Below are 57671 nucleotides of genomic sequence, written 5' to 3'. Positions count from 1 at the left end.
ACTTTCAGAAGGTAGATCAGCGCCGGCACCATGATGAAGCCGCCACCGACACCCATGATCGACGCCAGGAAACCGATAAACGCACCCAAAGCCAGTACCGGTATCACGCTGACAAAGAGTTTTGAGGCGCGAAAGCGCATTTTCAGCGGCAGACGATGAATCCAGTTGTGCTGACCGGGCTTGCGCAGCGTCACCGTCTGGCCGCCGCGCGAACGCCTGATGGCGCGCACGCTTTCCATCAGCATCAGACCGCCGACCACGCCGAGGAACGCCACGTAGAGCAGCGAGACGATCAGGTCGAGCTGTCCCAGTCGCCGCAGATAGGCGAAGACGGAGACACCCAGCGACGCGCCGACAATGCCGCCGGCCAGCAACACCGTGCCCAGCTTGAGATCGAGCGACTTGCGCTTGAAATGCGCCAGCGCGCCAGAGAAAGATGAAGCGATCACCTGGTTGGCGCCGGTGGCAACCGCGATGGCGGGCGGGATGTTGTAGAAGATCAGGAGCGGCGTGATGAGAAACCCGCCGCCGACGCCGAACATGCCGGAGAGAAAGCCGACCGCGCCGCCCATGGCCAGCAGCACGAAGACATTGACGGACATTTCGGCGATTGGGAGATAGATACCCACCCGCGGCACCCGAATAATTGTTTCCCCGACGACGGCGCCGGGCGAGATGTGGAAGCGTTATGCGTGCTTCCGTTCTGCGCTCTGGCGATCACGAAGTCAAACCGAGTTGTCACCAAATCGGGAAAAGTTTGAACGACTTGCCCGGCGAAGGTGAAGTGCGTCCGTTCGGACACACTTTGGGTCCTGACCCTAAAAGCCGGCTGTCCATCAGATGCGAAGCTGCCCTACTGAGCAGCGGCCGCTGCCTTGTTCTTTTCCAGAAGTGCACGCACCAGAGCCTCGTCGACCTCTCCGGTCGGCGTCATGCCGTTGGCCTTCTGGAAAGCGCTGATCGCCGTCTTGGTCTTGCCGCCCATGATGCCGTCCGGCTTGCCCGCATCAAACCCCTGCTGGTTCAGGATAAGCTGAATGTTGGTGACCGCCTTCTTCATGTCGACGCTTGCAGTCAGTTCACGGCTCTCACGCCAGGATTCAGGCACATCAACCATGTTGACGGCGGGGTCAATGGATTTGGCTTTCCACAAAGCGGTCTTGTTTTTCGCCTGTTCCAGTTTCTCCGGTGACAGAGCAGCCGCGATCTCGTCGCGTTTGCTGGCAGCGTCCCTGTCACCGCCATTGGCGACGATGGCAAACCACTTATAGGCTTCGGTCAGGTCCTGCGGCACCCCCATGCCCTTGGCCGAAAGGATGCCAAGGTTGAACTGGCTGTCCTTGACGCCATGCTCCGCCGCTTCAAGGAACCAGCGTGCGGCAGAGCTGTTGTCTGCCGGCCCGTCGGCACCCATGGCGTAGAGAACACCCAGATTGTGCATGGCACCCGCATTGCCCTGCTGTGCCGCAAGCTGGAACCACATCTTCGCCTTTGCCGCGTCACGCTCGACGCCGGTACCCTTCTGATAGAGATCACCGACCCGGTATTGAGCGGGCGCGAAGCCGGCTTCGGCGGCCTTCGTGTACCATTCGACGGCCTTCGCCATGTCCGCCGTCGTCCCGCGTCCATCCGCATAGCGGCTGGCAATCTCGAAATACGCCTTCGGATCTCCTGCCGCGGCCGCTTCACGAAGCGGCACCGGCCCGGCATCCATCGGGATTTCATCCAGCGAAACCGTTTGAACGGCTTCCACAGGCGGTGCTTCGGGAAGGTTGGCCGTCTCGGTCGTTGAAAGCGGCTCCTCAAACTTGCCCTGCGCAGGTGCATCCATCTGCGGCATGGAGGCCAGTGTATCGACCGTCTCGTCGACTGCCTCGCTGGGGGACGCTTCGTCCAGCGGCTGCTCATCCACGACACGCACCCGGCGATCTTCCGCCGCAGTGCTGGTGCCGGCCACAACGGCCGCTGGCTCCGGCATCGAGCTATCGCTTGCGACTGGCATCGGGATGGATGTCGAGTTCGACAGGTATGTCTTTCCGACCTGATACCCACCGGCGGCGACAATGCCGGCTCCGAGCATCACCATAAGCGGTTTCCTGCTGCGCTTGAGGAGGCGCCCGAGGCCGAAGCGACCGGTTTCTTCGGTGGCGTCGGCCCGACGTTTCTTCAGAATCTCCGCCTCGGCGGCAGCAGCCTGCGCCGCCCGTCTTGCCGCGGCAATGAAATCCGATTTCGCAGCGTCATCCGTCTCCGCGCGGACCGGTGCCTTCTTCTCATCACGCACACGGCGCAGGATTGCATTGAGATCGGGAGCGCCGGAGCCTGGTTCGAGTGGCTCATTGATGCGTTCAGCATCCAGCTCTACCGCCTCAAGGCTTCCATCGGCCTCCAGCTCGGCTTCCTCGAAGACGTCCTCCTCGACCTCGGCCTCGGCCTGCTGCTTTTCGCCGCGCGTGCTCCATGCCCGTGACAAACCGCCCAGAAGCGAGGTGCGTCCCGGCTTCACCGGCTCCTTTTGCCCGTCCTCATCCAGAGCCGCACGGGCCGCAGCAGCCGCAGCCTCGGCCGGCGAGCGGTTTGGTGCCGGCTCATAATCGCGCGTCACCGTTTCCACGGCCTCATCGCCAGCGGGCGAAATCGAGGGAGCGGCTGCAACGGCGATTTTCGTCGCATCGCTACCCGCGCCGGCTTTCGACGTGGTTTCCACTGCGCCGATGCGGTCGACGATCTTGAGGAGCGTGTCGTGAATGGCTTCAAACGTCTTGGTGTTGCGTTCGTCCGACTTGCGCGTAAGTTCCTCAAGAGCCCGCAATTCTGCCCGCAGCTCACGATCGAATGCCTCCGCCTGAGGAGCGTTTCCGAGTGCGCCGATCGCCTGCTCCGCAGCGTGCCGCGCTGCTTCGACAACAGCGGCACGGTTCTCGTGAATGGAGCGCTCGATGTTCTCCAGACGCGGGCCCAGATCCTCGAATTCCGGCAGGTCGGCACCCGGGCGCGAAAGGTGTTCAGAAAGGCTGCGCACCTGCGCTTCGAGATTCCGGATCACCTCGGGATCGACGGAAGAGGCCTGTGAAGAAGAGGCCTGCAAACGTCCCGAGATGTCGTCGAGCCGTGCCTCGAGCGCACGAAGCGCTTCACCATCGCGGGCTTCACCAGCGCCAACGTCGAGGCGCGCGGCCAGCTCGTTGAAGCGTGCGTCGATCGTCGCCATGATGCCCGCTTCGTCGTGAGCCGGATTGCCGCGCTCATCGATCCGCGCGGAAATCTCCTGCAGACGGCGTTCCAGCTCGTCAACCAGCGTCCGGCCCTGCTCGGCGACGTCACCCTGCCGCTCCTCAATGAGCTGGGAAAGATGCGCGAACCGATCTTCAATACCGCGCAGCATGTGCTCCGCAATCTGCGGCTGCGGGGCGGTATCGAGCTTTTCGGCGATGCCGGCGATCTGGCCGGCAAGGCGTTCCACAGTCTGTTCCGGCATGTCGATACGGTGGGCGATTTCGTCGACACGCTGCGACAGCGAATAGAGCTGTTCGCTGAGCTGGCCGACCGCCTCGCCGCCCGAACGTTCAGAAAGCAGTTCAGACACCTGACTGGCGAGAGAGGAAATCCGCGCCTCGATACGCTCGAAGGGCTGTGGATCGAAACTCGCGGCCTGCGCCTTCGGAGCGGAGGCCGCGATTGCCCTGCTGATCTCGTCAAGACGTTCATCCAGGGCAGCATAAACTTCGGGATTGCTCTGCTGCTTGCGCTCCAGCAACTGGTCGAGTGCGCCCGCAAGCGTGCGTACCCGGTCCTCAAGCGACTGGATCGAGAGGGATTCCGGCAGGTTGTTGACCGCGTGGGCGATCTCTTCGATGCGCTGATGCAGCATCTCGATCGCCGGGTCGCTCCTGCGAATATCATTGGAAACACGAGTCTCGAACGCGCTCCAGCGATCGTCGAGCGCGTCCCAGCGCTGATCGACGGCGCGCAGCGTCTCTTCGCGCGCGAGATTGGAAATCGATGATTTCAACTCCTCCATTTCCAGGCGCAGCATCTTGACGTTCTTGTCATCGCTGCGCTCGGCAAGCTGTGCGATGGCATTGGAGAGGCGTTCAAATTCAACCACAAGCTCGCTGCTCAACGCACTGTTGGGTACCGAGGCCATAATGCCCGCCAGTTCACGGCGCAGCGTGGTGAATTCATCGTTGAGGCCGGAGCGCATTGCATCACGAAGCTCCGAGCGCAGGGTCTTCAGCTCGCTGGCGATACTGCCAATCGATGAGACTTCGCGCTCCTGCCTGTGGCTGCGCTCAAGCTCGTGCGCGGCGCGCTCGAAATAGGCCTGCGGCGCGACCTTGTGCCGGTGCGGCGCAGGGCGCTCCCCAGGCCGGGCGTAGGTCTGGGACACCGTTTCGGACAGTTCCTGGATGCGACGAGCGACCTCGTTTTCCTCCGCCTGCTGATCGAAACGACCGGTGGCACGTCCAAGCCGATGCTCCATTTCTTCCAGCGTGCGGTTGATCTCATCAAGAGACGCGTTGGCCCTTGGCCGCCGACGACGACCGGCATTTATGTTTTCCAGATAGGAACGCTTGTTGTTCATCGGAACGCCCGCCTCTCCACCGGTTGCCGGTTGGCCATCGATAGTTCTTGCCGCGCGGGCCCTTCAGCTTTGGTACGCCGGTAAGGCAGAAGACAAACACTTCAGAGACACCCACGGTCAGGCCGCCATGCCCAGGCTTCGAACGCGAACGGGCATGGTCTGCTGACGGGTCCACAATTCCCCGATCATGGTAAACACGGAGTTAACATTTCTTACCGGCGATTAAGCATACGCGCGAAAATCCGGCAAAAAGGTTGTTGGCAAGCCGTTCACAATTTGGCCAAAGGCCCTTGTAATGCCGTATTCTGCGACGCATAAGCCCGCCTTCTAAACGTGTCTGAGCGGTGCGTCCTTCGCCCGTCGGCGAAGTTTGGCCGTCAGGCATGTCACCATTCCGGTTTCCCCGCCGGAGTGTTCATTCGATACGGAACAGTGATCATGACGAACATTGCAATGGCTGTCGAAAAGACCGCCGAGGGAAATGATTCTCCCGAGACCTCCGAAGAATTCACCCGCATTGGCGAGATGGCGCGCGAATTCGGCGTCACCCTTCGCGCCCTGCGCTTTTACGAAGACAAAGGCCTGCTGACGCCGGAGCGCGTGGGCACGACACGCCTCTATTCGCGCAACGACAAGCTCCGCCTCCAGCAGATTTTGCTTGGCCGTAAGATCGGCTTCTCGCTGAGCGACATAAAGGAAGTGCTTGACCTTCACGACCCAAAGGCGGATCGCACGGAGGGCAATGTCGAGCAGTTGCAACTCGTCCTGACGAAATCCGAACGCCAGATGGTGCGGCTTCAGAAACAGCATCGCTCCATCGAGGATGCGATTTCCGAGCTGAAGAAGCTGATCGCGGACGTCGGCGCCCGGCTGAATACCGCCTCGGCTCTGGGCACCGCCGGCTGATTTCGTCCGACACATCCGGACTGAAGACCGGCGGAACACCGCCAGCGGTTTTTCTCTACCCGGCATTTGCGCACACGACCAATCTGGACGGGAGGCAGATGCCGGGGACAAACCGCCCGGACGCCCTGTCATCATCTGAATTTCTGCAGATGTCAGGCCATTCCACCTGACTGCAGATTGCTCCGGCGCGCTCTCCGCTGCGGGGCCGCAGCTTCAGTTTCATTCCAGAACTCACCGTGCCGGCACTGGTCGGCACGGGGCTTTGTGACGCCGCGCGTCGTTTTTGACGTTTACGCAAACGTCAAAATTTGCTAGAGCGCTTCCGATGCTGCGCGAAAGCTCTGTTCGCGCCTTTGTTCCGAGAGCTGGAGGAGTCTCATGCCGACCTACAGTGCGCCCGTGCGCGATACGCTGTTCGTGCTCAACGATGTTCTTGGCTACGGCAATTACGACAATCTGCCGGGCTTTGCCGACGCCTCGCCGGACATCGTCGAAGCGATCCTGAGCGAAGGCGCGAAGCTGGCCGAAAACGTCATGCAGCCGCTCAATCGCACAGGCGACATCGAAGGCTGCACCCGCCATGAGGATGGTTCCGTCACGACGCCGAAGGGCTTTGGTGATGCCTACCGTCAATATTGCGAAGGCGGCTGGCTGGGCCTTTCCGTGCCTGCAGAATACGGCGGCCAGGGCCTCCCCTACACGGTGCACTCGGCCGTCAGCGAATATCTGGTTTCCGCCAATATGGCGCTGATGATGTATCCGGGCCTCACACAGGGCGCCATCGCAGCGATCCTTACACATGGGACCGAGGAGCAGAAGCAGAAGTGGCTGCCGAAGATGGTGGAAGGCACCTGGACCGGCACCATGAATCTGACCGAGCCCCATTGCGGCACCGACCTGGGCCTTCTGACTTCCAAAGCCGTGCCAAACGGCGACGGAAGCTACAAAATTTCCGGCCAGAAGATCTTCATTTCCGCGGGCGAGCACGATCTCTCGGAAAACATCATCCATCTGGTTCTGGCCCGCATCGAGGGCGCGCCCGCCGGCGTGAAGGGCATCTCGCTCTTCATCGTGCCGAAGGTGATGATCGACGATGCCGGCACGCCCGGTGCGCGCAATGCGGTTTCCTGCGGAGCCATCGAGGAAAAGATGGGCATTCACGGCAATGCCACCTGCGTCATGAATTATGACGACGCCACCGGCTATCTGCTTGGCGAGGAGCATGGCGGCCTCAAAGCCATGTTCACGATGATGAACGAGGCGCGCCTCGGCGTCGGCCTGCAGGGCCACGCCGTCGGCGAGGCTGCCTATCAGGGCGCGGTGGAATATGCCCGCGAACGTCTACAGGGCCGCTCGCTCACAGGGCCGAAAGCGCCGGAAAAGAAGGCCGATCCGATCATCGTCCACCCGGATGTGCGCCGCAATCTGATGACGATGCGCGCCTTCAACGAGGCCGGACGTGCGCTGATCCTGTGGACCGCGCTCAAATCCGACATCGCGCATCTCTCCGAAGACGAGATGGACCGCGAAGCGGCATCCGATCTCTTGGCGCTGATGACGCCCGTGATCAAGGGTGTTCTCACCGACAAGGGGTTCGAGCACGCCGTCATGGCGCAGCAGCTGTTCGGCGGTCACGGCTATATCGAGGAACATGGCATGAGCCAGTTCGTGCGTGACGCCCGCATCGCCATGATCTACGAGGGCGCGAACGGCATTCAGGCGCTGGATCTGGTGGGCCGCAAACTGCCGGCCAAAGGTGGCCGCGCCGCACAGGCCTTCTTCAAAGAAGTCGGCGATTTCTGTGAGGCCCATCGTGGAGACGAGGCGATGGCCCCCTTCACGAAGGCACTCAAGAAAGGCCTTAACGACCTGCAGGCCGCTTCGCTCTGGCTGATGCAGAACGCGGTCCAGAAGCCTGACAATGCGGGTGCGGCCTCCCATGACTACATGCATCTGATGGGCCTTGTGGCGCTCGGCTACATGTGGGGCCGAATGGTCAAGAAAGCGCAGGAGCAGATTGCCGCCGGTGCCAATGGCGACGCCTCGTTCCTTGAGGCCAAGATCGCCACCGGCCGGTATTTCATGGAGCGCGTCATGCCCGAAACGGCGGCGCACCTCGCCCGTATCTCCACCGGCGCCGACGCGATGATGGCCCTGCCGGAAGAGGCGTTTTGACTGGTATGAAAGCCGTGCTCGTTCTAGCGTGCCTACGCTAGTGCGCAGCGTTGTCAGCGAGGAGGCGTAGAGTGGCAGACCCACAGTCCGTACTTGGCCTTTCTCGGCCCGACTGGGCCGGTGAAGACGTCGCCATGCTCTATGACATGGCGAGCCGCTTCCTGACGGAAGAGATTGCGCCTCACTATGAAGCGTTCGAGAAGGCGGAGATCTTCGACCGCGCGAGCTGGGAGAAGGCCGGCGCTGCGGGCCTTCTCTGCGCCTCGATGCCGGAGGATCATGGCGGTGCGGGCGGCACCTACGCCCATGAAAGCGCGATCATCGAAGCGATCAGCCATGTGGGCGTCGATGGTTTCGGCATTGCGCTCCACAACGCCATCGTCGCGCCATACATCCTCCATTACGGCTCGGAAGAGCAGAAGCAGCGCTGGCTGCCGAAGCTCGCGAGCGGCGAGCTGATCGGAGCGATCGCCATGACCGAACCCGGTGCCGGGTCCGATCTTCAGGGTGTGAAAACGCGGGCGGAGAAGGATGGAAACCATTACCGCCTCAACGGCTCCAAGACCTTCATCACCAACGGGCAGTTAGCCAATCTCGTAATAGTGGTGGCCAAGACGGACCCTAGCCAGGGCGCGAAGGGCACATCCCTGATCGTGGTCGAAACCGACGAGGCCGAAGGGTTTGAGCGCGGTCGCAACCTCGACAAGATCGGCCTCAAGTCCAACGACACTTCGGAACTCTTCTTCAACGATGTGCGTGTGCCAACCGCCAATCTTCTCGGTCATGAGGAAGGTCAGGGCTTTGTGCAGCTCATGCAACAACTCCCGCAGGAGCGGCTTCTGATCGGCGCTCAGGCGATAGCCATGATCGAGCGCGCTCTGGCCGTCACCATCGACTATGTGAAAGAGCGCAAGGCCTTCGGCCAGAAGGTGATCGACTTTCAGAACACCCAGTTCAAACTGGCGGAACTGAAAACCGAGGCAACGGTCGGCCGCGTTTTCTACAATGATTGCGTGGCACGTCACCTCGCCGGCAATCTCGATACCGCCACCGCCTCCATGGTCAAATACTGGCTCACCGACCTGCAGTGCAAGGTGGTCGACGAATGCCTGCAGCTCCACGGCGGCTATGGCTATATGAACGAATATCCCATCGCGCGCATGTATCGCGACGCCCGCGTGCAGCGCATCTATGGCGGCACCAACGAGATCATGAAGCTGGTGATCGCCAGAACCCTTTGAACCAATCGCACGACCCCGCGTTGGGTCGGTAAAGCAGGGAGACCGATATGGCTGACGCTTATGTATATGATGCCGTGCGCACGCCGCGCGGACGCGGCAAGAAGGACGGTTCGCTGCACGAGGTGCCCGCCGTGCGCCTTGGCGCGAAAGTTCTGGAAGCCGTGCGCGACCGCAACGGCCTCGACACCGCAAAGGTGGACGACATCATTTTCGGCTGCGTCGATCCGGTCGGTGAAGCCGGCTCCGTGATCCCGCGCTCGGCCGCCTTCGAGGCGCGCTACGCGAACGCGGCTCCGGGCATGCAGATCTCGCGCTTCTGCGCATCGGGCCTCGACGCCATCAATCTGGGCGCGGCCAAGATCGCCGGCGGCTCCGACGAAATCGTCATTGCCGGCGGCGTGGAGAGCATGTCGCGCGTCGGCATGGGCATGTCCGGCGGCGCATGGTTCATGGACCCTTCGGTCGGCATCCCCTCCTATTTCATGCCGCAGGGCGTGTCCGCCGACCTGATCGCCACGAAATACGGCTTTTCACGCGACGATGTGGATGCCTATGCCGTGGAGAGCCAGAAGCGCGCCAAGAACTCCTGGGACAAGGGCTATTTCAAGAAGTCGGTGATCCCCGTGGAAGACCAGAACGGCCTGACTATTCTCGATCATGACGAGCACATGCGCCCCGGCACCGACATGCAGGCGCTTGGCCAGTTGAATCCATCCTTCGTGATGCCCGGCGAAATGGGCGGTTTCGACGCCGTGGCCGTGCAGCGCTATCCGGAGCTTGAAAGCATCAACCATGTGCACCATGCCGGCAATTCGTCGGGCATCGTCGATGGTGCCGCTGCCGTGCTGCTCGGCTCACGCAAGGCCGGCAAGTCCATGGGGCTCGCGCCGCGCGCGAAAATCCGCGCCTTCACCAATATCGGCTCCGAGCCAGCGATCATGCTGACCGGGCCGGTGGACGTGACGGAAAAGCTTCTGAAGAAAGCCAGGATGAAGCTTTCGGACATCGACCTGTTCGAACTGAACGAGGCTTTCGCCTCCGTGGTGCTGCGTTACATGCAGGCCTTCGAGATCGACCACGACCGGATCAATGTGAATGGCGGCGCAATCGCGATGGGCCACCCGCTGGGTGCGACCGGCGCGATGATTTTCGGCACGGTTCTCGACGAACTGGAGCGCCGCGACCTGAACACGGCACTCGTGACGTTGTGCATCGGCGCGGGCATGGGCACCGCAACCATCATCGAACGCGTTTGAGCTGTCGGGGAGAGATCAGACCATGACCGACTACAAGAATTTCACCGTTGACGTGGACGCAGACGGCATCGCGCTCGTCACCTGGGACATGCCGGACCGCTCCATGAACGTCTTCACCGAAGAGGTGATGAACGAGCTGGACGCGATCATCGATCACGTTGCAGGCAGTGACGGGATCAAGGGCGCTGTCATCACCTCCGGCAAGGAGACCTTTTCGGGCGGCGCGGATTTGACCATGCTGCAAAAGATGCTCGGCCAGTTCGAGAAGGAGAAGGCCAAGGACCCCAAGAAGGCGGTCAAGCTTCTGTTCGACAATGCCGGGCGCATGGGCTGGCTCTGGCGCAAGCTTGAAACCTCCGGCAAGCCGTGGGTCTCGGCTATCAACGGCACCTGCATGGGCGGCGCGTTCGAGCTTTCGCTCGCCTGCCATGGCCGTGTCGCAGCCGACAGCCCGGCAGTGAAGATGGCGCTTCCCGAAGTGAAAGTGGGCATTTTCCCCGGCGCAGGCGGCACCCAGCGCGTGCCGCGTCTGGCCAAGCCGCAGGAAGCCCTGCAGATGCTGACCACCGGCCAGACGCTGACGCCGCAGAAGGCGAAGGCCATGGGGCTGATCCACGAGATCGCAGCACCCAAGAAGCTGGTCGAGACAGCAAAGAAGATGATCCTCGACGGCCTCAGCCCGGTTCAGCCATGGGACGAGAAGGGCTTTAAACTGCCGGGCGGTCCGGTCTATTCGGCAGCGGGCGCGAACCTCTGGCCGCCGGCAATCGCCATCCTGCGCCGCGAGACCTACAACAATTACCCGGCAGCAAGCGCGATCCTGAAATGCGTCTATGAGGGCATGCTGGTGCCCTTCGACACCGCGCTCACCATCGAGCAGCGCTATTTCACCGAGATCATGCAGACGACCGAAGCGAAGATGATGATCCGCTCGCTCTTCGTCTCGCTACAGGAGCTCAACAAGGGCGCGCGCCGTCCGGACGATGTGCCGGCAAAGAAATTTAAAAAGATCGGCGTGCTCGGTGCCGGCTTCATGGGCGCCGGCATCGCCTTCGTGACGGCGAAAGCCGGCATTCCGGTCGTTCTGATCGACCGCGACACGGCATCCGCCGAGAAGGGCAAGGCGCATTCCGCCGACCTGATGGACAAGGCCATCAAGAAGGGCCGCGCCACCGCCGAAGACAAGGAAAAGCTCCTTTCGCTCATCACGCCGAGCGACGATTATGCCGAGCTTGAAGGCTGCGATCTGGTGATCGAGGCCGTGTTCGAGGATTCCGAGATCAAGAAAACGGCGACCGAGAAGGCCGAGGCCGTTCTGAAACCGTCCGCCGTCTTCGCCTCCAACACCTCGACCATTCCGATCTCGGGTTTGGCGAAGAACTCGAAACGACCAAAGAACTTCATCGGCATCCACTTCTTCTCGCCCGTCGACAAGATGATGCTGGTCGAGATCATCATGGGCAAGAAGACCGGCGACAAGGCGCTTGCCATGGCGATGGACTATGTGCGCGCCATCAAGAAGACGCCTATCGTGGTCAATGACACGCGTGGCTTCTACGTCAATCGCTGCGTCCTGCGCTACATGCAGGAGGCATTCTCCATGGTCATCGAAGGCGTACCCGCCCCGATGGTGGAGAACGCGGCGAAGATGGCCGGCATGCCGGTCGGCCCGCTCGCCCTCACCGATGAGACGGCTGTCGATCTTGCACAGAAGATCATGAAGCAGACCGTGCGCGATCTCGGCCCCAAGGCCGTCGACCCGCGCCACATGGAGCTGATCGACACGCTGGTCGACAAGCATGGCCGTCTTGGCCGCAAAAACGGCAAGGGCTTCTATGACTATCCGGCCAAGCCCGCGAAGAAACATCTGTGGGCCTGCCTGAAGGATCTCTATCCGCAGAAGAGCCCGGACAAGATCGATGTCGAGGAACTGCAGGAGCGCTTCCTTGCGACAATCGCGCTGGAAGCGGCCCGCATCATGGAGGAAGGCATTGTGGTCGATCCGCGCGAAGCGGATGTCGGCTCCATTCTCGCCTTCGGCTTCGCGCCCTACACGGGCGGCGCCCTCTCCTATATCGACGGGATGGGAGCGGACGCCTTCGTCGCCATGACCAAGCGCCTGCAGAAGAAGTACGGCAAGCAGTTCAAGGCGCCGAAACTCCTTCTGGACATGGCCGAGAGCGGCGAGACCTTCTACCAACGCTTTGCGCCTGAAAAGGCGGCGGAGAAGAAGGCCGCCTGAGGCTTTTGCTGCGAAAGCGAAAAAACTCCGTTCCGGATGCAGTAATGCGTCCGGAACGTTGAACAGGGCACAATTTCGAAACGTTGCTTTGCCGGGCAAACGCCGGCCGCAGCACCAACCTCTCAGGATAGAAAACCATGTATGTCTGGATGCGTCTTCTTCGCGTGGCCGCCACACGCAAGAGCCGGGGCGTCTACCGGCTGGGCGATGAGAGCACGCTCTCGTTCCGCTGCCTGCCGACCGACATCGACATGAACATCCACCTCAACAACGCCCGCTACATGATGCTGGCGGATATGGGGCGGATCGACATTTTTCTGCGCAGCGGTCTGGTGGCGGCAGCCCGCAAACGCGGCTGGGCGCCGCTGCTTGGCGGACTTCAGACGGCCTATGTGCGCGAGGTTCGCCTGTGGCAGCGTTTCGACGTGGTCTCCACCATCGAGACGTGGGACGGTACACAGATCATTGGTCGGCATCGTTTCGTCCTCCAGGACGGTCGTATCGCCGCCATGATCCTCACCACCGGAGGTGTTTACGATTATCGCGGAAAGCGCTTCGTTCCGATGGACGAGTTGATGAGCGCGCTCGGCGTCGATACGGCACCGCGCGCTCCAAATGACGAGGAAAAGGCTTTCATGGCCTCGCATCAGGGCCTGCGCGCTCGCGCAAAAGTGTTGGTCTGACGTCTATCGGTGCGGCGCCTGGCTCGCTAGGGTCAGGACCCATTAATATGGCCGCAATGGCGTTCGATAGACCAAGAGATGCGAGGAAAAGCCCGCAGAGCGGGGCCTTTCCCCGGTCAAGGGGTTTGACGCGGCAGGTCGCTGGTCTATCGAGCGTCCTTCGGATCGGCCTGATTTGCACGGCCTACTTTGTCGCAAGACCTTGAAAGACGTGAAGTCTTCCTGCGGTCCTGCTTCGCGTATCCGCACAAATCAGGCCGACCATTGCGACCATATTAATAGGTCCTGACCCTAGTTTCAGCCTCGGAAAATGTACCGGAGACACTCATGCCAGCCACCGTCGACTACTATTTCACATCCGCTTCGCCCTTCACCTATCTGGGTCATCAGCCACTGCGGACGGTTCTGTCCAAACATGGCGCGACCGTGCGGGTGAAGCCGGTCAACCTGATGGGTGTGTGGGAGATTTCCGGTGCGGTCCCGCCGGCAAAGCGCCCTCCGGTGCGCCAGCGGCTGCGGCTGGTGGAACTGCAGCGCATCGCGGACTTCCGCGGCATGCCCATCAACAAGACGCCAAGGCACTGGCCGGTCGACCCGGCTCTTTCAGACCATGTGATTGCTGCCCTGGTCGCCGGGGGGCACGACCCCATGAGCTATATGGAGCGTGTTTTCGCCGCCGTGTGGGCGAACGAGGAGAACATCGCCGATCCCGACACGCTGGCGAAATATCTGGAACTGGAGAAGTTCGACGCCGCATCCATTCTCGAAGCCGCCCAAAGCGAAGCGATTGCCGCAATCCGCGCGCAGAATACGAAAGACTCGGTCGAGGCCGATGCTGTCGGCGTGCCCACCTATGTGCTGAACGGCGAGGCCTTCTTCGGGCAGGACCGTGTCGAATATCTCGACCATGCACTGGCGACGGGCCGCGCACCCATCACGCCCTGAGCCTCAGCCCGCCTCACCTTCGGCAAGCGGAACCTCGATGCCGGCAAGCTCCGCGGCGGTGACACGCGCCGCACCCGCCCGCGCAAAGCGCAGCATCATCGCCTTGCGAGTGGCGGCGGCGAGCCGGTGTTCGTCGGGCTCGCGCAGGATCTCGGCCCCATAGCCGTCAGACAGGATAAAGCCGCACTCCTCGGGGAAAATCTCTGCCGGCACTTCCGGGTGGGTCGCAAAGAAGAAGCGATCGGAGTGCTGGCGGTAATCCGGCCATTTCCGATCCACTCGAAAATCCTCAACCGACGACTTGATCTCGATGATCCAGATATCGCCTTTCCGCGTCAGCGCCACGAGATCGGCGCGACGACCGGTGGCAAGCGTCAACTCCGGCAACACAACGGCCCCCATGCTCATCAGCAGGCGTTGCACGCCGCGTCGGATGACCATGGCGCGATCCGACTGGCGCCCATCGGCCAGAGGGTTGACGGGAATCGGAGAGATGATCGGCATTGCGGAATTATGCCATCCTCATAGCCCCGTTTGAAGCCTTACCGTGCTCCGGCGATGTCATTGAGGATTGGGCAATCCGGACGTTCATCGCCCCGGCAGGCAAGGATCAGCTTGTTGAGAACTGCGCGCATGGATTGCAGTTCAGCGATCTTGTCGTCGATTGCCGCCACATGGGACACGGCTATATCGCGCACGTCCTGGCTTGCCCGCTCTTTATCCCGATAGAGAGCCATGAGTTGCCGGCATTCGTCGATGGAGAAGCCAAGCCCCCGCGCGCGCTTCAGAAATGTCAGAAAATGGAGGTCCTGATCGCTGTAGGCGCGATAGCCGTTGCCCGCACGCTGCGGTGCTATCAAGCCAATTTCCTCATAATAGCGAATCGTCTTAGCCGGTAATCCCGAACGGCGGGCGGCCTGTCCAACATTCATGATGCGACTCCTGCGCTTTCATCAATGCAGAAACTGGGGATTGTGTTGCCTGTTTGCAATAATGTGAGTCAATAAGGGGCTTCCGCTACGTCAGCGCGGCCTAAGCCTTGGCAATTTGTTAACCAAGAATTTAACAATGATGATCAGATTACGACGCGCTTCAGGCATAATTAAGGTATCCGGGCTGGGGGAACACATGAAATTCAAATCCATCGCCGTCGCTGCGGCACTGGGGCTTGCAACGGCACTTGCCGGCTGTACGACGGGCGGTCCTTTCAAGGTTTTCACGTCCGACTACGGCACGGTGAAAGACGCTGGCTACCAGCTTCCCCGCATTCCGATCAATGAAGTTCCCCGCCAGTATCACCGTCAGATTGTTTCCTACGAAACCAAGGAAAAGCCTGGCACCATCATTGTCGACACCAATGCCAAGTTTCTCTACCTCGTGATGGATGGCGGCAAAGCCATGCGCTATGGCATCGGCGTTGGTCGTGAGGGCTTTGAATGGGCGGGCACGGCGCGCATCGCCATGAAGCGCGAGTGGCCGACCTGGACGCCGCCGTCTGCGATGATCGGCCGTCAGCCGGAGCTGGCGAAATGGCGCCGCGGCATGCCGCCCGGCCTGTCCAATCCGCTCGGCGCACGCGCGCTCTATCTGTTCAACCGCGGTGGCGACACCGGCTATCGCCTGCACGGCACGCCGGAATGGCGCTCCATCGGCAAGGCAATGTCGTCGGGATGCATCAGATTGATGAATCAGGACATCATTGACCTTTACAACCGTACCGAAGTTGGTGCTAAAGTAATCGTTAAGCGGTAGAAACCGTCTCAGCGACCGGGGTCAGTCGATCCGACCCTGAAAAAAACCGGGCTCTGGAGCCCGGTTTTTTCTTGTCTTGATCCTGACGCGGGAGCGATCAGAGCACCTGTTCGACTTCCCGAACTTCCGGAACGAAATGATGGAGCAGGTTCTGGATGCCGTGCTTCAACGTGGCCGTGGAAGACGGGCAGCCCGCGCAGGCACCTTTCATATGCAGAAAGACGGTGCCCTTCTCGTAGCCGCGAAAAGTGATGTCGCCGCCATCCTGGGCAACCGCCGGGCGTACACGCGTATCGAGCAGCTCCTTGATGGTCGAAACAATTTCCTCATCCGCCTCGTCGTAGAACTCGCCTTCGTCGGAAACCGGAAGGCCGCCGAGCCCTGCCTTGGCCATGACCGGCTGGCCCGACATGAAGTGCTCCATGATGGTGCCAAGAATGGCCGGCTTCAGATGCTGCCAGTCCGGACCGTCCTCTTTGGTGACGGTAATGAAGTCATAACCGAAGAAGACTCCAGTCACGCCGGAGACCGAAAACAGCCGCTCGGCCAGCGGCGATGTCTCTGCCGCCGACTCCGCCTCGCGGAAATCGGCCGTTCCTTCTTCCAGAACCACCCGGCCAGGCAGGAATTTCAGCGTCGCGGGATTGGGGGTCGCTTCAGTCTGAATGAACATGGTGGTTTTCCGATCTGGCGTTTCTTGGAATGATTCTAAAATAGGTGGAATCGCTCCGGTGTTCAAGCGCACATATGGGGAGCGTCGCGCCCCTATGCCAGGCTTTCGATTTCCTCGTCGCTCAGATTCTGCGGCACGACGGTGACGGGGATGGGAAAAGCGGCCGTCTTACCGGCAATGGACGAGACCAGCGGCCCCGGCCCTTCCTTGGAACTGCCCGCTGCCAGAACGAGGATGGCGATGTCCTGGTCCTCTTCGATCAGCTTGTGAATCTCGTCGGCGGACTTGCCTTCGCGCACCACGAGTTCCGGCTCGATGCCGATTGTCTCGCGCACCTTGGTGGCATGCGTGTCGAGTGCTGCATTGGCCGTTGCCGTCGCTTCCTCACGCATGATCTGCTCGACCCCCAGCCAGTGCTGGAAGTCGCCGGGTTCGATCACGAAAAGAAGCACCAGAACGCCATTTGTCGACTGGGCGCGCCGCGCCGCGTAGGCAACGGCCCGCTCGCATTCGGGCGTGTCATCAATGATGGCAAGGAACTTGCGGCGGTGTCCCGCCTCGCGGATCAGTCGCTTGGAGACCATTCACACGTCCTGTTTCGCCGGCGAGTGACCCGCCATTTCCGCGCAATCTGCCATCGCGAACGGCTTTCGGCAAGACGGGGTGTTCAAAGGGCTCACCCGTCGATGAGCCCGATGATCTCGCGCACCATCTTCATGGTCGCTTCCGCCTTCTCGCGCGCCCGGCCGGCGCCTTCACGCAGAACACCGTCAATATAAGCCGGATCCGCAAGAATGCGGCGCATCTCGCCGGCGATCGGCGAGAGTTTCTCGACCGCAAGCTCCGCCAGCGCCGGCTTGAACTCGGAGAATTGCCGCCCACCGAACTCCGCAAGCACATCCGCCTTGGTGGCACCGGAAAGCGCGGCATAGATGCCAACAAGGTTCTGCGCCTCGGGCCGCTCGGCCAGGCCGTCCACTTCTGAAGGCAGAGCCTCGGGGTCGGTCTTTGCCTTCTTGATCTTTTTGGCGATGGCGTCAGCGTCGTCCGTAAGATTGATGCGCGACAGGTCGGACGGGTCCGATTTGGACATCTTCTTGGAGCCGTCACGCAGGCTCATCACACGGGTGATCGCGCCTTCGATGAGCGGTTCGGTCAACGGGAAGAAGCCGTTCACCTTTTCTTCGCCCACCTCCATCTCCACGCCATAGCCAAGCTCGGCAATGCGCCCGGAGAAGTCATTGTTGAATTTCTGCGCAATGTCGCGCGTCAGCTCGAGGTGCTGCTTCTGATCGTCCCCTACCGGAACGTGGGTGGCGCGGTAGACGAGAATGTCAGCCGCCATCAGGCTCGGATAGGCGAGCAGACCGAGGGACGCGTTCTCACGGTCCTTGCCGGCCTTGTCCTTGAACTGCGTCATGCGGTTCATCCAGCCGATGCGCGCGACGCAGTTGAATATCCATGCGAGTTCTGCGTGCTGCAGCACCTGACTCTGGTTGAAGACGATGTTCTTCTTCGGGTCGATGCCGCTCGCCAGGAAGGCGGCGGTGATCGAACGCGTCTGGTCGGCCAGATCGTCATGCGCCATGGTCGCGGTCAGCGAGTGCAGATCGACGACACAATAGATGCACTCATGGCTGTCCTGCAGCGCGACAAACTTCTGCAGCGCGCCCAGATAATTGCCGAGGTGAAGATTGCCCGTCGGCTGAACGCCGGAGAAGACGAGCTCCCTGAATTCGCTCATGGATCGTTCCTGAATGCCTTTTGAAGCGCGAAAACCGCGCGCCATGGCTTATGAACGACGCGAAACCGGCAATCAAGCCCCACGCACCGATTGCGTTTCCGCTCCGCCGGCGGGCAAGGGCCGACCGCGCGGTGCGAGCCCCGCCAGAATGCCGCTCCGGCCGGGCAGCCACTCAACCGCGATGGCGAACAGGAACGAGCCGGCAAACGTCGCAGTCAGAACCAACGCATATTCGGTCCAGACGCCAAGTCCGAGCGGCAGAACATAATAGAGCGCGGCCAGAACCACGGTCTGATGCACGATGTAAAGTGGAAAGACCTTGCGGTTGAGCCATGAGACAGTAACACTCGGTGCGTTCAGATGCTTCGCCGTAAACCCGCACAGCGCCAGGATCATCGTCCATGCCAGCGCCATCAGGAGCGTCTTGAAGAGCGGCGTCATGGTTTCATAGTCGCCGATGAAAGCACCGCCGGTTCCTGTCCAGGAAAAGAGGTAGAGCGCCGCCGTCAGCGCTGCTGCCAACCCGGCGCTTTGCCAGCGTAAACCCACGACATTCCCAATCAGCGCTTGATGGTATCTGGCGAAAAGAAAGCCAAGCCCGAACCAGCTCGCCCATACCGCAAACCAGGCGCCGTCATTGTAGAGCGCATTGGTCTGGCGCGGGAAAACGGGCGACAGCACAAGATTGAGCACGAGCGGCAGTAGGAAGAGCAGGTAGACCGATCCGGAGCCTGCCACCCGTTGAAACCAGTCGGTCACCGGCTTCATGAAGGGCTGATCGATCAGCCGGAAAACCGGATAGCAGACGATGGTCATCACCAGCAGATAGGCAACGAACCACATATGCGCCCAGGTAAAATTCCCGTCGGGATATTTGCCTTCGGTGAAATAGCGCGTGAGCCAGAACGTCAGGAAGGAGCCCTGATAACCCTCCTCATACATGCGTTCATACCAGACCTGCGGAACGATGATGACGCACATGGCGAAAATCAGCGGCGGGAAGAGGCGCGTGAACCGGCCGGTCAGAAAGCTGAGATCGTGGCACCGCCGATAGACGAACCAGGTTCCCATGCCTGACACGAAGAAAAGCAGGGCAAGCCGCCAGGCGCGTGGGTGTTTCATGATCAGCGACAGGGTGGTGCTGCCCTCCGGCGCCTCGATCAGCCATTTCATGTCCGGGAAGAAGGCGACCGAAGCGTGATAGGCGATCAGCAGCATGAACGCGGAGACACGCAGAAAATCGATATAGTAGAGCCGTTGCTGCATGCCTCTCCCCCGGAACAATGAGGCGATGCTAGATGCACCGCCTTCGCATTCCGTTAATGGGAGACGTTCTTGCGGTCCCGCCGCCGGGCACGGGCAAGCTCCTTCCGGTCGATCCCACCGGTTGCAAGCGCCACGCCGAAATAGGCAACCGCCGCGAGCACGACGATGGCGACAACGGTGAGAATGCGTACGATCAGAAGGTCGTGCCCGACAAACTGCGGTAGACCTGTCAGCATTCCCCAGACGACCACGCCCATCACTGCGCTGGCGAGCAGCATGAAAGCGATGCGCCGCAGGGTTAGCGACGAAGGTCGGAAATCGCCACGCCGCCAAAGGGTGACCGCCAGAAGAAGCACATTCACCCAGGCTGAAAGCGAGGTTGCCGCGGCGATCGCCACATGGCCGTAGACGGGGAAGAAGAGCAGGCTCGCTGCAATGTTCACCACCACAGTGATCAGCGAGAACCACATCGGCGTTTTCATGTCTTCGCGCGCGAAGAAGGCCGGCTGGAACACTTTCGTCAGCACATAGGCCGGCAAACCGCTGGCGAAGGCGGCGAGCGCGGCAGCTGTCATTGCCGTATCGAGTGCCGTAAACTGACCGCGCTCATAAAGGATGGCGACGATGGGGGCCGGCATGACCATGAGCCCTACGGCGGCCGGCAGTGTGAGCCCCAGCGCGAACTCCATGGAGCGGTTCTGCAGGTGCTGCGCATCGGCGTGATCGCCAGCCTTCAGGGCGCGGGAAAGCTCCGGCAGAAGCACCACGCCCACGGCAATGCCGATGACGCCGAGCGGCAGCTGGTTGATGCGGTCGGCGAAGTTCAGGAGGCCGATGGCGTTGTCCTGAGTGGAGGCGATGATCTGCCCGACCAGCAGGTTGATCTGCATGATGCCGCCGGTCAGAAGCGCCGGCGCCATGAGCACAAGCAGGCGTTTTACACCAGGCGTGAGGCGCGGACGCCGCACCCGCATGGAGTAGCCCGCGTGACGCGCACCCTGTATCAGAAAGAACAGCTGTGCCAGACCCGAGGCGAACACGCCCCAGGCAAGCCAGATGCCCGTCTGGCGCGGGTCGAACTGCCAGAAAAGCGCGACGAGCAGAACCCCGATCAAAATCACATTGAGAAGCGTCGGCACCAATGCCGCCAGGAAATAGTGGCGCATCGCATTCAGAATGCCGGAGAACATGGCGACCAGCGACATGCAGAACAGATAGGGGAACATGATCCGCGTCATGATCACCGTCAGGTCGAACTTCTCCGGCGAAGCGGCAAAGCCCGGTGCGATGATGGTCGAGACCAGAAACGGCATTGCGAGCATGGCGGCGGACGAAAGCGCCAGAAGCACCGTCATCAGAACGGCCAACACATCCTCGCCAAAGCGCCGTGCGGCCTCAACACCACCGCCCTCCATCTCCTTGGCGAAGAGCGGAATGAAGGCGGTGTTGAACGCCCCTTCGGCGAAGAGCCGGCGGAAGAGGTTGGGAAAGCGGAACGCAGCATAGAAGGCGTCCGTAACCGGCCCAACGCCAATGGCGGCCGCAATCAGCGCTTCGCGCGCAAAGCCGAGGATGCGGCTTGCCATGGTCGCGCTGCCGACACTGGCGAATTTTCCGATGAGACTCATGGGTAGGAAGACCTGAAAATAGGTGCGGGATGGGGGCCGCAATCCAAAGAATTGCAATGCTGAGATGCGCTGGCATGGATCCTCGGGTCAAGCCCGAGGATGACGAGCTTCTTCAGTAGTGCCTGCGCCGCTGCATATACGAGTGATCGGCCAACCAACCCCGTCGTCATCCTCGGGCTTGACCCGAGGATCCATGCCGGAACGATTCTCCCTCCGCTACCCCGCAAAACATCATCCACCGCCACCATGCTCATTCGGCAGCCGTCCGCGATTTGCCTCTCACCGATCGCTCCACGCCGCTTTCCAGCGTTTTCAAAAGCGCCTTGCGGATCGCATCCAGTCTGTCGGTGCTGACGATCTTCTGGCCGGTGAGATCGGTCACGTAGAATGTGTCGATCACTTTCTCGCCAAACGTCGTGATGTGTGCCGAGGCAATGTCGAGCGAGAGGTCGGACAGCGTTTCGGTTACTTCCGAAAGCAGCCCCGGACGATCGAGCCCCCTCACCTCGACAACGGAAAAACGGTTCGACAGCGTGTTGCCGATCTCAACGCGCGGCTCGACGCGGAAGGCGCGGGTGCCGCGGCGCGGTTTTGCGCGCTTCTCGATCATGTCGGGCAGATAGGATTTGCCCGAGAGGACATCCTCGATGAGCCTGCGCACGCTTTCGGCCCGTCGGCGCTCATCGGCATCGAAATCGAACTCGCGGTTGATCAGGATCGTATCCAGCGCGCGACCATGGGTGGTGGTGAAAATCTGCGCGTCGACAATGTTCGCGCCGGCTGCCGAGCAGGCACCGGCGATGATCGACAGGAGGCGCGGGTGGTCCGGCGCGAACACCGTGATCTCGGTCACCGCCTCGAATGTGTGCGGCTTCACCATCGTTGCAAGAGGCCGTTCCTGCCTGTCGGCATCGCGGATGAAATCCGCATGGCGTATCTGGTCATCCAGATCGACGGCCAGCAGATAGGCCGAGTAGTGCAGATCGAGATAGTCCTCGATGTCCTTTTCGGGCCAGCCGTGCTCTTCAAGCGCGCCTGCCAGCCGCTGGCGCGCCTCGTCCGCACGGGTGGAGCGCGGCGCTTCGGAGAAGCCACCGGTCAGAAGCACTTCGGTCTCATAATAGAGCGTGCGCAGAAGCTGGCCCTTCCAGCCATTCCACACGCCGGGCCCGACGCCGCGAATGTCGCAGACGGTCAGCACCAGAAGCAGCTTTAGCCGCTCCACGGACTGCACCATGTCGGCGAAGTCCTGGATCGTCTTGCGGTCGTTCAGATCACGCGTCTGGGCAACCATGGACATGTCGAGATGATGCTCGACCAGCCAGGCGATCATCTCCGTTTCCTTGGGATCGAACCCCATATGCGGACACAGCCTGCGGGCGATCCGCGCACCCGCCGTCTCGTGGTCTTCCGGCCGCCCCTTGGCGATGTCATGCAGAAGAACCGTGGTGTAGAGCACTTCGCGCCACGGCTTTAGAGACGGCATCAGCGAATGGGAAAGCGGATGCAGCTTCTCGCCGTCGCCATGTTCGATCTCGGACAGGACGCCGATGCAGCGGATGAGATGCTCGTCGACCGTATAGTGGTGGTACATGTTGAACTGCATCATCGCCACGATCTTGTTGAAATCGGGGATGAGCTTGCCCAGAACGCCGGCCTCGTTCATGCGGCGCATGTTGAGCGCAGGATCGCGGTCGGACGTCAGCACATCCATAAAGAGGCGGTTGGCCTCTTTATCACGGCGCAGATTTCGGTCGATCAGCTTGAGCGAACGGGTGAGCAGCTTCAGCGCCTCGGGGTGATATTCGAGACCGTGCCGATCGGCGAACCAGAACAGCCGCAACAGGTTCACCCGGTCGCGCTCGAACACACCTTCGTCCGCCACGTTGATGCGGTGATTGTCGACGATGAAATCGCTGGTGCCTGCAAGTTTTCTGCGGCGGCGCGAGAAATTCATGAAAAAGCGGTTGAAGCCGGGCACGTGCTTGCCCTGTTCTTCCTCAAGCGCTGCACAGAAGATGCGTGTCAGGTCGCCCACGCCCTTGGCGGTGAGGAAGTAGTGCTTCATGAAGCGCTCGACCGCCGACAGGCCAGGATGGCTCGTATAGCCAAGCCGCTCTGCGATATCGCGCTGAATATCGAAATGCAGCCGCTCTTCCGCCTTTCCGGTGAGAAAGTGCATGTGGCAGCGCACCGCCCAGAGAAAATCTTCCGCCTTGCGAAACTGGAGATATTCCTTGCGGGTAAAGACGCCCTGCCCCACCAGGTCTTCCGCGCGGCGCACGCGGTAAAAATATTTGCCGATCCAGAACAGCGTGTGCAGGTCACGCAGGCCGCCCTTGCCGTCCTTCACATTGGGCTCGACCAGATAGCGGCTCTCGCCCGCCTTGGCATGACGCAGGTCGCGCTCGGCAAGCTTGGCCTGGCTGTATTCGGCCCCCGTATCCTTGACCACTTCCTCGTCGAAACGCTCGACCATCTCTTCGTAAAGAGGTTTTTCACCGCAGATGAAGCGCGCTTCCAGAACGGCAGTGCGGATCGTCATGTCGGTGCGCGCCTGGCGGATACACTCGTCGATGTTGCGGGTGGCATGGCCGACCTTCAGCCCCATGTCCCACAGCATGTAGAGCACATATTCGACGATCTGTTCGCCCCAGGGTGTCTGCTTGTAGGGAAGCAGAAACAGGAGATCGATGTCGGATCCGGGCGCCAGCGTGCCGCGCCCATAGCCGCCGACGGCGACAATCGCCAGGCGTTCTGCCGACGACGGGTTCTGTGTCGGGTAGATGTGCGTTGCCGCAAAATGCTGCACCTCAGTGATAATCACATCCATCAGATGCGAGAGGCGGGCCGCGCAGGCCGTGCCGCCGCCATCGTTCATCAGCATGGTTTCGGCGGCTTTCCGGCCTTCCGCAATGCGCGCCTTCAGCGCTTTCATCACGCTTGTGCGCAGTTCTGAGCCGCTCGACTTTTCGGCATAACCTGCGAGCTCGGCGCGCAGGTCTGCGCCGTCTATGATCTGGTCGAGCTTGAGTGGAACCTTGGCCATGAGCTTTCCGAATTGGCGGCGCTGTATAGCGTGTTTTCGCGCGCGGCGAAACGGCTGTCAAAAGTTACGGTTGCGGCTTTTGCCCCCTGCCGTTATGTCGCACCGGTTTCGCACACCAAGCATCCAGGTTTCAAATGGAGCTTCCCGCCCCGCTGCGCCAGGCAGTCGACGCACTTCTGGTAGGCACGCCGCTTTCCGAGATACAGGACGCCGCCAGGCGCCTGTCGAAGCGCTATCGCGCCGAAACCCGCGACGGCAGCTTGCATGTGGGCGATGCGCTGGCGGCAAAAGCCTATCTGGCAACCCGCCTTCCCGCCACCTATGCCGCCATACGCCAGTGTCTTTCGGAAACAGCAGCACGGCGTGAGGATTTTGCGCCATCACGCATGCTCGATGTGGGCGCCGGCCCGGGCACCGCGCTCTGGGCTGCTCGCGCGGAATGGCCGGAGCTCGATACCGCAACGCTGGTCGAAACGAGCGCTACCATGCGCGAGACCGGCGCGAGGCTTGCTGAAGCTCTTCCCGTGGAAGCCAGGTGGCATGCGGCAAGCGTCGAAGACGGTCTCACCGATATCGCGCCGGCCGACCTCGTGACGCTCTGCTATGTTCTGGACGAACTTGCTCCGGCGGTACGCGAAACGCTGATCGACCGCCTCTGGGCGCTGACCGCCGACACGCTGGTGATCGTGGAGCCAGGAACGCCCGCCGGATGGCAGCGCATTCTTGCCGCACGCGACCGGCTCATCGCCCTTGGCGGCCACATTCTCGCCCCCTGCCCGCACCACGCGCCCTGCCCGGTGACAGCGCCCGACTGGTGTCATTTCTCCCGCCGCGTCGCCCGCTCGCGCCTGCACCGCACGGCCAAGGGCGGCGAGGTGCCGTGGGAGGATGAAAAATTCAGCTATCTGGCGGTGTCTCGCCACAAGCCCGACGAGCGCCCCGCCCGCGTGCTCGCCCCACCGAAAACGGCAAGCGGCATGGTGCGCCTGAAACTATGCACCAGCGACGGCGCGCTGGACGAGCGCCTCGTCACCCGCCGCGAAGGCCGCACCTTCAAGGCCGCCCGCAAGGCCGACTGGGGCGATGTGCTTTAGGCTGGTAGCGCAGCCTATTTCTCAGCTGCGAGCTGCTTCAGCCGATAGAGCGCCTCCAGCGCTTCACGCGGTGTCATGTCATCAGGGTTGATCGCCAGCAGTTCCTCGCCAATCCGATCCGGCGTCTTCGACGCTTTCGCTTCCTGTTTCGCCGCCACCGAGAAGAGCGGCAGATCGTCGATCAGTTTCGACGCCTTGCCGGAGGTCTCGCCCTCTTCGAGCTGCTGGAGCACCTCGCGCGCGCGCTCCACCACCGCATGCGGCAGACCGGCGAGCCGTGCCACCTGCACACCGTAGGAACGATCAGCCGCGCCGCGTCCTACCTCGTGCAGGAACACCACGTCGCCCTCGAATTCCTTCACCCGCATGGTGACATTGGAGAGCCGTCCGAGCTTTTCCGAAAGCGCGGTCATCTCGTGGAAATGGGTGGCGAATAGCGCCCGGCAACGGTTCTCTTCATGCAGATATTCAACCGCCGCCCAGGCGATCGACAGGCCGTCGAACGTCGCCGTGCCCCGACCAATCTCGTCGAGAATCACCAGCGCGCGCGGCCCCGCCTGATTGAGGATCGCCGCTGTCTCCACCATCTCGACCATGAAGGTCGAACGGCCACGCGCCAGATCGTCGGATGCGCCAACGCGGCTGAACAGGCGATCCACCACGCCGATGCGGGCGACAGATGCAGGAACGAAGGAGCCCATCTGCGCCATCACCGCGATCAGCGCGTTCTGGCGCAGGAAGGTCGATTTACCGCCCATATTCGGGCCGGTCAGAAGCCAGATCGCTCCCGCATCCCCCTTGCCCGTCGGCGAGAGGTCGCAGTCATTGGCGACGAAAGGCTCGGCCAGTTGCCTGCGCAACGCCTGCTCCACCACGGGATGCCGCCCGCCTTCGATTTGAAAGTCGAGACTGTCATCCACCTGCGGGCGGCAGTAGTTTTCCGCTTCCGCCAGTTCGGCAAGTGCGGTCGAAACATCGAGCACCGCTAGCGCATCGGCAGCAGCGCGGATGCGGTCGGCGGCGGACACGGCTTCCGACAGCAGTTGATCGAAGACACCAAGCTCGATCTGCAACGCCCGGTCGGCGGCGTTGGCGATCTTCGTTTCAAGTTCCGCCAGCTCCGTCGTGGTGAAGCGCATGGCGTTGGCCATGGTCTGGCGGTGGATGAAGCGCGCCTTGGCCTCGTCCGTGCCATTCATCACGCCGGCATTGTTGGCGGTCACCTCGATATAGTAACCAAGCACATTGTTGTGCCGGATCTTGAGCGATTTGACGCCCGTCTCCTCGGCAAGCTGGCGCTCCATCCCGGCGATAACCCGGCGCGACTGGTCGCGCAGCGCGCGCATTTCATCGAGCTCGTCATTGTAGCCAGCGCAGATGAAACCGCCGTCGCGCTTCAAGAGCGGAAGCTCATCGGAAAGCGCTCGCGACAGATGGGCAGCAAACTCCATGGGCAGGCCGGCAATACCCGACAGCGCCCCGGCGATCTCCGCAGGCGCGTCCTTGCCCTGAAGCAGCTCCGCCACGCCATGCGCGGCCTCGAAGCCGGAGGCGAGTGCGCCGAGATCGCGCGGGCCGCCACGGTTGAGCGCCAGCCGCGAGAGCGCGCGGGCGATGTCCGGCACACCCTTCAAAAGCCGGCGCACATCGTCGCGCAGGCCCGGCTCGCCAAGGAAGAACGACACCGCATCGAGCCGCGCGCCAATCGCTTCCGGATCGGTCAGCGGCGACATGAGCCGCTCGAAGAGAAGCCGGCTGCCAGCACCCGTCACCGTGCGGTCGATGGCTTTGGCAAGACTGCCATCGCGGCTGCCCGAAAGCGTGCGGCCAAGCTCCAGATTGGCGCGGGTGGCGGGGTCGATGAAGAGGCTCGCGCCTTCATCGTCGCGCTCCGGCCGGCCAAGCGGCGGACGCTCTGCCTTTTGGGTCTTCTCCACATAGGCGACAGCACCGGAAATGGCCGAAAGCTCGGCGCGGGAATAGCGGCCAAAGCCTTCCAGCGTTGCCACGCCATAAAAGCGCGTCAGGCGCATTTCGGCAGAGGCGGAATCGAACAGGTTCGCCGGTTGAGGGTTCGCCACCCGGCCCAGAACATCAAAGGCAGGCCGGAAGGCCTCATCATAATAGACGGCCTCGGGCACGATCAGTTCGCGCGGGTCGATGCGAAGCACATCGGCCAGAAGCCGGTCGGGCCGCGTCGGCGCGACCCGAAACGCGCCGGTGGAAATGTCGATCCAGGCGAGCGCAAGGCTCTCATCCCCGCCCTTCACCCGGCCAAGCGCCATCAAATAATTGGCCTCGGATGGATCGAGCAGCTTTTCCTCGGTGATGGTGCCCGGCGTGACCAGCCGGATTACATCGCGCCGCACCACGGATTTGGAGCCGCGCTTCTTCGCCTCGGCAGGGTCTTCCATCTGCTCGCAGACGGCCACGCGGTAGCCAAGGCCGATCAGCTTCTGCAGATAATCGTCCGCCGCATGCACCGGCACGCCGCACATGGGAATGTCGTCGCCCTGGTGCTTGCCGCGCTTGGTGAGCGTGATGCCCAGCGCCCGGCTGGCAATCTCTGCATCCTCGAAGAACAGCTCGTAGAAATCGCCCATGCGGTAAAACAGGAGCGAATCGGGATTGGCCGTCTTGATCTCGATATATTGCGCCATCATGGGCGTTGCCCCGGCGGCGGCCTGCATTGCCTTGTGGCGCATGGGCGTTTCGTCGTTCAAGGAAGGGCTCCCGGCCTTTGCATTGGCTTTGTACTGGCTTCAAATCAACAGCTTCAATCTGCTTGGCCATTTACTGGGCAAAAGTGTAGCCTTATGCACCCGTCACTGGCAAAACTCCACAGAAAGCATAAGCCAGAGCCCGTCTCCCGGAGGAAACAAGCCGACATGCCCAACGATAAAAAGTCCGAACGTCAGGGACCGTCCGTCAGCCCGCAGGAAGCGCTGGACTTCCACTCATCCGGCAGACCCGGCAAGCTGGAAATCACCCCCACCAAGCCGATGGCGACGCAGCGCGACCTCTCACTCGCCTATTCTCCGGGCGTTGCAGTTCCCGTTCAGGCCATTGCCGAAGACCCGAGCCGCGCCTTCGACTACACGACGCGCGGCAACATGGTGGCCGTCATTTCCAACGGCACGGCGATCCTTGGCCTTGGCAATCTGGGCGCGCTTGCCTCCAAGCCGGTGATGGAGGGCAAATCCGTGCTCTTCAAGCGCTTCGCCGATGTCGATTCCATCGACCTTGAGGTCGACACGGAAGACGCCGACGCCTTCATTAATTGCGTCAAGCTGCTCGGCCCCTCCTTCGGCGGCATCAATCTGGAAGACATCAAGGCGCCTGAATGCTTCATCATCGAAAGCCAGTTGCGCGAGCTGATGGACATCCCCGTCTTTCACGACGACCAGCACGGCACGGCGATCATCGCGCTCGCCGGCCTCATCAACGCGCTGCACCTCACCGACCGCGACATCAAGACGACCAAGCTTGTCTGCAATGGCGCGGGGGCTGCCGGCATTGCCTGTATCGAGCTTGCCAAATCGCTTGGCCTCGCGCCGGAAAACGTCTTCCTCTGCGATACGAAGGGCGTGGTCTACAAGGGCCGCGAGGAAGGCATGAACCAGTGGAAATCCGCCCACGCGGTGGAAACCGACAAGCGCACGCTGGCCGAGGCGCTGGAAGGGGCGGATGTGTTTTTCGGCCTTTCGGCCAAGGGCGCGCTGACGCCGGCCATGGTGCAATCCATGGCGAAAAACCCGATCATCTTCGCCATGGCCAATCCCGACCCGGAGATCACGCCGGAGGAAGTGGCCGAAATCCGCACCGACGCCATCATGGCGACGGGTCGCTCGGACTATCCCAACCAGGTGAACAACGTCCTCGGCTTCCCCTACATCTTCCGTGGCGCGCTCGATGTGCGCGCGACCACCATCAACGACGCGATGAAGGTGGCCGCCGCCGAGGCGCTGGCCGAGCTTGCCCGCAAGGACGTGCCGGACGATGTGGCCGCCGCCTATCAGGGCAACCGCCCCAAATACGGCCCCAACTACATCATCCCCGTGCCGTTCGATCCGCGCCTCATCTCGGCCGTGCCGGTGGCTGTTGCAAAGGCGGCGATGGATTCGGGCGTTGCCCGCCGCCCCATCCTCGACATGCAGAAATATGAAAACGAGCTTTCGGCCCGCCGCGACCCGCTCGCCTCGACGCTGCAGCGCATCTACGACCGGGTGCGCCGCCAGCCCAAGCGCGTGGTCTTCGCCGAGGGCGAGGAAGAGCAGGTGATGCGGGCTGCCGCCTCCTATGTGAACCAGAAGCTTGGCACCGCCATCCTGCTCGGCCGGGAAGAGCAGATCCGCGAGACGGCGCGGCAGGCGGGCGTCGATCTTTCCAAATCCGGCATCGAGATCATCAATGCGCGGCTTTCGCGCCGCAACAGCATCTATGCCGATTACCTCTATGAGCGCCTGCAGCGGAAGGGCTATCTCTTCCGCGATGCGCAGCGCCTGATCAACAACGACCGCAACCATTTCGCCGCAACCATGGTGGCGCTGGGCGATGCGGATGCGATGGTGAGCGGCGTGACGCGCAACTATTCCACCGTGCTCGACGATGTGCGCCGCGTGATCGACGCGCGCCCCGGCCACCGGGTGATCGGCGTCACGCTGGCGCTCTGCCGCGGGCGCACCGTGCTGGTGGCCGATACGGCGGTGCACGACATGCCCAATTCCGAGGAGCTGGCCGACATTGCCGAGGAGGCCGCCGGACAGGCCCGCCGCATGGGCTATGAGCCGCGCGTGGCGATGCTCGCCTATTCCACCTTCGGCCACCCGCCGGGCGAACGTTCCGAGCGTGTGCAGGAGGCGGTGAAGATCCTCGACAAGCGCCGGGTCGATTTCGAGTATGATGGCGAGATGGCCGCCGATGTGGCGCTGAACCCGAGCCTGATGCAGCAATATCCCTTCTGCCGCCTGTCGGGCCCCGCCAACGTGCTCGTCATGCCCGCCTTCCACTCCGCCTCCATCTCCACCAAGATGCTGCAGGAACTGGGCGGCTCAACCGTCATCGGCCCGCTTCTGGTGGGGCTGAACAAGTCGGTTCAGGTGGTTTCGCTCAACGCGAAGGATTCCGATATCGTGAACATGGCGGCGATTGCGGCTTATAATGCGGCGGTTTGAGGGGGGATGAAGAAGGGGCTTTGTCGCACTGCCGCATCTCATCCTAAGACGGCTTAGGATGAGACCGGAGATTCAGTCGGCAGTTGCCCCCTCTTCTTCCTCAGCTATCCGACCGCCCTCACCGCAGATTCCATCTTCCGTGGCAGAGACTTCTCTTATCCTCGGTGCAGAAGGTTGCCATGCCTTGATGCGTTGGCCCGCGCGTTCGTAGAACTCCGGAACCAGTTTTTCTATATCGACTATAAAGTTCTTCCTCTGCCCAAACCGCCCCGCTAGGTTACGAACGAGACAAACTTCCAAAGTATGCAATTGAGCATTCGTCCTATCCTGAGAAATTATATCCGGATTTTCACGCAAAGTCGCTAAAGCGTGCTGAGTATAAACTCCCGGACCGGTCCAGTGCAGACGAACGAATAAGTCCTCAGGCGCTTCATTATTCAGCTGACGCAACAGCCAGTTCAACCTTGCCGTAGATTTGACCTTGTCAGCTGGAGCGCGCACCTTCATTGAAGCTGTAACTGTTTTCGTTTTCAGGTCGACGCAGAAATCCAAGGCTCCAGCAGCATCTCTTATATCCCAAGAGGTGAGTATGACGCTGTTCTTACTCAATTCCTCAAGATCTGATTTGAGCCGCGCTTGGCTATCATTCCGGTGGACACGTGGAAGACGTGTAGCGACTTGAACCCCGATCTTTCGTGACAGTATCAATGAGAGATCTCGCGCTTCTTGATACCAAGCATCGATGACCTCTTTGGCAAGTGGCGAGCGATGTGAAATCGCACTTCCATTTGCGACCGACTGCACCAATTCAGTCCAAGCGGCCGGCATACTGTCGAAGCCTTTCACACCAGCGCTATCGTGCGTTAGAAAACGAGCCAGTTCTACGAGAACACCTTCCTGGTCCTCATCTGCGACCTCGTCGTTCTGAAGCAAGAGATCAACCTGTGTGAGAATATGCATCCAAGACCAGTGATAGAGTGCCACCTTAGACACGGCGCGCCTTGAGACTGGCACTGGATGCTCGTTAGGAGCAGGAGTAAATTGATTTGAAATTGTGATGACAGCATCAACATCATTGGCGCGAGCTAACTCCAGATATCGCTCCAGCTGATTTGGGTTGAGCTCCGCATTTCCGACCTTTGCTTCGACCAAGGCCTTCCATTCACGACGTCCGACTTTGAGAACGATCAACCCATCCGGCCTATCGCCTTTGGTCTTCTCATCCTTCTTGAAACACACTTCAGTGTAGCAAATGACCCGAGCCCGCGAACCCGCGCGCTGCCCGACGGTGGAGAGCATCGCACGCCCGAACTCTTGGACATGCGCCAAACATGCCAGCACAACCGAAGTCGTCCTTCCTTCTTTAGAAGTATCTGAAAGAACGGGGAATAATCGTGCCTTCTCGCCCTTTGTGAGATATTCTGGAATGGAATTCATAAATTCTCCCCCTAGGTCACCCATCGCAATACTGCTGTGAGGGAGTAAAAATCGCAAGCGCCTTAGCGAAACGCGCTTCTTGATATTTTAAGGGGCAGCCCAAGAATGCGAAGACTGCCTCAACGCTCGGCAAGGCAGCCTTTGCAAAAGTAAAGCGCGAATAATATTTCTAAAAATATTATTATCCGGCAAAAAGCCAATCCGAAACTCAAGCCGCAAAGCGCTGCGCTTCCGCCCCATAGTAATTAATATACCGGTCCGAGATTGCCTCCACCGGCAGCACGACGAACACATCCGTGGTGCCGAAATCATGGTCGATCACGCAGCCATCGCCAAAGCGCGCGCCGAGGCGCAGATAGCCTTTGACGAGGGGCGGCATGGCGGCAAGCGCCGAGCGGGTCTGGATCGCCTCCTTCGGCATCAGGTCGAGCGGGGCATAGCGGCTGGCGACGGCGCGCACATGCCACTCGGCCTCCACCTGGCAAAAATGCCCGAGGAAGGAGAGCGCTTCCGCATGGGCGGCCGGCACCACGCCGGGGAAGGAGGCGCAGCCCATCATCACGTCGATGCGCTTCTTGCGGCAATAAGCCCAGATGCCCTGCCACAGAAGCTCGATCGTGCGCTTGGTGCGGTAGGGCGGCAGAACGCAGGAGCGTCCAAGCTCCAGAAAGCGGCGGCCCTGGTGGCGGGCCATCAGCGTTTCGATGGCGAATTCGTCTGCGGAATAGAATTTTCCGGCCCGGCGCGCGCCTTCCGGCGTCAGAAGCCGGTAGGTGCCGACAATGCGGTCCACATCCTCGCCCGGAAGCGCGGTGTCGAACACCAGAAGATGATCGCACACGGCATCGAACGCATCCGCATCGCGGTCGGCATTCAGCGCGCCGAGCGGCGCTTTCGCGCCCATCTCATTGTAGAAAATCCGGTAGCGAATGCTCTGGGCCGCGGCAATCTCCTCCTCGCTGCGCGCAAGGCGCACTTCGAGCGAGCCGATGCGGCCCAGAAGCGCATCCTCGGCATCGCCGGCGAGCGGCGGCCTTGCGGCCTGGTCATCGAGAGGGGCCCGGTTCAGCGTGATGCCCTGCATTGCTGATTCTCCTCCGCTTGGCGTTGACGCTGAAATAGTGATCGCTTGCGACAGAACTATGACACTACCGTCACACGGGGGTAGGCGGCAAGCAGGTCTTGGGGCGCGGGCACCGCCCCTGCTCCACCGGCAGCACCTTCTGCGAAACCCGGCCTCGCTTCTCAATGGGTCCCGGGTCAGGCCCGGGATGACGCGGTGGTGCGGGGAGAAGGAGGCCGTCACAGCGGGGGCCGGACCGGTATGTCCCACCCTGTTCTCAGGCCGTAACCTGCAATTCCAGCGCGGCCAGAAGTTCGTCCGGGTCGAGCGGCTTGGTGACAAAGCCATTGGCGCCATGGGCGAGCACGCCGCTGCGCGTCTCTTCCTGCCCGTCGGCGGTGAGAACGAGGATGGGCAGTGGTGCCAGCCCTGTTTCCTCCTCGTGACGGCGGATGGCGTTGATGGCGTCGAGCCCGTCCATCACCGGCATGTGCAGGTCCATCAGCACCGCGTCGAAGCGCGTGCCCGGCGCGCTCACCGCCTCCACCGCCTCGCGCCCGTTGGAGACGAGCGTCACCCGGTGCCCGGCTCGCGACAGTGCCGCGCGCGCCAGCATGGCGTTGATCTCGTTGTCCTCGGCGACAAGGATGTTGAGCCCGCCCGCACGCCGGCCCATGGTCCCGGCATCATGTGTGCGATCATGCGTTTCCGCAGCCGGCCAGGTGGCCTCGCTCTTGCTGCCCAAAAGCTGGCGCAGCAGTGTCCTGCCCCGCACGGGCCGCGCGAGAAACGCGCCATAGCCGCTGGCGCGAAACGCGGGAAGCCGCCCGCGCTCGGATGGCGTGATCAGCGTGAGCGCGCGGTCTCCGCCAACGCCCAGCGCGTGCAGACGGGTGATCAGCGCGCCATCGTCGCTTTCAAGCGAGGCGTCGACCAGCACCGTGTTGAACGGCCGGCCGCTCTCTTCGGCAAGTCGTGCCGCATCCTCCGCAGTGGCGGCGATCGCCGCGCGTCCGCCATGCACACGCACGGTCATGGCGATGGTTTCGGCCTCCTGCGCGAAGGGCGAGAGAATGACGGCGTTGACCTCTTCGAGCACGGGCTCGACACGGCCCGCCTCTTCCGCCTCCGCACCCAGCGGCAGGAGCACGGCAAATTCCGAGCCCTCGCCCGGCGTGCTCGCCACGCTGATTGCGCCATTCATCGCGTCGACAATGCGCTTGGTGATGGCAAGGCCGAGCCCCGCGCCGCCATGGCGGCGGGTGGAGCTGCCGTCCACCTGTTCGAAATCCTTGAAAATGCGGTTGATGTCGTCCTTTTCGAGCCCGGGGCCGGAATCGGAAACGGCAATCCGCAGCGCCGGCGCGCCATTCTTCTCCGCCCGCGAGACCGCGACCGTCACCCCGCCCTCATCGGTGAATTTGAGAGCATTGCCGAGCAGGTTGATCAGCACCTGGCGCAGCCGGCCCGGATCCGCCGTGATGGTTTCGGGCACATCCGGCGCGATGTAGCAGCCAAGGCCGATGTTCTTTGCAAAGGCGCGGGCAGCCAGAAGCTCGACGACGTTTTCCACGAGCTCGTTCACCGGAAGCGCCTGAGGCTCCAGTTCCAGCCGCCCCGCCTCGATCTTGGAATAGTCGAGCAGGTCCTCGATCAGCGCCACAAGCGCGCTTGCCGAGGTGGAAACCGCGCCCACATAGGTGCGCTGCTCGGGCGTCAGTTCCGTGTCTGCCAGAAGCGTCGCCATGCCCATAATGCCGTTCATCGGCGTGCGGATCTCATGGCTCACCGTGGCAAGGAAGCTCGATTTCGCGCGACTTGCCTGTTCGGCGCGTTCGCGCGCGTTGATCAGCGCCGTCTCGGCCCGCTTGCGGGCGGTGATGTCGCGCGCAATGGCCCGATGCGACACCGAATCCGCGCTGTCATCGCGCACCGAGTGCTCGATCCATGAATACCAGCGCACCCCGCCACGCGTGTGGATCGCCACATCGGTGGAGCTCAGGCATTCACCATCGGTGAAGGCGGCATCCGGCACGAGGCCGATATCGATGCCAAGCTGGCTCAGCGTGCGGCCCACCAGGGTGGAAGGGTCGCGACCCAGAAGATCGGCAAACACGCGGTTCACATAGACGATGCGGCCGCTCCGGTCGCGGTGGACGATCAGGTCACCCAGCGCATCCACCAGCCCGTGAAAGCGCTCCTCGCTTTCGCGCAGCTCCCACATGCGGTCGGCCAGTTCTTCGAGCTCGCCGCGATTGACCGCTTCGGATTCAGCCAGAACCGATGCCATGCGTCGATCCACCATGGACGCGCGAAATGCGAGCGCCAGCGCAACGCCGCCCAGCGCCAGAAGCGCCATGCTGACAAGCGGCGAGGCACCGGTCAGATGACTCAGCCCCGCAATCAGCAGAATCGCCAGGCCGATGGCCAATTCGCCATGATGCGTCGGCACGGGAAGCCGCACCGGCGCCAACGCCGGTGGCCTGATGCGGATCCTCTTGCGCGGCTGCCGCTCTGGAGAAAGCGTCCTTGCCGGCTTCGGGTCGCCTTTGTTTTTCCCCGCCATTGTCATGGCGAGAACAATAGGCGGCGGGCATTACGGAAGCTTTTGGCTGGCCGTTCGAATTTTAGCGAATGGCTTAACCGGGCATCTCCACCACTATGCGTCCGCGCACCCGGCCCTCGATGATGTCCGTTGCAGCCGAAATCACGTCGCTGAACGGCACGACGCTTGCGATCGCGCCAAGCTTTTTGTGGTCGAGCTCTTTGGCTATGCGCTGCCAGGCCTCCATGCGCAGCTCCTTCGGCGCCATGACGGAATCAACGCCCAGCAGCGAGACGCCGCGCAGGATGAACGGCGCGACACTCGCCGGCAGGTCCATGCCCTGCGCCAGCCCGCAGGCCGCCACCGCGCCACCATAGGAGGTCATGGAAAGCACATTGGCGAGCGTGTGGCTGCCCACCGCGTCCACGCCGCCGGCCCAGCGCTCCTTGCCGAGCGGACGGGCGGGACCGGAAAGCTCTTCCCGGTCGATAATTTCGGCGCCGCCCAGCTCCTTCAGGTAATCGGCTTCGGATGCGCGTCCGGTGGAGGCGATCACGTGATGCCCCTGCCCGGCCAGGAGAGCGATGGCGACAGAGCCGACGCCGCCGGCCGCCCCCGTCACCACCACCGGCCCGCGTTCCGGCGTGATGCCGTGACGCTCCAGCGCCATCACGCACAGCATGGCCGTGTAGCCGGCGGTGCCCACGGCCATCGCATCCTTCGGGGTCATGCCATCGGGCAGCGGCACCAGCCAGTCGCCATTCACCCGCGCGCGCCCGGCATAGGCGCCATAATGCGTCTCGCCCACGCCCCAGCCATTGAGAATAACCTTATCGCCCTCTTTCCAGCCGTCATGGGTGGATTTCGTCACCGTGCCGGCGAAATCGATGCCCGGCACGAGCGGAAAGCGCCGCACCACAGGGGCCTTGCCGGTAATGGCGAGCCCGTCCTTGTAGTTGACCGTGGTTGCCTCCACGGCGACTGTAACGTCGCCCTCCATCAGGTCGTCTTCGGAAAGCTCCGTCCATTCGACCGACTGCTTCTTGTCCTCGTCGCGCGAAATCAGAACCGCTTGAAACGTGTCCGCCATCACTCACTCCGGCTGGTTACGGTCATCAATGATCGCAGACTTTGCTGCGCGGCGGGCGCGAGGTCAATCCGCGTGCGTCTGGCCACCCGTGCGGCCGCGCCGCCAGTCAAGAAACTCGTCGAGGATGACAAGCCCCGCACCGATGGTGATGAACACATCGGCCAGATTGAAGATCGCAAACGACCAGACCGGCGTGTGGAAATAGATGTAGTCGGTGACGAAACCGTTGGTGAGCCGGTCGATGAGATTGCCGAACGCCCCACCCAGAATGAGCGCGAAGCCGAGGCGCGCCCATTTTTGGGCAGATCCCGTGCGCAGTGCGAGATACCCGATGAACAGGATCACGCCTGCCATCACGAGGCTGAGTGCCATGTCGCTCATGCCGGAAAACATGGAGAAGGCAATGCCGGTGTTGCGTGAATGCAGAAGCGAGAGGAACGGCAGAAGCTCGATCCGCTCATGCAGTGGCATCATCGTCTCGACCAGTTCCTTCACCACCTGATCTGCGACCGTGAAGAGCACGATCAGCAGCGCGTAGAACCCGATGGCGCGTGCGCTCATGCGTCGGCCCTTTCTTCAAGCGGCAGCGCCTCGCGCCGGATTTCATAAAGCATCACGCCCGTTGCCACGGCGAGATTGAGCGAATCCGCCCGCCCCGCCTGCGGGATACGCACGAGCGTGTCGCAGCTTTCGGCAAGCTGATCCGGCAGGCCCTGCTGCTCATTGCCCATCAGGAGCAGGACCGGCCCCTTCTTGTAATCGACGGTGCGATAATCGACCGAGCCCTTCAGATGCGTGCCCACAACCCGACCGGCAAAACCTTTCCGCCAGGCGAGAAACGCCTCTTCGCCGGTGCGCACGATGGGCACGGCGAATATGGAGCCCATCGTGGCCCGGACCGTCTCGAAGGAAAACGGGTCGGTGCAGTCGCCAACCAGGATGACGCCCTTTGCGCCCACAGCGTCCACGGTGCGCAGAACGGTGCCCAGATTGCCGGGATCGCGCACCCGGTCGAGCGCCACCCAGACGTCGCCATCGGCGGGCTTTACGGTTTCAAGCTTAACCGTCTTCTGCTCGAAGACGCCGACAACCATCTGCGGATTGTCGCGCTTGGTGATGGTCGAGAGCACCTTTTCGCTGACGATGAGAACAAGACCGCCGGATGCCACGGTGCGCGCGGCCAGCCGCTCCACCGCCTCATTGCCGCGCCCCGCCTTGGCATAGAGAAGCGTGCGGATCGTCCAGCCGGCATCGAACGCGTCGATCACCAGCTTCTGTCCCTCGGCAATGAAGGCGTGTTCGCGGTCGCGATACTTCTTCTGCGCCAGCGCGCGAATATCCTTGATGATGGGATTGGTGAGGCTGGTGACTTCCTTCACCTGACCGGGCCTGCGCCGCTCGTTTTCATGTCCGCTCATGATGCCACCCAGCGCGAAAAGAGCGAGGTGGACAGCGCGCGGCCTGCCGACTTCTCGCGAATGATCAGTTCTCCCGATTCCACCCGGCCACCATCGCCGGCGAATGTGTCGCGCATCAGGGCGTGGATGGCGAAGAAGGACGCGCGGATGGAATAGGCCGTCAGCACCACCGCCAGCGGCTTGGGTGTCAGGATCGAGCGGCAGAGATCGGCCAGATAAGGCAGATCCTCGAACAGCTGCCACACTTCGCCCTTGGGCCCGCGCCCATAGGCGGGCGGATCGAACAGAACGATGTCATAGGCATTGCCGCGTCGCGCCTCGCGCTCTGCAAATTTAACCGCATCTTCGCAGATCCAGCGGATCGGCCTGTCGCCAAGACCGGCCATTTCCTGGTTCTCACGTGCCCAGCCGATCGCCTTCTTGGAAGCGTCCACATGGGTCACTTCAGCCCCCGCACGGGCCGCAACCAGCGAGGCAAGCCCCGTATAGCCAAACAGGTTCAGCACTTTCACCGGGCGGCGCGCCTCGCGCACCAATGTTTCCATGTGCGACCAGTGCGTCGCCTGCTCAGGAAACACCCCAACATGGCGAAACGAGGTGAAACGGCCGAGATAGTCGATCCCGTCATGGCGCATCGGCCATGTTTCGCCAAGCGGCTCCCTGGGGAAACGCCAGCGGCCCATGCCTTCTTCGTCGGTATCGCCGGTAAAGATGGCATCCGCCCTGTTCCATTCCGACGGGCCAAGCGCAGGTTGCCAGATCGCCTGCCCCTCAGGCCGCACGATGCGGTAGGGGCCGTACTGTTCGAGCTTCTGCCCTCCGCCGGAATCGAGCAGGGCATAGTCTTCATTGGGCAGCACTTCGAGAATGACGGGCAGGCGCTCATCCGGCAGGGTACCGCCGCGCCGCGGCGGCGCGGGGCGCGCGCTCGGCTCGGGCTGGCGCTGCAGCTTTTCACGCGGAGCTGTCTGTTTCTTCAGGCTGCGCCGGTCATCGTTCCGGCGTTTGGCGCGCGCAGGCTTCAATCGGGTCTCCGACACTGGGCAACTATGCCCGCGCTTCTGCCACAGCCGCGCCCCGCAGGCAACAAAGCGTCAGCGAAGCTCGCGCCTGCCCGGCAGGTTTCAGGAAGGGGAATGTTTGATCTGCGGCGCATTGCTGGCGGCAGCCGCCGGGGCCTGACGCAGCTTGTCGACCTCTTTCCTGCGTTCCCGCGCGTCGCGGCGGTAGCGCCCCTGGCGGAACCAGGTGGCGAGGCTGCCCACCACCATGCCGAGTGCCACGGAGGCAAAAAGATAGGCGAACAGAGGCCAGTGAACGGTGAGAGCAGGATTGCCTGGGTTGAACGGGTCGATCGTGAAGGGAACTAGGGCGCGGTTGGCTACGGCCAGCGCAACGATGATCACTGCCAACGGCACGAGAACAAGTACGAGAATGATGCGGTTGGCCATTTCAACCCACTGTTAATCTGGAAGATGCTTCAGGGAAGACTTACCGGTCCTTCTCCGCGTTCAGGCGTTCGCGCAGTTCCTTGCCGGTCTTGAAGAAGGGAACCCACTTTTCTTCTACCTCAACGGACTCGCCGGTGCGTGGATTGCGCCCCGTGCGGGCCGGGCGGTTTTTCACCGAAAACGCACCGAAACCTCTTAATTCCACGCGGTTTCCTTCCGCGAGCGCGTCGGAAATTTCCTCGAAGATCGCGTTGACGATGTTTTCCACGTCACGGAGATAGAGATGCGGATTGCGATTGGCAATCGTCTGCACGAGCTCTGATTTGATCATGGGTTCTTTTCCGCCGCTGAGTTGCCCTGTTTGTCGCCGGTTGTCTCTGACACAAAGATGATTTTGTTTGCTTTTTTAGTCAGTCAACCTTTTCATTTCAGGTTGCCAGACCGATAGCAGACCGTCAAGGAAGATGCGGTCGGCGCCAAGCTCACGCAGGATGTCGGCACCGCCTTGCGGCACGCCCAGAAAACGCGAGGCAATCTCGGGCAGGAAAAGGCTGCTCGCCGTTTCGCGCTTCTTCCATTCGACCACGTCGAGATTGTCGCTGAGCCCCTTGGAGACCAGCCATTCCTTTGCTTCACGCTCACCGCCGAGCCCGTCCACCAGCTTGTTGTCAAGCGCCTGGCGACCGGTGAAGACCGATCCGTCGGCGAGTTTCAGGACCTCGTCGCGCGAAAGCGGACGGCGTTCAGTCACGAGATCGACGAACCAGTCATAGCTGTCGAGGATCATGGCGCGGATCATGGCGCGCGCCTCGTCGCTGGTCGGCTTGAACGGCGAAGGCTCTGCCTTGAGCGGTGAGGATTTGATCTCTTCCAGCTTCACGCCGAGCTTGTCCATCAGCCCGCTGACGTCGGGATACTGGAACAGGACGCCGATGGAGCCAACGATGGAGGACTGCCGCGCGACGATGTGATCGGTGGCGCTGGCGATCATGTAACCGGCCGAGGCCGCAAGCGTGCCCACCTGAGCCGTCACCGGCTTTTCACTGGCCAGACGACGCACCTCTTCGTAGATCGCCTCGCCCCCGGCTGTGGTGCCCCCGGGCGAATCGATCGTCAGGATCACGCCCTTTACCGATGGGGCTTCACGAATACGCTCAAGCCGCTCGAGCAGTTCGTCATCTTCGAAGATCGTGCCGGAAATCTTGACCTGCGCGATATGGTTCGCGGAAACATCCACCGCGCTTCCCATGATCTGCCGTGTCGCGAACGCGATCGCCAGCACGATGACGGCAAAGGCCACGACCCGCCAGAACGTCAGCTTGCGCCGCAATCGCCGACGGTCGATGAGTTCATCCGCTCGAATGGACATGACAGCCTCGCTTTCACCGGAAAATTCGGTCCAAACCAAGCGCCTTTTAGTGCAAAGGCCAGTTCGGAGCCACCGCCTTTGTGCAAGATTCTGCAACAAGCTCGCATCCTGGACACAAAAGCTGGAAAAATTGCGCTTAAATCATTGTCGTTAATCCAAAAATAGCCATATTGGGGTGAAAGTGAGAAGCGAGGGGCAAATTCAGGACTTGGAGTTTTCCGGCCACGCAGTATTGGCTAGAGCATCGGACCGAAGAGTAGAATCCGGTTTTTGGATTATTCCTGTGCTCCCTCAATTGTTTAGATCGTCCTTTGCGCATCTGGATGGACGCACGGAGATCTAGAGAGGGGTCGGCGACGGTGTTCCGCCGACATACGGATGGTACGTTCCCAATCGGAACGATGCTGGCTGTATCCGGGAAGGGCCATGCCCAGGCGGCCGAGTAACCGACTTGAGTAACCGGCTGCGGAACACGCGGAAAAATATGATGAGCAATCCTGTCAACAGCGGCGCCGGTACGGCGAAGAGCGGGCGCGGCCAGGCAATCCGCAGCAGCGAACGAGGTGTGGAAGCCTTTGAGCAGGCATCACGCCATTCGCAGCGCGTGCGACTTCTCAAACGCGTTCTCCCCGCGGCGGCGCTTGTCATCACCGTCGTGTTTGCCGGATATTCCTACATCTTCTCGGGCACGCGCGGCGCCATAGATCTGGCGAGCGCGTCGATCGAAGGCGGTTCGCTGGTCATGTCCAGCCCGGAGCTGAATGGCTTCACCAATGACGATCGCCCTTACAAGATGACTGCCGAGCGCGCGCGTCAGAAGCTGGGCGGCGAAGATGTCATCGAGCTTGAGGGTATTCGCGCCCATGTGCCGGTCGACGCCGACAATTTCGCGACGATCCAGGCAAGCGACGGCATCTACGATCGCGGCAACAACCGTCTGGACATCACCAGCAAGATTTCGCTACGCACCACTTCCGGCATTGTTGCGACCCTCGATTCCGCCGAAATCGACATCGAAAAAAGCAGCCTCGCCTCCTCCAAGCCCGTGGAAATCGAGCTTGACGGAACGAAGATTGCAGCCGATTCCTTCGCGGCGGAAGATGGCGGCAAAGTGTTTGTATTCGATAAACGCGTTCGCGTTACAATCGACCCGTCGCGGCTTCGCGACACAGCGTCTGCAACGGGAAACTGAACGACGGTCACCGGCGCGATGGCCAGGCAACGGAGAGGAACACAATGCGCATCGGAAGCTTTTCAAGGCTCGCCTCTGGCGTGCTCCTTCTGGCGGGATTGTCTTCTGCCGCTTTTGCGCAGGATTCCCAGAGCCGCCTGACGGGCCTCCAGCTTTCCGGCGACAAGCCCATCCAGATCGAGAGCGAACGCCTTGAGGTGCGCGAGAGCGAGAATGTCGCGGTCTTCTCCGGCAATGTCTCCGTCGTGCAAGGGCCGACACTTCTCAAGGCCGGGCGCATGAAGGTCTACTATCTGAAGGATGGCGGCTCGGCAGCCACAGGGAGCGCGAATATCGACCGGCTCGAGGTGGACGGCAATGTCTACGTGAAATCTGAGAACCAGGTTGCCACCGGCGACAGCGCCACGTTCGACATGGCGACCGAGGTGCTCGTTCTGTCCGGCAAGGAGGTTGTCCTCTCGGAGGGCGAGAACGTCATCGTCGGCTGCCGCCTCACCGTGCAGATGAAGAATGGTCAGGCAAAGCTCGATGGCTGCAAAGGCGGCAGCTCGGGCGGCCGCGTGAAGATGCTCCTCACCCCCGGCTCCCAGAACAGGCAGTAATCCGCGTTGATTTCCAAGTTGCGTAAGAAGCGGGCGGCGAAAGAGCCCGCCGCAGAGAATCCGGCGAGCGGCAAGCTGCCCAATTACAAGGGCACGCTGATCGCGCGCGGTCTCACCAAGGCTTACAAGGGCCGCCAGGTCGTCAGCGGGGTTTCCATCGGTGTGCGCGCGGGCGAGGCCGTGGGCCTGCTCGGTCCCAACGGCGCCGGCAAGACCACCTGCTTCTACATGGTCACGGGGCTTGTTCCCGTTGATCAGGGCACGATCCACATCGACGGGCACGACGTGACCGGAATGCCCATGTATCGCCGCGCGCGGCTCGGCATCGGCTACCTGCCGCAGGAGGCCTCCATCTTCCGCGGCCTGACCGTCGAGCAGAACATCCGCGCCATCCTCGAAGTGGTCGAGCCAAGCCGCAAGGAACGCGACAAAAACCTCGATGCGCTGCTCGAGGAATTCAACATCGGCCATCTGCGCAAATCGCCCTCTGTCGCGCTTTCGGGTGGCGAACGGCGAAGGCTGGAAATCGCCCGCGCGCTCGCCAGCCGACCCAACTTCATGCTGCTCGACGAGCCGTTCGCCGGCATCGACCCCATCGCCGTGACCGATATTCAGCAGCTCGTGCGCCATCTCACCGCGCGCGGCATCGGCGTTCTGATCACCGATCACAATGTGCGCGAGACACTGGGACTGATTGACCGGGCCTATATCATTCATGCCGGCCAGGTGCTCACGCACGGACGGCCCAACGACATTGTCGGCAATGCCGATGTGCGCCGTCTTTATCTCGGCGAAGGTTTCACCCTTTAGCCATCTGCCTCTTTCAGCTTGACAAGCAAAAGTCGGGCCAATTGAATCCGGTTTTCTCCCGGCACCCCTGCCGGGCGCAATCGGGGCTCATGTGATGGTGCTTGCGCCAAAACTCCATCTGCGTCAGACGCAATCGCTCGTCATGACGCCGCAACTGCTGCAGTCGATCAAGCTGCTGCAGATGACGCATCTGGAGCTTGAGCACTTCCTCGACGCCGAGATCGAGCGCAATCCGTTGCTGGAACGCGGCGAAGACAATGCCGAGGAACGCGCCGAAACCTGGCAAAACGATCCAGAACCACGCGAGAACACCGCAGAATCCATATCGGACAGGCTCGATTCCTCGCTGGAAAACCTGTTTCCCGACGATCCGGGCACGCAGGAGCGCATCAGCTCCGATCTTTCGGCACAGTGGAAATCGGCCGGCGGCAACGGGCTCCAGAGCGGCAGCGGGACGGCCTTCGACCTGGAAAGCACCACGGCCGCCACCCCTACCCTGCGCGACCACGTCAACGGCCAGATAGCCCTGGCCTTCACCGATCCGGCGCAGTTGCTGATCGCCCATGAACTCGCCGATGGTCTGGACGAGGCGGGCTATCTCAGCCTTGACACCGAAGAACTTGCGCAGCGCATCGGCGCGGCCCGCGAGTCCGTCAATGCCGCGCTCTCCACCTGCCAGACCTTCGATCCGCCCGGCATCTTTGCGCGCGATCTGGCCGAGTGCCTCGCCCTGCAGCTGATCGCACAGGATCGCTACGATCCGGCGATGAAGGCGATGGTGGAGAACCTGGAGCTTCTGGCCAAACGCGACTTCCGTACCCTTGGCCGCCTGTGCGGCGTCGATGCGGAAGACCTCGCAGACATGCTGTCTGAAATTCGCGCGCTCGACCCCAAGCCCGGCATGGCATTCTCGGGCGGCACCGCAGACCCGGTCGTGCCCGACATCGTCGTCAGGGCGGCAAGCGATGGAAGCTGGGCGGTGGAACTCAATCCCGAGACCCTGCCCCGCGTTCTCGTCAACGAGCCATACTACGCGCAGGTTTCCAGCCAGGCCCGCGAAGGCGAGCGCCAGTTCCTGAGCGAATGCCTGCAAAGCGCCAACTGGCTCGCCCGCAGCCTCGACCAGCGGGCAAAGACGATCCTCAAGGTTGCATCCGAGATCGTTCGCCAGCAGGACGCATTTCTGGTTCATGGTGTCAGCCATCTGCGGCCGCTCAATCTGCGCACTGTGGCAGAAGCCATCGGGATGCATGAATCGACCGTGAGCCGCGTAACCGTCAACAAATACATGATGACCCCGCGCGGGACCTTCGAGCTTCGATACTTCTTCACATCAGCGCTTGGCTCCGCGTCCGGCGGCGACGCGCATTCATCGGAATCCGTGCGCGATCGCATTCGCGCCCTCATCGATGCCGAGAAACCATCGGCCGTGCTTTCCGACGACACCCTTGTGGATATGCTGCGCGAAGAGGGCATCGACATCGCCCGCCGCACCGTGGCCAAGTACCGGGAAGCGCTCAATATTCCCTCTTCGGTGCAGCGCCGCCGCGAGAAAAAGATGCTCGCCGCGGCGGGCACGCGCGCCTGATTGCGCGCGGGGTTGAATTGACAAGGGCGGCGGAAGCCACTAGAAGCCCGCCCGCATGGACTACCAGGCCTTGAGAGCCTTCGACTTTTTGTCCGCAGTGCCAGCAACCGAAGAAGGGATACGCGGCCGACTACATCACAATCCGCCGCGGCACCTTGTACATGCAAGCCACACGTATAAACTCGATTCGTTCGGTGTCTGATCAGGAAAGGTCTGTTTTCAGATGAGCTTACGTATTTCCGGAAAGCATATGGACATCGGCGAGGCGTTTCGCTCGCGTATTGAGGAGCGGATCGGCGAAGCCGTCGACAAGTATTTCGATGGTGGGTTTGCCGGTCGCGTGACGGTTGAAAAGTCGGGTTCTCGTTTTGCCGCCGATTGTATGATCCATCTCGACACGGGCATGGTGTTGCAGGGCACCGGCCAGGCGCAGGAGCCGCAATCCGCTTTCGATGCTGCCGCCGAGCGCATCGAAAAGCGTTTGCGCCGCTACAAGCGCCGGCTGAAATCCCACAACAACGGCCAGAATGTCGATCCGATGGACATTGCGTATCGCGTCATGGCGCCGGTGGCCGAAGATGAAGAAGAGGTCCCGGAAGATTACGCGCCCACCGTGGTCGCCGAATCGAAGATGGCTCTGCAGACCATGTCTGTCGCCTCCGCCGTCATCGAGCTCGACACCAAGGACAATCCCGTCTTCGTGTTCCGCAATGCCGGAAACAACGAAGTGAACATTGTCTACCGCCGCGCCGATGGAAACATCGGCTGGATTGATCCGTCGGCAGTGGCAAGCGCATAGGTTCCGTGCCAGCCTCAGCGCCGGTCATGCAACATGACCGGCGAACAGACAAAGCAGAGGATGCATAGACATGGATCTGAGCGATCTGATCGACCAGAAGGCCGTGATCCCCGCCCTGAAGGCCAATTCGAAGAAACAGCTCCTGCAGCTTCTGGCCGAAAAGGCCGCCGCAGTGACCGGCCTGCCGGAACGCGAAGTCTTCGATACCATTCTGCAGAGAGAACGCCTGGGCTCCACCGGCGTCGGCAATGGTGTCGCCATTCCGCACGGCAAACTGCCCGGCATCGACCGCATCACCGGTGTGTTCGCACGCCTGGAGACCCCGGTCGATTTCGAGGCCATCGACGACCAGCCCGTCGATCTCGTTTTCCTGCTTCTTGCGCCTGAAGGGGCCGGTGCCGATCACCTCAAGGCACTGTCGCGCATCGCACGCGTTTTGCGCGATGCCGACAATACGGCCAAGATACGCGGCACCAAGGACGCGGCCGCCATTCACAGCTTCCTGTCGCAGACACCGGCTTCCAACGCCGCCTGAACGCTCAGCGCTTTTGGCGGCAGGATCATCGGTCCTCTTCGTAGACGGCCTTCTCACATGGAGAGGGCCGTTTCCTTTTCGACGACCTGTATCTGGTGAAACGGATTGGCCGGATCGTTGCCGCGGCGGATATGCATACGCCGTTCGGCCAGATCCATCGCAATCGTGCAGACCGTGCCCTTGCGGCCAAGGAACCCTTCGCTGTCCCTGTAGGGTGCCAGGATTGCGTGCTCGGAGTGCTCCTGATCGGAAAGGACCGATTTGAGCCGTACAAGGTCCGTCGGCGAGCCGGGAGCCGTCAGGAAGCGGATGCGGTCTAGCCGTGCCGTCGAATTTTCCAGCAATTCGGCATCCACAGGCGCATCGCAGGTCAGGTAGTGGTTGGTGTGGGTCGTGGCAGTGCCCCCTGCCTCCATACGCCGCGCGGCATCACCCTCATATTCGATGTTGATACCGCGCCCGTCCGCACCTGCGACCAGTAGGTTCAACGACCGGCCGGTGCCGGCACGCTCAAGCGTTTCTTCCACCTCTGCCCAGGACCCCGCGTCCAGAAGGGCGCGCAGGAGCACGTGCGAGGGCAGGCCATTTGTCGGTTTCGGCGTGGGCAGAAAATTGAGACACACGCAAAAACCCGCATCGTTGAGCCCGACCTTGGCCAGAATGCCGGGCTCTGTCATGGTCAGGAAACGCCTGCCCCGCTCATCCTCGGAACGGATCAGAACGACCAGTTCCTCAAGCTTTTCGGACCAGTCCCAGTTTTGACCCGTAAAAGGCGTTCCGGTGTATTGCACCACCGTGCATTCAGAGGCCGAAAGGGCCGCAAGCAGCTCGCTGCGCGCATTGAGCGCGTAGACCCATAACGGATCGACCTCGGCGCCCTCGGCGATCCCTTCGATTTCAGCCGCGTAGTGGGGATCGAACGCGCCGATGACGCCGCGAAAATGAGCAGCCACCGAAAGCAGTTCTTCGTCGGGCCGCGCGAAATACGCCCTGTAAAGGGAAAGCGTACGGTCAATCCGCTCGCCAAAGGCAGCGCCTATCTGCCGGCCCCGTTCCTCCGGTCTGCCCCAAACATCGATCAGTGGAAATCTGGTTTTACTGACCGGCATGGCCTCCCCTCCAATCCTGGTGCGCGAAAGGCGCGGCTGCCATTGCCTGGAAGATTGGCTCTGCTGTCAAGACCCGGAAGCGTTCCGGAGCCAGATATGCATCAGGGCGCGCAGTCACCCGCACACCCCGACACTCTTGTTCAATGCCCCTGCCTCAGTGGAGGCTGACGGTTTCCAGATCGTTCTGCATCGCGCCTGCGAGCGCTGCGTCGCGCGCATCGGCCAGCAGGATCGGCTGTCCATCGGCCCCAAAAAGCGCCCATAACCGTGTGCCTGGCTTCAGGTCGGGCATGCCGGGAAACTTGCCCTGCAGATCTTCGGCGTCCATTTCGCGCATGTAAGCCACTGCGCCTTCGCCGATATGGGCAAGCTGCTGCTGGGTAATCGCGAATTTGTGCTCATGTTCGGTCATGCAAGCCTCCTTATCGCAGGCGTTTCCCTATGAAACCAACCCGCTGAAGAGCCCAAGGTTCCGAAACGGGTCAGCCCGTCCGGTTTCCTCCCGAATAAGACCAGTATGTCAGTCTTTCACGGAAATGTTTATTTTTTGTACCAGCCGTTCCGGTTCGGGGCGGTCGAGATCGATGGAAAGAAGGCCGTTTTTCAGTTCGGCATTCAGAACCCGCATCCCTTCCGCCAGCACGAACATGCGCTGGAACTGGCGCGCGGCGATGCCGCGGTGCAGATACTCACGCTCGCCTTCATCCGCCTGCCGGCCACGAATAATGAGCTGGTTCTCTTCCGTCGTGACATCCAGATCATCAGCGCTGAAACCTGCCACGGCCAGCGTAATGCGCAGCGTCACGCCCTGTTCGTTCTCCGCGCGGATGCGTTCGATATTGTAAGGCGGGTAGCCATCGCCCGATTTCGCAATGCGTTCGAGCGTTTTTTCCATACTGTCGAACCCAAGTAGAAGCGGATTCGAAAAAGGAGTCATACGCGTCATTTAAACAGTCCTCAAAGAGCGACGTGGATAGAGAAAAACCCGGTTGGCATTTTCCTCTTCTCAACTGATATGGTCGCTCAAAACCCGCGTTTCAAGCATTCTGGAGCAACTGCATGGCGGCAGCGCGCAAGATTATTATCGACACGGATCCCGGCCAGGACGATGCGCTGGCCATATTACTGGCGCTGGGCAGTCCGGAGCTGGATGTGCTTGGCATCACCGCCGTTGCCGGCAACGTTCCGCTGACCTTAACCGAGAAGAATGCACGCAAAATCTGCGAACTGGCCGGCAAACCCGAAACGAAGGTCTTTGCGGGCGCAATCTGCCCGCTGGTCCGCGATCTGGTCACCGCTGAACATGTTCACGGCCGCACCGGGCTCGATGGCCCGGACCTGCCCGAACCTGAAATGCCCCTGCAGGAACAGCATGCGGTCGATTTCATCATTGAGACCCTGATGGCGCATGAAGAGGGCGAAATCACCCTGTGCCCCCTCGGCCCACTCACCAACATCGCACTCGCGCTCAACCGTGAGCCGCGCATCGCCTCCCGCATCCGCGAAATCGTGCTGATGGGGGGCGGTTTCTTCGAGGGCGGCAACGTCACGCCCACGGCCGAATTCAACATCTATGTCGATCCGCATGCTGCCGATGTGGTGCTGCGCTCCGGCGCTCCCGTGGTCATGATGCCGCTCGATGTCACGCACAGGGCGCTCACCACACGCAGCCGCATCGCAGCCATTCGCGATCTGGGAACGAAAGTCGGGAACGCCTGTGCCGAGCTGCTGGAATTCTTCGAGCGTTTCGACGAGGAAAAATACGGCACCGACGGCGGCCCGTTGCACGATCCCTGCGTCATCGCCTATCTGCTCCAGCCCGACCTCTTCAGGGGCCGCAGATGCAATGCGGCGGTGGAGACAGGCTCCGAGCTCACCATGGGCATGACGGTGATCGACTGGTGGCAGGTGACCGAACGGCCGAAGAACGCTCTCGTAATGCGCGACATCGACGCTGACGGCTTCTTTAAGCTTCTGACGGAACGGCTCGCGCGGTTGTAAGCCGCGCCGCCGATGAAGGCCACACTCACGCGCGCGCCGCGTCGACATCCCTGCGAAGCGGGATGGCCGGCTGCGCGCCCGGCTTCAGGCAGGCGAGCGCTCCGGCAACCGTTGCCTGCCGCAGTGCGGTCTCCAGGTCGAGCCCCTCGGACAGTCCAGCAGCCAGGTAGCCGCAGAAAGTGTCACCCGCGCCGACAGTATCGACGGGGGTGATCTTCATCGAAGGACAGGTGACAAAGTCATCAGGCGTCGCAGCCCACGCGCCTTCACCGCCCAGCGTCACGATGACGGTGCGGCCTGTTTTCGCGGCGAATGCCTTCATGCGGGCTCGGCGATCCTCGCCGTCAAGCCCGAGCGCATCGGCGTAGAGATCGAACTCGGTCTCGTTGGCGACAACATAATCGGCCCCTGCGAGGAGGTCCCTCGCCTCTGGCCGATAGGGCGCCGTGTTGAGAATGGAAATCGCTTCGGCCTTACGCGCAGCCTCGATGGAGGCGGCCACCGTTTCGATGGGGATTTCGAGTTGCAGGAGCACGTGGTTTCCGGCCGCGAGCGCTGCCTGCGCCACATGCCCCGGCAGAACGTCGGCATTCGCGCCCGGCACCACCGCAATGGTGTTCTCGCCCTCGCGGTCAACAAGGATATGCGCCGTGCCCGTGGCGCTTTCGGCCTGATGTACGGCGGAGAGATCGACGCCCGCCGCTTTCAGAAGCTCCAGCGCCTCGCCGGCAAACGGATCATTGCCCACGGCCCCGACAATGCGGGTGCTGGCACCGGCACGCCTGGCGGCCAGCGCCTGGTTTGCCCCCTTGCCGCCCGGTGCGGTGACGAACGTGTCGCCCGGCACCGTCTCGCCCGGCTTGGGCAAGCGGTGAACGGTAGCGATCAGATCGAGATTGATGGAACCGATGATAACGATCAAAGCACACTCCCACGCAGATTTGCGCGGGAACGTAGAGCATCGGGCCGAAAAGTGGAATCCGGTTTTCGGTTATTCCGATGCTCCATCAATAATCTGGCAACAAACTCGTTCATTCCACAGTCAGGCGGGACAATCTGTAGGTTTCCGGGAAGAGAGCCGCATCAATCGGCCTGAGAGAGTTGCCCTGCCTCCCAGCCAAGGATGGCGCGCTTGCGGGTCAGACCCCAGTGATAGCCCGTCAGGGCACCGGATTTGCCGACCGCGCGATGGCACGGCACCACGAAGGAAACCGGGTTCGCTCCCACCGCTGCACCAACGGCGCGCGACGCCGTGGGTTTGCCGATCCGCTCGGCGATATCGGAATAGGCGCAGGCCCGGCCCATCGGGATCTTCAAAAGCGCATCCCAGACCCGCACCTGGAAGTCTGTCCCGATCAGCACCACACGCAGCGGCTCTTCCGCGCGCCAGCGCGACGGATCGAACACCCGCGCCGCATAGGGTGCGGTGGCCGCCATGTCTTCCTCGTAATCGGCGTTCGGCCAGCGTGACGCCATATCCTCGAATGCCGCGCGCTCATCGCCCGGATCGCAGAAGGCAAGTCCCGCCAGACCGCGCTCCGTCACCATGACAAGCGCCTGACCGAAGGGCGAGAGATGAAACCCGTAGCGCATGGTGAGGCCCGCGCCCCGCGCCTTGTACTCGCCCGGCGAGACCGCCTCATGCGTCACGAACAGGTCGTGCAGGCGCCCCGGCCCGGACATGCCGAGCTCCAGTGCCGCATCGAGCAGCGGCATGCCCGAATCGAGCAGTCTGCGGGCATGATCGAGTGTCACTGCCTGCAAAAACGCCTTGGGCGAAAGTCCCGCCCAGCGCGTAAACAGTTTTTGCAGGCCGTTCGGCGTATCGCCCACTTCACCGGCGATTTCCTCCAGCGAGGGCTGGTCCCGATAGTCTAGGCTGATTTTCTCGATCACCCGGCGCACGACCTCGTAGTCGCTGCCTTCCGGCGTCACATCGCGCTGCAACAGGGCTGTCTGCACGTTCATGGTGTTAACTCCCGGCACTCGCCTTCGCGCTGGTGCCACATGACATTTTTCCTGAGCATGACCATGCCGCGTTTCGGGCCAGTCAACCACCCGTTTCCTGCCAAGTTCACCGGCCTCTGGCGGTGGCGAGCGCCTCTCCGAAAGCGGCGGCGAAACTCTCCCGGTCGTCCGGGTTCAGGAAACTGCCGAGCGCCACGCGCTTGCCGCGCATCTCCACGGCCATGCCGGTGATGCCGATCTCATCGTGCCGATCGATACGAAACCGCGTCCAGAACGGGTTGAAATGGTGCTCTTCGGCCCTGCCCGAGGGCGGCACCTTGCGAATGTCGAGACTGGTGCGCGACAGCCGCACTTCCTCGCGCACACGGGCGGCGCGATAGTTCAGCCGAAAGGCCACGTAGATCGCCAGAATGTCGAGCCCGAAGAAACCGAACACAGGCCAGGCGCCGAGCTTCAGGAAGACCGCGCCGATGGTCAGCCAGACGAGCAGCAGAACCGCCATGAGAATTGTAAAGCCGCGCATGCTCAGCGAGCGGTACGGCGTCAGCAACGCCTGAAAGACGGGAGCGTCTGCACTGTTTGTTTCGGCCATGATCCCGATTATAGAAGGCCCATGGAAAAGCCCAAGAAGAAAATTGCCGCGCCCCGCAAACCCGCCCGCTCCCGCAAACGCAAAACCGTTTATTCGCCCGAGGAGATCCACGAGATTTTCCGTCGCTTCTCGGTTCAGCGGCCAGAGCCGAAAGGCGAGCTTGAACATGTGAATGCCTTCACGCTTCTTGTTGCGGTGGTGCTATCGGCGCAAGCGACAGATGCGGGCGTGAACAAGGCGACGCGCGATCTATTCAAGGTTGCCGATACGCCGGAGAAGATGCTGGCACTCGGCGAGCAGAAGGTCGGCGAACACATTCGCACCATCGGGCTCTGGCGCAACAAGGCGAAGAACGTCATCGCGCTCAGCGAGGCGCTGATCCGCGATCACGGATCGCAGGTGCCCGACAGCCGCGAGGCCCTCGTCACCCTGCCGGGCGTAGGCCGCAAGACGGCCAATGTGGTGCTCAACATGTCGTTCGGTCAGCCCACCATGGCCGTCGACACGCATATCCTGCGCATCGGCAATCGCATTGGGCTTGCTCCCGGCAAGACGCCGGAACAGGTGGAAGATACGCTGGTGAAGATTATCCCGGCCGAATTCATGCGCCACGCCCATCACTGGCTGATCCTGCACGGGCGCTATGTCTGCAAGGCACGCAAACCCGATTGCCCGGCCTGCGTCATCGCCGACATCTGTAAATCGGCAGAAAAGACAAGCGAGATGCCTGCTCCGCTTATGGAGCTGGCGCCGCAGGCCTGATCGCTCGCTTCGACTACCCGCGCAGCTCTGCACTTTGCCCAGCGCGAGCTGCATCTTCCTGCGAGATCATCTTGTGCAGATGCACCATCATGGCTGCGGCGAAAAGCGGGGTCAGCAGATTGAGGATCGGTACGGCGAGAAAGCCCGCAATCACTAGGCCGGCCAGAAAGATCGTGCCCGCATGGCGGCGGCGCAACGCCTTGGCCTCCGGCTCGCTGCGAAAACGCATGGCGGCAAACTCGAAGAACTCACGCCCAAGCAAATAGCCATTCACCAGAAAGAAGGCGAGAATGTTGATGCCGGGCACCAGAAGCAGGAAAAGCGCGACGACGTTGCCCAGAATGACGACACCGAAAAACTTGATCGACGTGGCGATCGCAGCACCCAGCGGCAGCGCCTTTCCGGGCGGATCCTGCGCGTAATCTTCCTTTTCGACCACTTCAGCCACATCGTCGAGAAACAGACCGGCGATCACGGCCGTTACCGGCGCGATGAGAAGCGCAAGGCCGGCAGCGAGCCCAAGCCCTGCGGCAATCGCCGCAACGAAACTCAGCCAGCCAAGCCATGACGGCAGATCGGGAAAGAACGCGTCGAACCAGGGCAGCGCGAAATATTCGAACAGCTCTTTCGCGCCGAACCACACGCCAAGAAGCACCAGCAGCGTCAGACCCAGCGTCTTGAAAAACACGCCACGGAATTCGCTGGAAAAGAGACGGCTTATGGCGGCGCGCGCCGCGTCGAAGATCATGCGCTTTGAGGCCCTTTCAGGTTTGTCTGCGGTTTCGAGATAGGGTCGGTTTCGCGTCGGTGCAAGGCGCAGGCCCCGCACCAATGACTTGCAAATCGCGCCCAAACCGCTAAACCGCCCGGAGCTTCAAGCCAAAACGCTTCCCTTGCATATCTGGAGATCTGAATTTGAGCGAATATGACGTGCTGTGCATCGGCAACGCCATTGTCGACATTATCGCCCGCTGCGACGAAGCGTTTCTGGAAGAAAACGACATCATCCGTGGAGCGATGAACCTGATCGACGTCGATCGCGCCACGCTGCTTTACGACCGCATGGGGCAGGCCATCGAGGCCTCCGGCGGCAGCGCCGGAAACACGGCAGCCGGCATCGCCAGCCTTGGCGGCAAATCCGCCTTCTTCGGCAAGGTCTCCAACGACACACTCGGCGAAATCTACGCGCACGACATCCACGCGCAAGGCGTCGCCTTCGATACGAAGCCGCTCGAAGGCCACCCGCCGACAGCGCGGTCTATGATCTTTGTCACACCTGATGGCGAGCGTTCCATGAACACCTATCTCGGTGCCTGCGTGGAACTCGGCCCCGAAGACGTCGAAGAAGACAAGGCCAGTGGCTCCAAAGTAACCTATTTCGAGGGCTACCTGTGGGACCCGCCACGCGCCAAGGAGGCGATCCGGATGACCGCCGACGCAGCCCATGCTGCGGGCCGCGAGGTGGCCATGTCGCTGTCCGATCCGTTCTGTGTCGACCGTTATCGTGACGAATTCCTGGAGTTGATGCGCTCGGGCCGGGTCAACATCGTCTTCGCCAACGAGCACGAACTGCTCTCGCTTTATCAGACCGCATCGTTCGACAGCGCTCTGGAAGCAATGCGCAAGGACACTCGCCTGGCTGTCGTCACCCGCTCCGAGAAGGGCTCGATCATCATCACGGATGACGAGACGATCCCCGTCGAAGCCATCCAGATCGACGAACTGGTGGACACCACGGGTGCCGGCGATCTCTACGCTGCAGGCTTCCTTTACGGCTACACGAACGGGCACAGCCTGCGCGACTGCGGCCGTCTCGGCTCCTTCGCTGCCGGTCTCGTGATCCAGCAGATCGGCCCACGCCCGCAAAAGGATCTGCGCTACGAGGCGCAGCAGGCCGGTCTACTCTAGTTCCTCGGGCGGGCGGCCGGGCCGCGACCGGTAGCGCGGGATTGTCCAGCCAAATCCGAGAGCTCCGCCGCGCACCAGAAATGCCGCTGTGACAGCGATCAGGGCTGCGACCGCCCCCTCAGCTCCGGCAAGGTCGGCGACGGTGAACACACCCGCGCCGACAAGAGCGGCCGTGACATAGACCTCGGGTCTCAGGAGCACCGAGGGTTCGCCGGCCAGAACATCGCGCAGGACACCACCGAACGTGGCCGTCAGCATGCCGGTGACCAGCGCAACGATGGCCGATCCGGAAGCCTCCAGTCCCTTGGCAGCCCCCAGCACCGAGTAGGCCGCTAGGCCGGCCGCATCCAGCCACAGGAGCAGCCGGTATCGATACTCCACCAGCGGCGCAGCGAAAAAGACCAGCACCGCAATCACGGCGCAGACGATGATGTAAATGTGATTTTCGACCCAGAAGACCGGCACACCAAGCACAAGGTCACGCAGTGTGCCGCCGCCGGTGCCCGTTACCCCGGCGAGAAAGACAAAGCCGATGAGGTCGAGTTCCTTGCGCGAGGCGGCAAGCGCCCCAGTCGCCGCGAACACAGCCACGCCAGCATAATCGAGAAGCTGAATCAGATCCATCTGGCCCTCCACACTCTGGATAGCCGAAGGGCCGATGAATAGGAAGTAAGCAGCGACCTGACTGTCGCTGCTATGCCTTCAGAACCGGGGCAGCGGTTTTGATGTCAGGCGTCGCGCTCGGCCTGCGGATTGGGCGGACCGGGTTCGGCGGCAACATTCTCGCCGTTCTGTACAGCACCCGCCTTGGGGCCGCCCTTGGCAACACCCACCATGGCCGGGCGCAGAACACGCTCGCCAATCACATATCCCTGCTGCACCACCTGAACGACGGTGTTTTCAGGGGTTGCCGGATCCGGCACTTCGAACATCGCCTGGTGAAAATGCGGATCGAAGCGCTCGCCCTTGGGGTCGATCTGCTTCACGCCATGGCGCTCCAGCGTAGAGAGCATGGAGCGCTCGGTCATCTCGACGCCTTCCATCAGCGAGGAAAGGCCGCTGTCAGCGGTAGCGCGAGCCTCCGCCGGCACCGCCTCGAGCGCGCGGCGCAGATTGTCCGAAACCGTCAGCATGTCGCGGGCAAATCCGGCGATCGAATAGCTGCGCGCTTCGGTAACATCGCGCGCCGTGCGCTTGCGCAGGTTCTCCATCTCGGCGGCGAGGCGAAGGGCGCGTTCCTTCAGCTCCTCGTTTTCCTTGGCCAGCCTTACCAGGACGTCTTCTTCCGAAACCGCCTCTTCGCCGGCGTTCTCCTCGAACGCCTTCACGTTCGGGTCCTCTGCCGCTTCGGTTCTGGCCTGTTCGTTGTCCTTAGCCTGATTGGTCATGTCAGTCCGTCTATGGTTTTAGAATTGTTCGAATATTGCGCCCGATATCGAGGTTCGCGCCGGCAAAATCAAGGGGGTGGCCTGATGCTTGGTCCGGTGATTTCTCCCCGCCAGTCTCAATCAGCGCAGCAGACGCCCGACGATCTGCGCCGTATAGTCCACCATCGGCACGATGCGGGCGTAATTCAGCCTGGTGGGTCCGATAACGCCGAGCGCACCGATCACACGTGATTCCTGGTCGCGATAAGGCGCCACAACGAGCGACGAGCCGGAGAGCGAGAAAAGACGATTCTCCGAGCCGATGAAGATGCGCACACCGGACCCCTCTTCCGCCATGTCGAGAAGCTGGATCAGACCTTCCTTGGTTTCCAGATCTTCGAACAGGCGCCGCAGGAGTTCCAGATCGGCTTCGGCCGTCAGGTTTTCAAGCAGATTGGCCCGCCCCCGCACAATCAGCCGCGCCGGCTGGCCGCTTTCGGCGCCCGCCCAGACGGCAAGCCCCTGCTCCACAAGCTCCTGCGACAGCGTGTCGAGCGCGGCGCGCGTTTCCTCCTGCAGACGCGAGAGCTCGGCCCGCGTTTCGGCCAGTGTGCGGCCACGAATATGCGCATTGAGGAAGTTCGAGGCCTCGTGCAGTTGGGATATGGTGACCCCCTCGGGAAGGTCGATCACGCGGTTTTCCACGTCCCCGTTCTGCGAAACGAGAACTGCCAGCCCCTTGCGTGGCTCCAGCTGCACGAATTCGATGTGCTTGAGCGCGGCTTCGGACTTGGTTGCAAGAACAACCCCCGCCCCGCGCGAAAGCCCGGAGAGAAGCTGGCTTGCCTCGGTCAGCATATGATCCAGCGAATGCCCGCTGCTCGATGCCTTGACCTGCGTTTCGATGATGCGGCGCTCATCATCGGAAAGATCGCCGATCTCCATGAACGCATCGACGAAAAAGCGCAGCCCCTGCTGCGTGGGCATGCGACCGGCAGAAACATGCGGGGCATAGATGAGCCCCAAATGCTCGAGATCGCTCATTACATTGCGGATGGTGGCCGGGGAAAGCTGCGTCGACAGAATGCGCGAAAGATTGCGCGAGCCGAGCGGATCGCCATCTCTCAGATAGGTTTCGACGATAACCCGAAAAATCTCGCGGGACCGACTATCCAGCGATTGCAGCGCATGTTCCTGAAATTCTCTGTCCAAGACCGGTTTCGTCATTCACGACCTCTGATCAGCTGAATATAAGCGCGGCCAGTATGAAAACAACAGTCTTCTTGGTTAGTATCTGGCCGGTTTTCCGCCGGTTTCCGGAATTCCTTTGCGTTCGTGAATGCGTAAAGTTACAAGCCGCCGATACTTGATAACTCTGGAGAGAACCGCCCATGCGCCCTTCCAAACGCGAACCCGATGAAATGCGTGCCGTCAGCTTCGAGCGCGGCTTTTCCAAGCACGCTGAGGGGTCGTGTCTGGTGCGCTTCGGCGACACCCATGTGCTGTGCACGGCGAGCCTTGAAGAGCGTGTGCCGCCATGGCTGCGCAATTCCGGTCAGGGCTGGGTGACGGCGGAATACGGCATGCTGCCGCGCTCCACCGGCGATCGCATGCGCCGCGAGGCCTCTTCCGGCAAGCAGGGCGGCCGCACG

General features: G+C 61.8%; 51 protein-coding genes (2 of these 51 cut by a window edge). 20 read left to right on the top strand and 31 right to left on the bottom strand.

All coding sequences use genetic code 11. The annotated features are described in order from the left end of the window. Both BLW55_RS14180 and BLW55_RS14175 read right to left on the bottom strand, forming a co-directional pair. Positions 1-629: the 5' portion of a sulfite exporter TauE/SafE family protein gene (locus BLW55_RS14180; RefSeq protein ID WP_007008155.1), read on the bottom strand. 292 nt of this gene lie to the left of the window's left edge; 629 of the gene's 921 nt are visible here — the first part of the coding sequence; it begins with the start codon at positions 627-629; its stop codon lies beyond the left edge, outside the window. Between the two features lie 224 nt (positions 630-853). Continuing rightward, complete coding sequence (locus BLW55_RS14175) at positions 854-4585, bottom strand: peptidoglycan-binding protein (RefSeq protein WP_090329228.1); 3732 nt, start codon at positions 4583-4585, stop codon at positions 854-856. A gap of 438 nt (positions 4586-5023) precedes the next feature. On the opposite strand from BLW55_RS14175, the gene BLW55_RS14170 reads away from it, so the two are divergent. The 7 genes from BLW55_RS14170 to BLW55_RS14140 all read left to right on the top strand — a co-directional run bounded on the left by BLW55_RS14170 (position 5024) and on the right by BLW55_RS14140 (position 14033). Then, positions 5024-5491: a MerR family transcriptional regulator gene (locus BLW55_RS14170; protein ID WP_025029969.1), complete on the top strand. Its 468-nt coding sequence runs from the start codon at positions 5024-5026 to the stop codon at positions 5489-5491. Between the two features lie 378 nt (positions 5492-5869). Then, positions 5870-7666, top strand: coding sequence for an acyl-CoA dehydrogenase C-terminal domain-containing protein (locus BLW55_RS14165; RefSeq protein ID WP_090329227.1), 1797 nt, complete (start codon positions 5870-5872; stop codon positions 7664-7666). 134 nt (positions 7667-7800) lie between these two features. Further along, a complete protein-coding gene (locus BLW55_RS14160; protein ID WP_244509173.1) occupies positions 7801-8907 on the top strand; it encodes an acyl-CoA dehydrogenase family protein in 1107 nt (368 codons plus the stop codon). Positions 8908-8954: 47 nt separating this feature from the next. Continuing rightward, entirely contained in the window at positions 8955-10163 is a 1209-nt protein-coding gene (locus tag BLW55_RS14155; protein WP_090329225.1) for an acetyl-CoA C-acetyltransferase, read from the top strand. Between the two features lie 22 nt (positions 10164-10185). Beyond that, positions 10186-12405 carry a 3-hydroxyacyl-CoA dehydrogenase NAD-binding domain-containing protein gene (locus BLW55_RS14150; RefSeq protein WP_090329224.1) on the top strand — a complete coding sequence of 740 codons (2220 nt, stop codon included), beginning with the start codon at positions 10186-10188 and terminating at the stop codon, positions 12403-12405. A 137-nt stretch (positions 12406-12542) separates the two neighbouring features. Continuing rightward, positions 12543-13088 (top strand): thioesterase family protein, encoded by a 546-nt coding sequence (locus BLW55_RS14145; RefSeq protein ID WP_090329223.1) that lies wholly within the window; start codon positions 12543-12545, stop codon positions 13086-13088. Between the two features lie 327 nt (positions 13089-13415). Further along, a complete protein-coding gene (locus BLW55_RS14140; RefSeq protein WP_090329222.1) occupies positions 13416-14033 on the top strand; it encodes a 2-hydroxychromene-2-carboxylate isomerase in 618 nt (205 codons plus the stop codon). A 3-nt stretch (positions 14034-14036) separates the two neighbouring features. Here the strand turns inward: BLW55_RS14140 and BLW55_RS14135 are convergent, their stop codons facing one another. Then, entirely contained in the window at positions 14037-14537 is a 501-nt protein-coding gene (locus BLW55_RS14135; RefSeq protein ID WP_007008146.1) for an MmcB family DNA repair protein, read from the bottom strand. Positions 14538-14575: 38 nt separating this feature from the next. Next, on the bottom strand, positions 14576-14965 hold the full coding sequence (gene cueR / locus BLW55_RS14130) for a Cu(I)-responsive transcriptional regulator (protein ID WP_007008145.1): 390 nt from the start codon (positions 14963-14965) through the stop codon (positions 14576-14578). A gap of 196 nt (positions 14966-15161) precedes the next feature. Between cueR and BLW55_RS14125 the strand changes: the two genes are divergently transcribed. After that, a complete protein-coding gene (locus tag BLW55_RS14125; RefSeq protein WP_007008144.1) occupies positions 15162-15785 on the top strand; it encodes a L,D-transpeptidase in 624 nt (207 codons plus the stop codon). A 97-nt stretch (positions 15786-15882) separates the two neighbouring features. Here the strand turns inward: BLW55_RS14125 and BLW55_RS14120 are convergent, their stop codons facing one another. From BLW55_RS14120 to BLW55_RS14095, 6 genes are all read right to left on the bottom strand, one after another. Beyond that, the gene (locus tag BLW55_RS14120) at positions 15883-16458 is read right to left on the bottom strand and encodes a NifU family protein (RefSeq protein ID WP_007008143.1); all 576 of its coding nucleotides are present in this window, start codon (positions 16456-16458) and stop codon (positions 15883-15885) included. 92 nt (positions 16459-16550) lie between these two features. After that, complete coding sequence (locus tag BLW55_RS14115) at positions 16551-17042, bottom strand: universal stress protein (RefSeq protein ID WP_007008142.1); 492 nt, start codon at positions 17040-17042, stop codon at positions 16551-16553. A gap of 92 nt (positions 17043-17134) precedes the next feature. Then, positions 17135-18202 (bottom strand): tryptophan--tRNA ligase, encoded by a 1068-nt coding sequence (gene trpS / locus BLW55_RS14110; RefSeq protein WP_007008141.1) that lies wholly within the window; start codon positions 18200-18202, stop codon positions 17135-17137. Between the two features lie 72 nt (positions 18203-18274). Further along, entirely contained in the window at positions 18275-19468 is a 1194-nt protein-coding gene (locus BLW55_RS14105) for an acyltransferase family protein (protein WP_090329221.1), read from the bottom strand. A 53-nt stretch (positions 19469-19521) separates the two neighbouring features. After that, positions 19522-21096 (bottom strand): murein biosynthesis integral membrane protein MurJ, encoded by a 1575-nt coding sequence (gene murJ / locus BLW55_RS14100; RefSeq protein ID WP_090329220.1) that lies wholly within the window; start codon positions 21094-21096, stop codon positions 19522-19524. A 250-nt stretch (positions 21097-21346) separates the two neighbouring features. After that, a complete protein-coding gene (locus tag BLW55_RS14095) occupies positions 21347-24145 on the bottom strand; it encodes a [protein-PII] uridylyltransferase (RefSeq protein ID WP_090329219.1) in 2799 nt (932 codons plus the stop codon). Between the two features lie 134 nt (positions 24146-24279). On the opposite strand from BLW55_RS14095, the gene BLW55_RS14090 reads away from it, so the two are divergent. Then, entirely contained in the window at positions 24280-25239 is a 960-nt protein-coding gene (locus BLW55_RS14090; RefSeq protein ID WP_090329218.1) for a small ribosomal subunit Rsm22 family protein, read from the top strand. A gap of 14 nt (positions 25240-25253) precedes the next feature. On the opposite strand, the gene mutS is transcribed toward BLW55_RS14090, so the two are convergent. Beyond that, positions 25254-27902 carry a DNA mismatch repair protein MutS gene (mutS, locus tag BLW55_RS14085; protein WP_090330005.1) on the bottom strand — a complete coding sequence of 883 codons (2649 nt, stop codon included), beginning with the start codon at positions 27900-27902 and terminating at the stop codon, positions 25254-25256. Between the two features lie 225 nt (positions 27903-28127). On the opposite strand from mutS, the gene BLW55_RS14080 reads away from it, so the two are divergent. After that, the gene (locus tag BLW55_RS14080; protein ID WP_090329217.1) at positions 28128-30413 is read left to right on the top strand and encodes an NADP-dependent malic enzyme; all 2286 of its coding nucleotides are present in this window, start codon (positions 28128-28130) and stop codon (positions 30411-30413) included. A gap of 72 nt (positions 30414-30485) precedes the next feature. Here BLW55_RS14080 and BLW55_RS14075 read toward each other — a convergent pair whose 3' ends face one another. The 10 genes from BLW55_RS14075 to sppA all read right to left on the bottom strand — a co-directional run bounded on the left by BLW55_RS14075 (position 30486) and on the right by sppA (position 40786). Beyond that, on the bottom strand, positions 30486-31850 hold the full coding sequence (locus tag BLW55_RS14075) for a hypothetical protein (RefSeq protein WP_090329216.1): 1365 nt from the start codon (positions 31848-31850) through the stop codon (positions 30486-30488). Between the two features lie 208 nt (positions 31851-32058). Then, positions 32059-32934, bottom strand: a complete 876-nt coding sequence (gene olsB, locus BLW55_RS14070) for a l-ornithine N(alpha)-acyltransferase (protein WP_090329215.1) — start codon at positions 32932-32934, stop codon at positions 32059-32061. Positions 32935-33190: 256 nt separating this feature from the next. Then, a complete protein-coding gene (locus BLW55_RS14065) occupies positions 33191-35485 on the bottom strand; it encodes a PAS domain-containing hybrid sensor histidine kinase/response regulator (RefSeq protein WP_090329214.1) in 2295 nt (764 codons plus the stop codon). Between the two features lie 67 nt (positions 35486-35552). Beyond that, positions 35553-36548 carry an acrylyl-CoA reductase (NADPH) gene (gene acuI / locus BLW55_RS14060; RefSeq protein ID WP_090329213.1) on the bottom strand — a complete coding sequence of 332 codons (996 nt, stop codon included), beginning with the start codon at positions 36546-36548 and terminating at the stop codon, positions 35553-35555. A 63-nt stretch (positions 36549-36611) separates the two neighbouring features. Continuing rightward, entirely contained in the window at positions 36612-37109 is a 498-nt protein-coding gene (gene lspA / locus BLW55_RS14055; RefSeq protein WP_007008129.1) for a signal peptidase II, read from the bottom strand. Then, the gene (locus BLW55_RS14050) at positions 37106-37966 is read right to left on the bottom strand and encodes a TrmH family RNA methyltransferase (protein WP_090329212.1); all 861 of its coding nucleotides are present in this window, start codon (positions 37964-37966) and stop codon (positions 37106-37108) included. Before BLW55_RS14050 ends, lspA begins: the two co-directional genes overlap by 4 nt. Then, on the bottom strand, positions 37963-38991 hold the full coding sequence (locus BLW55_RS14045) for an RsmD family RNA methyltransferase (RefSeq protein WP_090329211.1): 1029 nt from the start codon (positions 38989-38991) through the stop codon (positions 37963-37965). The genes BLW55_RS14050 and BLW55_RS14045 overlap by 4 nt, the downstream gene beginning before the upstream one ends. A 99-nt stretch (positions 38992-39090) precedes the next feature. Continuing rightward, the gene (locus BLW55_RS14040) at positions 39091-39417 is read right to left on the bottom strand and encodes a lipopolysaccharide assembly protein LapA domain-containing protein (RefSeq protein ID WP_025031057.1); all 327 of its coding nucleotides are present in this window, start codon (positions 39415-39417) and stop codon (positions 39091-39093) included. 40 nt (positions 39418-39457) lie between these two features. Further along, positions 39458-39748, bottom strand: coding sequence for an integration host factor subunit beta (locus BLW55_RS14035; protein ID WP_007008125.1), 291 nt, complete (start codon positions 39746-39748; stop codon positions 39458-39460). Between the two features lie 75 nt (positions 39749-39823). Beyond that, on the bottom strand, positions 39824-40786 hold the full coding sequence (sppA, locus tag BLW55_RS14030) for a signal peptide peptidase SppA (protein ID WP_040665038.1): 963 nt from the start codon (positions 40784-40786) through the stop codon (positions 39824-39826). Positions 40787-41273: 487 nt separating this feature from the next. On the opposite strand from sppA, the gene lptC reads away from it, so the two are divergent. From lptC to ptsN, 6 genes are all read left to right on the top strand, one after another. Beyond that, positions 41274-41978, top strand: a complete 705-nt coding sequence (gene lptC / locus BLW55_RS14025; RefSeq protein WP_007008123.1) for an LPS export ABC transporter periplasmic protein LptC — start codon at positions 41274-41276, stop codon at positions 41976-41978. A gap of 44 nt (positions 41979-42022) precedes the next feature. Beyond that, positions 42023-42580, top strand: a complete 558-nt coding sequence (locus BLW55_RS14020; protein WP_065817268.1) for an LptA/OstA family protein — start codon at positions 42023-42025, stop codon at positions 42578-42580. Between the two features lie 6 nt (positions 42581-42586). Further along, a complete protein-coding gene (lptB, locus tag BLW55_RS14015) occupies positions 42587-43390 on the top strand; it encodes an LPS export ABC transporter ATP-binding protein (RefSeq protein WP_007008121.1) in 804 nt (267 codons plus the stop codon). Between the two features lie 94 nt (positions 43391-43484). After that, positions 43485-44978, top strand: a complete 1494-nt coding sequence (rpoN, locus tag BLW55_RS14010; RefSeq protein WP_090329210.1) for an RNA polymerase factor sigma-54 — start codon at positions 43485-43487, stop codon at positions 44976-44978. Positions 44979-45201: 223 nt separating this feature from the next. Then, positions 45202-45777: a ribosome hibernation-promoting factor, HPF/YfiA family gene (gene hpf / locus BLW55_RS14005; RefSeq protein ID WP_007008119.1), complete on the top strand. Its 576-nt coding sequence runs from the start codon at positions 45202-45204 to the stop codon at positions 45775-45777. Between the two features lie 70 nt (positions 45778-45847). Beyond that, complete coding sequence (gene ptsN / locus BLW55_RS14000) at positions 45848-46312, top strand: PTS IIA-like nitrogen regulatory protein PtsN (protein WP_007008118.1); 465 nt, start codon at positions 45848-45850, stop codon at positions 46310-46312. A 53-nt stretch (positions 46313-46365) separates the two neighbouring features. Here ptsN and BLW55_RS13995 read toward each other — a convergent pair whose 3' ends face one another. From BLW55_RS13995 to BLW55_RS13985, 3 genes are all read right to left on the bottom strand, one after another. Next, a complete protein-coding gene (locus BLW55_RS13995) occupies positions 46366-47421 on the bottom strand; it encodes a C45 family autoproteolytic acyltransferase/hydrolase (protein ID WP_090329209.1) in 1056 nt (351 codons plus the stop codon). 154 nt (positions 47422-47575) lie between these two features. Further along, positions 47576-47833, bottom strand: a complete 258-nt coding sequence (locus tag BLW55_RS13990; protein WP_007008116.1) for a BQ00720 family protein — start codon at positions 47831-47833, stop codon at positions 47576-47578. 108 nt (positions 47834-47941) lie between these two features. Continuing rightward, positions 47942-48367, bottom strand: a complete 426-nt coding sequence (locus BLW55_RS13985) for an Hsp20 family protein (RefSeq protein WP_007008115.1) — start codon at positions 48365-48367, stop codon at positions 47942-47944. A gap of 113 nt (positions 48368-48480) precedes the next feature. Between BLW55_RS13985 and BLW55_RS13980 the strand changes: the two genes are divergently transcribed. Beyond that, entirely contained in the window at positions 48481-49422 is a 942-nt protein-coding gene (locus BLW55_RS13980) for a nucleoside hydrolase (RefSeq protein WP_090329208.1), read from the top strand. A gap of 25 nt (positions 49423-49447) precedes the next feature. On the opposite strand, the gene BLW55_RS13975 is transcribed toward BLW55_RS13980, so the two are convergent. The 3 genes from BLW55_RS13975 to BLW55_RS13965 form a co-directional block, all read right to left on the bottom strand. Then, positions 49448-50344, bottom strand: coding sequence for a ribokinase (locus tag BLW55_RS13975; protein ID WP_007008113.1), 897 nt, complete (start codon positions 50342-50344; stop codon positions 49448-49450). A gap of 161 nt (positions 50345-50505) precedes the next feature. After that, entirely contained in the window at positions 50506-51390 is an 885-nt protein-coding gene (locus tag BLW55_RS13970; RefSeq protein ID WP_090329207.1) for a methylated-DNA--[protein]-cysteine S-methyltransferase, read from the bottom strand. Between the two features lie 106 nt (positions 51391-51496). Next, a complete protein-coding gene (locus tag BLW55_RS13965) occupies positions 51497-51982 on the bottom strand; it encodes a DUF2244 domain-containing protein (protein WP_007008111.1) in 486 nt (161 codons plus the stop codon). A gap of 21 nt (positions 51983-52003) precedes the next feature. Between BLW55_RS13965 and nth the strand changes: the two genes are divergently transcribed. Beyond that, complete coding sequence (gene nth / locus BLW55_RS13960) at positions 52004-52744, top strand: endonuclease III (RefSeq protein WP_090329206.1); 741 nt, start codon at positions 52004-52006, stop codon at positions 52742-52744. Between the two features lie 13 nt (positions 52745-52757). Here nth and BLW55_RS13955 read toward each other — a convergent pair whose 3' ends face one another. Next, a complete protein-coding gene (locus BLW55_RS13955; RefSeq protein WP_090329205.1) occupies positions 52758-53492 on the bottom strand; it encodes a sulfate transporter family protein in 735 nt (244 codons plus the stop codon). 167 nt (positions 53493-53659) lie between these two features. Between BLW55_RS13955 and BLW55_RS13950 the strand changes: the two genes are divergently transcribed. Then, entirely contained in the window at positions 53660-54652 is a 993-nt protein-coding gene (locus BLW55_RS13950) for an adenosine kinase (RefSeq protein ID WP_090329204.1), read from the top strand. Here BLW55_RS13950 and BLW55_RS13945 read toward each other — a convergent pair. The 3 genes from BLW55_RS13945 to hrcA all read right to left on the bottom strand — a co-directional run bounded on the left by BLW55_RS13945 (position 54644) and on the right by hrcA (position 57246). Further along, complete coding sequence (locus BLW55_RS13945) at positions 54644-55276, bottom strand: trimeric intracellular cation channel family protein (protein WP_090329203.1); 633 nt, start codon at positions 55274-55276, stop codon at positions 54644-54646. The genes BLW55_RS13950 and BLW55_RS13945 overlap by 9 nt on opposite strands. Positions 55277-55380: 104 nt before the next feature. Then, positions 55381-56040, bottom strand: a complete 660-nt coding sequence (grpE, locus tag BLW55_RS13940; protein ID WP_065817277.1) for a nucleotide exchange factor GrpE — start codon at positions 56038-56040, stop codon at positions 55381-55383. 120 nt (positions 56041-56160) lie between these two features. Continuing rightward, positions 56161-57246: a heat-inducible transcriptional repressor HrcA gene (gene hrcA / locus BLW55_RS13935; protein WP_007008104.1), complete on the bottom strand. Its 1086-nt coding sequence runs from the start codon at positions 57244-57246 to the stop codon at positions 56161-56163. 164 nt (positions 57247-57410) lie between these two features. Between hrcA and rph the strand changes: the two genes are divergently transcribed. Continuing rightward, positions 57411-57671, top strand: the 5' end (the start) of a protein-coding gene (gene rph, locus BLW55_RS13930) for a ribonuclease PH (RefSeq protein ID WP_007008103.1). It continues 456 nt past the right edge of the window; only the first 261 of its 717 coding nucleotides appear in the window; its start codon is at positions 57411-57413; its stop codon lies off the right edge, out of view.

It is taken from the genome of Nitratireductor aquibiodomus, assembly GCF_900105565.1.
Taxonomy (GTDB): domain Bacteria; phylum Pseudomonadota; class Alphaproteobacteria; order Rhizobiales; family Rhizobiaceae; genus Nitratireductor; species Nitratireductor aquibiodomus.
This window is presented reverse-complemented; position numbering and strand designations above follow the sequence as displayed.

Excerpts from the sequence above, each read along its gene's own strand:
- nth (WP_090329206.1), top strand. The coding sequence starts at position 52,004 with ATGGAAAAGCCCAAGAAGAAAATTGCCGCGCCCCGCAAACCCGCCCGC.
- hrcA (WP_007008104.1), bottom strand. The coding sequence starts at position 57,246 with ATGACGAAACCGGTCTTGGACAGAGAATTTCAGGAACATGCGCTGCAA.
- BLW55_RS14150 (WP_090329224.1), top strand. The coding sequence starts at position 10,186 with ATGACCGACTACAAGAATTTCACCGTTGACGTGGACGCAGACGGCATC.
- BLW55_RS14140 (WP_090329222.1), top strand. The coding sequence starts at position 13,416 with ATGCCAGCCACCGTCGACTACTATTTCACATCCGCTTCGCCCTTCACC.
- BLW55_RS13965 (WP_007008111.1), bottom strand. The coding sequence starts at position 51,982 with ATGGCCGAAACAAACAGTGCAGACGCTCCCGTCTTTCAGGCGTTGCTG.
- mutS (WP_090330005.1), bottom strand. The coding sequence starts at position 27,902 with ATGATGGCGCAATATATCGAGATCAAGACGGCCAATCCCGATTCGCTC.
- BLW55_RS13985 (WP_007008115.1), bottom strand. The coding sequence starts at position 48,367 with ATGACGCGTATGACTCCTTTTTCGAATCCGCTTCTACTTGGGTTCGAC.
- BLW55_RS14040 (WP_025031057.1), bottom strand. The coding sequence starts at position 39,417 with ATGGCCAACCGCATCATTCTCGTACTTGTTCTCGTGCCGTTGGCAGTG.
- acuI (WP_090329213.1), bottom strand. The coding sequence starts at position 36,548 with ATGGCGGACACGTTTCAAGCGGTTCTGATTTCGCGCGACGAGGACAAG.
- BLW55_RS14090 (WP_090329218.1), top strand. The coding sequence starts at position 24,280 with ATGGAGCTTCCCGCCCCGCTGCGCCAGGCAGTCGACGCACTTCTGGTA.
- BLW55_RS13990 (WP_007008116.1), bottom strand. The coding sequence starts at position 47,833 with ATGACCGAACATGAGCACAAATTCGCGATTACCCAGCAGCAGCTTGCC.
- sppA (WP_040665038.1), bottom strand. The coding sequence starts at position 40,786 with ATGTCCATTCGAGCGGATGAACTCATCGACCGTCGGCGATTGCGGCGC.
- lptC (WP_007008123.1), top strand. The coding sequence starts at position 41,274 with ATGAGCAATCCTGTCAACAGCGGCGCCGGTACGGCGAAGAGCGGGCGC.
- BLW55_RS14165 (WP_090329227.1), top strand. The coding sequence starts at position 5,870 with ATGCCGACCTACAGTGCGCCCGTGCGCGATACGCTGTTCGTGCTCAAC.
- hpf (WP_007008119.1), top strand. The coding sequence starts at position 45,202 with ATGAGCTTACGTATTTCCGGAAAGCATATGGACATCGGCGAGGCGTTT.
- BLW55_RS14095 (WP_090329219.1), bottom strand. The coding sequence starts at position 24,145 with ATGGCCAAGGTTCCACTCAAGCTCGACCAGATCATAGACGGCGCAGAC.
- BLW55_RS14115 (WP_007008142.1), bottom strand. The coding sequence starts at position 17,042 with ATGGTCTCCAAGCGACTGATCCGCGAGGCGGGACACCGCCGCAAGTTC.
- BLW55_RS14170 (WP_025029969.1), top strand. The coding sequence starts at position 5,024 with ATGACGAACATTGCAATGGCTGTCGAAAAGACCGCCGAGGGAAATGAT.
- BLW55_RS13980 (WP_090329208.1), top strand. The coding sequence starts at position 48,481 with ATGGCGGCAGCGCGCAAGATTATTATCGACACGGATCCCGGCCAGGAC.
- ptsN (WP_007008118.1), top strand. The coding sequence starts at position 45,848 with ATGGATCTGAGCGATCTGATCGACCAGAAGGCCGTGATCCCCGCCCTG.
- BLW55_RS14155 (WP_090329225.1), top strand. The coding sequence starts at position 8,955 with ATGGCTGACGCTTATGTATATGATGCCGTGCGCACGCCGCGCGGACGC.
- BLW55_RS14175 (WP_090329228.1), bottom strand. The coding sequence starts at position 4,585 with ATGAACAACAAGCGTTCCTATCTGGAAAACATAAATGCCGGTCGTCGT.
- grpE (WP_065817277.1), bottom strand. The coding sequence starts at position 56,040 with ATGACCAATCAGGCTAAGGACAACGAACAGGCCAGAACCGAAGCGGCA.
- BLW55_RS14050 (WP_090329212.1), bottom strand. The coding sequence starts at position 37,966 with ATGAGCGGACATGAAAACGAGCGGCGCAGGCCCGGTCAGGTGAAGGAA.
- rpoN (WP_090329210.1), top strand. The coding sequence starts at position 43,485 with ATGGTGCTTGCGCCAAAACTCCATCTGCGTCAGACGCAATCGCTCGTC.
- olsB (WP_090329215.1), bottom strand. The coding sequence starts at position 32,934 with ATGCAGGGCATCACGCTGAACCGGGCCCCTCTCGATGACCAGGCCGCA.
- BLW55_RS14135 (WP_007008146.1), bottom strand. The coding sequence starts at position 14,537 with ATGCCGATCATCTCTCCGATTCCCGTCAACCCTCTGGCCGATGGGCGC.
- BLW55_RS14105 (WP_090329221.1), bottom strand. The coding sequence starts at position 19,468 with ATGCAGCAACGGCTCTACTATATCGATTTTCTGCGTGTCTCCGCGTTC.
- BLW55_RS14020 (WP_065817268.1), top strand. The coding sequence starts at position 42,023 with ATGCGCATCGGAAGCTTTTCAAGGCTCGCCTCTGGCGTGCTCCTTCTG.
- BLW55_RS13945 (WP_090329203.1), bottom strand. The coding sequence starts at position 55,276 with ATGGATCTGATTCAGCTTCTCGATTATGCTGGCGTGGCTGTGTTCGCG.
- BLW55_RS14080 (WP_090329217.1), top strand. The coding sequence starts at position 28,128 with ATGCCCAACGATAAAAAGTCCGAACGTCAGGGACCGTCCGTCAGCCCG.
- lspA (WP_007008129.1), bottom strand. The coding sequence starts at position 37,109 with ATGAGCGCACGCGCCATCGGGTTCTACGCGCTGCTGATCGTGCTCTTC.
- BLW55_RS13995 (WP_090329209.1), bottom strand. The coding sequence starts at position 47,421 with ATGCCGGTCAGTAAAACCAGATTTCCACTGATCGATGTTTGGGGCAGA.
- BLW55_RS14120 (WP_007008143.1), bottom strand. The coding sequence starts at position 16,458 with ATGTTCATTCAGACTGAAGCGACCCCCAATCCCGCGACGCTGAAATTC.
- BLW55_RS14145 (WP_090329223.1), top strand. The coding sequence starts at position 12,543 with ATGTATGTCTGGATGCGTCTTCTTCGCGTGGCCGCCACACGCAAGAGC.
- trpS (WP_007008141.1), bottom strand. The coding sequence starts at position 18,202 with ATGAGCGAATTCAGGGAGCTCGTCTTCTCCGGCGTTCAGCCGACGGGC.
- BLW55_RS14125 (WP_007008144.1), top strand. The coding sequence starts at position 15,162 with ATGAAATTCAAATCCATCGCCGTCGCTGCGGCACTGGGGCTTGCAACG.
- murJ (WP_090329220.1), bottom strand. The coding sequence starts at position 21,096 with ATGAGTCTCATCGGAAAATTCGCCAGTGTCGGCAGCGCGACCATGGCA.
- BLW55_RS13970 (WP_090329207.1), bottom strand. The coding sequence starts at position 51,390 with ATGAACGTGCAGACAGCCCTGTTGCAGCGCGATGTGACGCCGGAAGGC.
- cueR (WP_007008145.1), bottom strand. The coding sequence starts at position 14,965 with ATGAATGTTGGACAGGCCGCCCGCCGTTCGGGATTACCGGCTAAGACG.
- BLW55_RS14160 (WP_244509173.1), top strand. The coding sequence starts at position 7,801 with ATGCTCTATGACATGGCGAGCCGCTTCCTGACGGAAGAGATTGCGCCT.
- BLW55_RS13955 (WP_090329205.1), bottom strand. The coding sequence starts at position 53,492 with ATGATCTTCGACGCGGCGCGCGCCGCCATAAGCCGTCTCTTTTCCAGC.
- BLW55_RS14065 (WP_090329214.1), bottom strand. The coding sequence starts at position 35,485 with ATGACAATGGCGGGGAAAAACAAAGGCGACCCGAAGCCGGCAAGGACG.
- BLW55_RS14035 (WP_007008125.1), bottom strand. The coding sequence starts at position 39,748 with ATGATCAAATCAGAGCTCGTGCAGACGATTGCCAATCGCAATCCGCAT.
- BLW55_RS14075 (WP_090329216.1), bottom strand. The coding sequence starts at position 31,850 with ATGAATTCCATTCCAGAATATCTCACAAAGGGCGAGAAGGCACGATTA.